The organism is Pseudoalteromonas sp. CST2 (assembly GCF_028599385.1).
In the GTDB taxonomy this organism is placed as follows: domain Bacteria; phylum Pseudomonadota; class Gammaproteobacteria; order Enterobacterales; family Alteromonadaceae; genus Pseudoalteromonas; species Pseudoalteromonas atlantica.
In genome coordinates this window covers 346,030-403,700 of sequence record NZ_JAQREO010000002.1, presented here as the reverse complement: position 1 = coordinate 403,700, position 57,671 = coordinate 346,030, and the positions used below count along the sequence as shown (strand labels likewise).

The window sequence follows — 57,671 nt, the reverse complement described above, 5'->3', positions numbered from 1 at the left end:
CGTAGGTAAAGAGATTTTAAACGTTGATACTGCATCGTAAAAACGTTTGATGTAGTCAATACGTGTTTCGCGCGGGTAGTCAGAGAATAAACTCGCAGCCACTAAGATATATAAAAACTGGGCGCTTTCGTAAATCTCACCCGTTACGCGATTTTGTACTAGGTATTTACCTTCAAGCTGCTTAACTGCTGCGTAGCTAAAGTTAAGATCGCGCGAATGATCAAGATAAGCATCTAGCTCGTCAAGCTCTTGTTCTGTGTAATCAACGAGTAAGTGAGCGTCGTAGCGTTTGTCTTCAACCATTTTTGTAACATGGTCAAATAAACGTGGAGGCTCAAACTGGCCATAAGCTTTTTTACGTAAGTGGAATACAGCTAAGCGGGCAGCTAAGTACTGGTAGTCAGGCGACTCTTTTGAAATTTGATCGGCTGCTGCTTTAATGATGGTTTCGTGAATGTCTTTTGTACGAATACCGTCGTAAAATTGAATGTGTGACTTTAATTCAACCTGTGAAACCGATACGTTGTTTAAACCTTCGGCGGCCCATTCAATAACGCGATGGATCTTATCAAGATCTAAAGGCTCTTTACGCCCGTCACGCTTGCTTACAGATAACTGTTGGTTCATAGCTTTGCCTGTATTCCTTGGGAATTGTGTATTTTGACCAATGCTTTATACCTCGCCAAAGCAAGGTACGTATTCATTTATTATAAGTTTCACCGTATTGGCGAATTTAATTGAATAACATTTGGCCACAATATCTGGTGTTGTTCAATTTAGAGATCACAAGATAGTGTGGTCTGAGCTGATTTGCAAGGGACATAATTGCCCCTATTTGTGGATAACTTTGGGATAACGTATTTGTGTTAGTAGTCACTCACCTTCGAACAATCATTTAAGTTGAAATAGCTAAAAATCAACTAATGATCTGCTAAATTTATGCATTTTGAAAATAAATTTCGACTGCTTTTTTTATCAACAAGCTTTGCATAAAAACTGATACAATCACAATATATAGTGTTTAAAAATTTACATGGCACTATATATGGTTAAAAGCATCAATGGGGCTGTGCCAGTTAAAATCGGCTTCCCAGCCCTTGGCCTCATCAATACTTGGTATATAGCCCCAAAGCGCTGTTGCTGTGTGCATACCTGCGGCTTTACCTGCTTCTATATCACGTTGAGCATCACCTATGTATAAACAACGCTTAGGATCTACGTTCATCAGTTTTGTACAGTGTAGTAAGGGTAAAGGTGATGGTTTAGCCTCGGTGAGGGTATCGCCACTGATCACAACGTGTGCATTTTTTAAAGCGGGTATAGCAGCCACTAATGGATCGGTTAAAAACCCTGGCTTATTAGTCATTATTCCCCATTTTATACCTTGGTTCTCAAGGGCTATGAGTAATGATTCTATGCCTTCAAAGCAGCGGGTGTGTGTCGCTAGGTTTTGGCTGTAGTGGCTGACTAACTGTTTTATACGTTCAGTTTGTGGTTGCGATGCCCATTGCGCTTTAAAGCCAAGTTGAAGTAGTGCGCCGGCGCCATTAGACGCTACTTTTCTATAAGCCTCAGGCGTAACTTGCGCAACACCTTCACTTTTAAGTACGGCATTTAAAGCAGCACCTAAATCGTCTGCTGTATCAAGCAAGGTGCCATCTAAATCAAATAAGAAAGCGTCATACTCAAAAGGAGTTAAGGGGGTATGAGAGCTAGCCATTATGCTAACTTCTCAAAGTGAAGAATGTAATTAACACTCACATCTGTATTTAATAAATACTGCTTAGAAAGCGGGTTGTAGCCCAGGCCAGCACTGGCACGTACTTTTAAACCGGCTTGTTCAGCCCATGCAATAAGTTGTGCAGGTTTGATAAATTTGTTGTGATCGTGTGTGCCCTCAGGCACCATTTTTAACAGCTTTTCAGCACCTACAATAGCAAACAAATAAGCTTTAGGTGTTTTATTTAGGGTTGAGAAAAACACATCAGCCCCTGGCTTGGCAAGCTCTGCGACTGCATGAATAATAGAAGCAGGATCAGGTACGTGCTCTAGCATTTCCATACAGGTTATTACATCAAAGCGAGCAGGGTGCTGGGTTGCAAATTCTTCCGCTGGTACTTTTATATAGTCAACATTTACACCGGTTTCTAGACTATGAAGCTTTGCTACGGTGAGTGGCTCTTGCCCCATGTCTATACCGGTTACGTGTGCGCCCATGCGTGCCATGCTTTCGCTAAGAATGCCGCCACCACAGCCTACATCGAGTGTTTCTTTATCAAATAAACCTTGGGTTTTGTTAGCCACAAAGTCTAATCGTAATGGGTTAATTTCGTGAAGAGGTTTAAACTCTCCGTCTTGGTCCCACCATCGCTCTGCAATGGCTTCAAATTTTGCTATTTCTGCGTTATCTACATTTTGATGTTCGGTCATAAAATACTTCCTCGTCAATCTGAGGCCATTATATAGGGCTAAATTGATAAATCGCAAAGTTTTGCGCCTGTAAATTTAAATTAATTGTGATAGCATGGTCGCTTAGAAATAATAACAAATACTCTTGGCGCCTAATACCGGGTTGCTAAGAGCTGATACTGAAGGAATGTGATATCAAATGACTGATCTCGCCAATGAAATTCTGCCAGTCAATATTGAAGACGAGTTAAAAAACTCCTACCTTGATTACGCAATGAGCGTAATTGTAGGACGTGCATTACCAGACGTACGTGATGGTTTAAAACCTGTTCACCGCCGCGTTTTGTTTGCAATGAACGAGCTTAGTAATGACTGGAATAAGCCTTACAAAAAATCGGCCCGTGTGGTCGGTGACGTAATCGGTAAATACCACCCACACGGCGACAGTGCAGTTTATGACACCATCGTGCGTATGGCACAGCCATTCTCACTACGTTATATGCTTGTAGATGGCCAAGGTAACTTCGGTTCGGTTGATGGTGATTCAGCAGCGGCAATGCGTTATACAGAAGTACGTATGGCAAAAATGTCGCATGAGTTATTAGCCGATCTTGAAAAAGAAACGGTTGATTTCGTTCCTAACTACGACGGTACCGAACAAATTCCTGACGTTTTACCAACCAAAGTGCCTAACTTACTTGTTAACGGTTCATCGGGTATTGCGGTAGGTATGGCAACAAACATTCCACCACATAACTTAACTGAAGTGGTTAATGGTTGTTTAGCGCTTATTCAAAACCCTGATTTAACGATTCATGAATTAATGGATTACATTCCGGGTCCTGATTTCCCAACGGCTGCCATTATTAATGGTAAAAAAGGCATTGAAGATGCTTATTTAACCGGCCGTGGTAAAGTGTACATGCGTGCACGTGCCGACATCGAAACCGATGAAAAAACAGGCCGCGAAACCATTATCGTGCACGAAATTCCTTATCAGGTTAACAAAGCACGCTTAATTGAAAAAATTGCTGAGCTTGTTAAAGATAAAAAAATTGAAGGCATCAGCGCACTACGTGATGAATCAGATAAAGACGGTATGCGTATCGTTATTGAGATCAAACGTGGTGATGTAGGTGAAGTTATCCTCAACAACTTATATTCACAAACTCAGTTACAAACTGTGTTTGGTATGAATATGGTTGCATTAATTAACAACCAACCTAAGTGTTTCAACTTAAAAGAAATGCTTGAAGAGTTTGTTATTCACCGCCGTGAAGTGGTTACACGCCGTACCGTATTTGATTTACGTAAAGCGCGCGACCGTGCTCATACCCTTGAAGGTTTAGCAATTGCGCTTGCCAACATCGACCCAATTATTGAGCTTATTCGTAAATCGCCAACCCCAGCTGAGGCTAAAGTAGCCTTAACAGCTCGCCCATGGGATTTAGGTAACGTACAAGCTATGCTCGAAAAAGCAGGCGAAGACAACGTAGCACGCCCAGATTGGCTGGCAAGTGAGCTGGGTATTCGCGATGGTCAGTACTATATTTCTGAGCAGCAAGCACAAGCAATTCTTGATTTACGTTTACACAAACTAACCGGTCTTGAGCATGAAAAAATCTTAGCAGAGTACCAATCGCTGTTAGATTTAATTGCTGAGCTACTACACATTTTAGGTAGCCCTGAGCGTTTAATGGAAGTTATTCGTGATGAGTTAGTTGAAATTAAAGAGCAATATGGTGATGAGCGTCGTACAGAAATTAACGCTGCAGCGCACGATATCAGCCTTGAAGATTTAATTAACGAAGAAGATGTTGTTGTGACCCTGTCGCACGAAGGTTACGTTAAGTATCAGGCATTGTCTGATTACGAAGCACAGCGCCGTGGTGGTAAAGGTAAGTCAGCAACGAAGATGAAAGATGAAGATTTCATTGAGCGTCTTTTAGTGGCTAATACCCACGATACCATTTTATGTTTCTCTACTGCGGGTCGTTTGTACTGGCTTAAAGTATACCAGTTACCACTGGCTAGTCGCGCCGCTCGCGGTAAGCCAATTGTTAACTTACTGCCACTTGAAGATGATGAGCGCATTACTGCTATCTTACCTGTACGCGAGTACGAAGAAGATAAATACATTTTCATGGCAACTGCATTTGGTACTGTGAAGAAAACACCACTAACGGCATACAGCCGTCAACGTGCAAGCGGTATTATTGCGGTAAACCTTAACGAAGGCGATAGCCTAATTGGGGTTGATATTACCGACGGTAGCAACGAAATTATGTTGTTTACTGATGCAGGTAAAGTGGTACGCTTTAAAGAAGCGGAAGAGTCTGCTGTTGTTGATGAAAACGGCAACCCGGTACTTGACGAAGAAGGCAACCCTGAAATTCGTTTCAAAGGTGTTCGCCCAATGGGTCGAACAGCTACCGGTGTTCGTGGTATTAAGATGGCCGACGACCAACGCGTAGTGTCGTTAATTGTGCCTAAGTCTGACGGTGCTATTTTAACTGTGACTGAAAACGGTTACGGTAAACGTACTCAACTTGAAGATTACCCATCTAAGAGCCGTGCAACACAAGGTGTTGTATCTATTAAGGTGAGTGAGCGTAATGGCGCAGTAGTTGGCGCTGTACAAGTTGACGACAACGACGAAATAATGATTATTTCAAACCGTGGTACGCTAGTACGTACCCGCGTTAATGAAGTATCGACGGTTGGACGTAACACCCAAGGTGTTATTTTGATCAGAACTATTGACGAAGAGCAAGTAGTTGGTTTACAACGTATCGAAGAGATTGAAGTTACAGACAGTGACTTAGTTGATATTGAAGACGTTGAAACGGTTGATACAGTAAATGAAGAAGCAACGGATGATAATCCACCTTCTGAATAACTGAAATTGAAAAAGCGGCTAAGGCCGCTTTTTTTAATCATGTTGAAAAAAATTAATAATCCTTTTTTGTTTATCAAAAGAGTTTAAATTACTGGAATGAGGCAAAGGTAATGAGTAAATATAATTTTTGTGCGGGGCCAGCTATGCTTCCACAAGCTGTTATGCAAAAAGCACAAAAAGAATTTTTAGACTGGCAAGACTTAGGCGTATCTGTGATGGAAATAAGCCATCGTAGTAAAGATTTTTTAGCGCTTACAGAAAAATGCGAAGCCAGCCTTCGTCGTTTAATGAACATTAGCGATGAATTTGAAGTGTTATTTATGCACGGTGGTGGCCGCGGTCAATTTAGTGCTGTGCCTTTAAATTTACATCAAAATGGTAAAACAGCGGTTTACTGCGAGAACGGCGTTTGGTCTAAAAGTGCCACTGACGAAGCTAATAAATTTACTCAAACTCACTCAATCAACGTTAGAAATGACGCTAATGGGCTGTTTTCTATAAAAGAAGTGGCGCAGTGGGACTTACCTGCAGATGCATCTTACATTCACTACTGCCCAAATGAAACGGTAGACGGCTTAGAGATTTTTGATGTGCCGAGCCACCCAACGGCACCTATTATTGCTGATATGTCGTCGACTATTTTGTCGCGTGAAATTGACGTAAATAAATTTGATTTAATTTATGCCGGTGCACAAAAAAATATAGGTCCATCAGGTATAGCTATTGTTATTGTGCGCAAAACATTACTTGAGCGTGAAGGTTTAGCTAAACCTGGCATTTTAGATTACGCACTTGAAGCAAAACAAGGCAGCATGTTTAATACACCGCCTACTTTTGCATGGTATTTAGCGGCCGAAGTATTTGAATGGCTAGAGCAAAACGGTGGCGTTAAGGCAATGGAAGCACAAAATATTGCTAAAGCTAAGCTGCTTTATGACTTTATTGATGAATCGCCTTTTTATACTAATAAAGTAGCGACGCATTGTCGTTCGCGTATGAATGTACCGTTTTGGCTAAACGATGAAAGCTTAAACGAAAAGTTTGTAACGCAATCTAAAGAAGCCGGCTTACTTGCCCTAGAAGGGCACCGAATTGTAGGCGGTATGCGCGCAAGTATCTATAACGCAATGCCACTTGCAGGTGTGCAAGCCTTGGTTGACTTTATGGCGGCATTTGCAAAGGAGCACAGCTAATGGAACAACTTCGTTTAGAGCCTATTTCTCGTGTAAATGGCAGTGTTACCTTACCTGGGTCTAAAAGCCTATCAAACCGTATTTTATTATTAGCAGCGCTGGCTCAAGGGACTACCGTTGTTGAAAACCTGCTAGATAGCGATGATATTCGCCATATGTTGGGTGCATTAAAACTACTAGGTGTTAACGTAACGCTTAATGATGATCGCACTGTAGCAACCGTAGAAGGGGTTGGCGGTGTATTTAAAACCCCAAGTGAACCTTTATTTTTAGGCAATGCAGGTACTGCTTATCGTCCTTTAACCGCGGTACTCGCAGCTGTAGCTGGGGAGTATGAGCTTATAGGTGATCCGCGCATGGAAGAGCGCCCAATAGGGCACTTAGTCGATGCGCTACAAGCACTTGGCGGCGATATTACCTACACAAAACATAAAGACTACCCACCACTAAAAATAATTGGTGGGCAAATTAAAGGCGGTACTGTTGAAATTGATGGCAGTATTTCTAGCCAATTTTTAACAGCATTGCTAATGGCTGCCCCTTTATTTAGTGGTGATACGCAAATTACCATTAAGGGTACTTTGGTATCTAAGCCTTACATTGATATAACGTTAGATGTAATGGCGCGTTTTGGGGTGACTGTTGAGCACAGCGACTATACAACATTTAAAGTTAAAGGCGGCCAACAATACCAATCACTAGAGCGTATTATGGTGGAGGGGGATGCATCATCAGCGTCTTATTTTGTTGCGGCAGCGGCCATTGCCGGTGGCGAAATTGAAATTAAAGGCGTGGGCGCTAAATCAGTTCAAGGTGATATTGGTTTTGCTAAAGTGATGGAACAAGTTGGCGCTGAAATAAAATGGTATGACGAGCGTTTAGTTGTTCGCAAAGGTGAATTAAAAGGTGTAGATATTGACGCTAACGCTATCCCTGATGCGGCAATGACACTTGCTACGGTTGCTTTATTTGCTAAAGGGCCTACGGCTATTCGCAATATTTATAACTGGCGTGTAAAAGAAACCGACCGTTTATATGCTATGGCAACTGAACTTCGTAAAGTGGGTGCCGAGGTTGTAGAGGGTGAAGATTTTATCGAAATTACACCACCGAGTGCATTCAATGATGTGGCTATAGATACGTATGACGATCACCGTATAGCGATGTGTTTTGCTATGGTTGCCGTAGGCGGAAAGCCTATTACAATCAACGATCCTAAGTGTACATATAAAACTTTTCCAACCTTTTTCAAGGTTTTAGCATCAGTGAGTGAGTAGGCTTTTTATAAATAATTATAAAAAGTTACACACTAAAGCGGATCTATTTGCAGAAGTGACGTATAATATCGCGGTTTTATTTAGGTGTGCATTGCAGGAGGTTTTAAATGCAGGCGTTATTAATGCCCGTAATCACCGTTGATGGCCCAAGTGGTTCAGGTAAAGGAACTGTTTGTCGCTTGTTAGCCGACAAATTGGGGTGGGATGTATTGGATAGCGGCGCAATTTACCGTGTATTATCCCTTGCCGCACTTCATCACCAAATAGCATTAGACAACGAAGAAGCGCTTGTCCCGCTTGCTGCAAACTTAGATGTGCAGTTTTTGGTTGATAGCCAAACTAATGCTGGAAAAGTTATTTTAGAAGGCGAAGATGTAACCTCGACAATTCGTAATGAAGAGGTTGGGGCAGCTGCTTCAAAAGTGGCTGCATTACCGCGTGTACGTGAAGCGTTACTTCGACGCCAGCGTGCGTTTAAAACCGAACGGGGCTTAATTGCTGATGGCCGAGATATGGGCACCGTGGTTTTTCAAGACGCACCATTGAAAATATATTTAACCGCTAGTGCACAAGAACGCGCGCGCAGACGTTATGTTGAGTTGAATGAGCGCGGCCTTGATGTTACACTAAGTGGTCTATTACAGGACATTCAAGCTCGTGATGAGCGCGATATGAATCGCACCGTTGCACCGCTTGTTCCTGCTGATGATGCAATTGAAATAGACACAAGCGAGCTTAATGCTCAGCAAGTGTTTGATAAAGTTATAACTTTAGTCGATATTGCTATCTCACAAGGCAAGCTTCCTAAACGAAGCTAAACACATTTTATGCACCAGCAGGACGCCAGTGCTATTTTAACAACCCCATGCAGCATGGTTGCTTATTGGTATTAATATATGAGACGTATATTCGTATGTCAGAAAATTTTGCGCAGTTATTTGAAGAAAGCTTAAAGGGTTTTGAAGCAGAGCAAGGCTCTATAGTTAAAGGTACAGTAATCTCAATCGAGAATAACATTGTACTTGTAGATGCTGGTCTTAAATCAGAAAGTGCTATCCCTGCAGAGCAGTTCAAAAATGCTGCTGGTGAACTAGAAGTTGCTGTAGGCGACGAAGTAGATGTTGCACTAGATGCAATCGAAGACGGTTTCGGTGAAACTATCCTTTCTCGTGAGAAAGCGAAGCGTCACGAAGCGTGGATCCGTCTTGAGAAAGCATGTGAAGAGCAAGAGACTGTTACTGGTGTTATCAACGGTAAAGTTAAAGGCGGTTTCACAGTTGAAGTTGATTCAATCCGTGCTTTCCTACCTGGTTCACTTGTTGATGTTCGTCCAGTACGTGACACAACTCACCTTGAAGGCAAAGAGCTTGAATTTAAAGTAATCAAGCTTGACCAAAAACGTAACAACGTTGTTGTTTCACGTCGTGCAGTTATCGAATCTGAAAACTCACAAGAACGTGAAGAGCTTCTTGCTAACCTTGTTGAAGGCCAAGAAGTTAAAGGTATCGTTAAGAACCTTACTGACTACGGTGCATTCGTTGACCTTGGTGGTGTTGATGGTCTACTACACATCACTGATATGGCGTGGAAGCGTGTTAAGCACCCTTCAGAAATCGTTAATGTTGGCGACGAAATCGCAGTTAAAGTTCTTAAATTCGACAAAGATAAAACTCGTGTATCTCTAGGCCTTAAACAGCTTGGCGAAGATCCATGGGCTGCTATCGCTGGTCGTTACCCAGAAGGTTCTAAGCTTTCTGGTCGTGTAACTAACCTTACTGATTACGGTTGCTTCGTAGAAATCGAAGAAGGCGTTGAAGGTCTAGTTCACGTTTCTGAAATGGATTGGACTAACAAGAACATCCACCCTTCAAAAGTTGTTTCACTAGGTGACACTGTTGAAGTTATGGTTCTTGAAATCGACGAAGAACGTCGTCGTATTTCTCTTGGTCTTAAGCAATGTATTGCTAATCCTTGGCAGGAATTTGCTCGTCTACAAAACAAAGGCGACCAAGTTACTGGTAAGATCAAATCAATCACTGACTTCGGTATCTTTATCGGTCTTGACGGTGGTATTGATGGTCTTGTACACCTTTCAGACATTTCTTGGAACACGCCTGGCGAAGAAGCTGTACGTGAATTCAAGAAAGGCGACGAAATCACTGCTATCGTATTGCAAGTTGACCCAGAGCGTGAACGTATCTCTCTAGGTGTTAAGCAAATCGAAGCTGACCCGTTCAATAACTACCTTGATGCAAACAAAAAAGGTGCTATTGTTAAAGGTAAAGTGACTGAAGTTGATGCGAAAGGCGCAACTGTAGAGCTTATCGAAGGCGTTGAAGGTTACATCCGTGTAGCTGATATCGCTCAAGAGCGCGTTGAAGATGCAACGACTGTTGCTTCTGTAGGCGACGAAATCGAAGCTAAATACGTTGGCGTTGATCGTAAGAACCGCACTTTAAGCTTATCTGTTAAAGCTCTTTTCGAAGCAGAAGAGAAAGAAGTACTAGAGAAGCTTAAGAAAGAAGAGCCAGTGTTTGAAAACGCAATGGCAGCTGCTTTCGCAAATGCACAAAAAGACTAATTTCTAATTAGTTTTTAATTGGAAGGGCAGTTTTGCCCTTCCACTATTCTCTTTAAGGAAACGCTATGACTAAGTCAGAACTGATAGAAACACTTGCCGAACAGCACGCACACGTTCCAGTGAAAGATGTTGAAAATGCAGTAAAAGAAATTCTTGAACAAATGGCCGGCTCATTATCTACTTCCGATCGTATTGAGATCAGAGGTTTTGGTAGTTTCTCTTTGCATTACCGCGCTCCTCGCACAGGTCGTAATCCTAAGACTGGCGATACAGTAGAGCTTGATGGTAAGCATGTACCTCATTTTAAACCAGGCAAAGAATTACGCGACCGCGTAAACGAGAGTATTGCCTAGTTAACCAGTTGGAGTAGTTACTTGTTTAAGGTATTAAAAATTATTCTGGTTGTACTATGCCTATTTTGCGCATTTTTATTGGGTTCTCAAAATCCACAATTAGTACAAATCAATTATATTATTGCCAGTAATACCTTGCCACTCGCTGTAATAATAAGTATCTGCTTTATACTGGGTGTGATAATAGGGTGTTTTATTAGCTTTAAATTGTTTTCTAAATTAAAGTGGCAAAATTACCGCTTAAAAAAACAATTAGCGCCAGAAAAAAATAATAGTAAGCTTATTGCTAATAAAGACACCTAATCATGATTGAGCTTTTGTTTTTACTACTGCCTGTTGCTGCCGGTTATGGCTGGATTATGGGCAAAAATAGTGCAAAAAACCAAGCTCATCAACTCAATCGCCAAATCACTTCAGAATACAGTAAAGGCTTAAAGTTTTTACTAGACAGAGAAGAAGATCAGGGCTTAGAGCATCTAATAAACCTATTAGAAGTGGCTGCTGACTCTGTTGACCATTATTCAACCCTTGCTACCATGTTTCGCCGAAGAGGCGAGCTTGACCGCGCAATAAAAATTCATGAACTCCTTTTAAAACACCCAAGCTTAAATGAACAACAAGCTGCCGCTAGCCGTTTAGAATTAGCTGAAGATTATATTATGGCCGGCTTATTAGACGGTGCAGAAGAGCATTTAGTGTGGCTTGTTAAAGCTGGGCATGAACAAGCACTTGACCCAATTATTACTTTATACTCGCAAACCCGAGAGTGGGAAAAGGGCATTAATATGTTCGAAGCCCATAGTGAGTTATTCGTTAAAGAGCAGCATTTTAAAGCAATTGCTAATTTTTACAGCGAAGCTGCCTTAAGCGAAAATAAACCGCAATTAATGAACAAAGCCATTAGCTTAAATTACAAAGCGGTTCGCCCTTTATACGAATTAGGGTTATCGGCTTACACAAGTGAAGACTACGTAAAAGCAATTTACTATTGGCGTGAACTCGTTTGCCAATTTACGTTATTTGCACCTTTGTTTATTGACCAGCTTGCACATAGTTATAAGCAGTTAAATTTAACACATCAGTTTCATGATTTATTATGTGACTTGCTCGATAAAGGTGGGGTGCTAATAAAAATAAAACATTGCCAAGCACTGTTAGAGCAGGGAAATACTAAACAGGCATTTGAGTTTTTAACCGACAGCTTAAAGCGTCAGCCTACAATTCGAGGTTTTAGCTTTTTACTACAGCTAATGGGTGATAAAAATCCAGATACCAAAGAAGTACTTGATGAAATTGATAAGCTAGTTACGTCGTATATAGCTACAAAACCAGACTTTCAATGCCAACATTGTGGTTTTACAAGCCACACTATTTATTGGAACTGCCCATCTTGTAAACATTGGGAAACCATTGTGCCAAGTAGAGGCCTAGACGGATTTTAATAACCCCCAACTATTTATAACTTTACTGCCATTCATTAGGATAGTTATGTCTTTAGAAGATACAAAAAAAGTTCTTATTGCCCTAGATTACGATTCACAAGACGCGGCTCTTAATTTTGTAAAAAAACTCTCACCAGATACGTGTCGTTTAAAAGTAGGTAAAGAAATGTTTACTTATTTTGGCCCTGCATTCGTTAAACAGTTAATCGATTTAGGCTTTGACGTATTTTTAGATTTAAAATTTCATGATATCCCTAATACAGTGGCAAAAGCGGTCACCGCAGCGGCTAATATGGGCGTTTGGATGGTAAACGTTCATGCATCAGGTGGTTTTGAAATGATGAATAAGGCAAAGCAGGCACTTGAAAAGTTTGGTGATAAAGCACCTTTATTAATAGCAGTGACAGTGCTAACCAGCATGGACGAAGCTGAACTAAAGCGTTTGGGTGTTGAAAAATCAGCGCAAGAACAAGTTATTCATTTAGCTAAATTAACAAAAGAAGCAGGGCTTGATGGCGTAGTATGTTCTGCCCAAGAAGCGAAAGCGCTAAAAGCACAATTAGGTAGCGAGTTTAAGCTAGTTACTCCAGGCATTCGCCCTGCTGGTAGTGATGTGGGTGACCAAAAACGCATTATGACACCTAAGCAAGCTATTGAAGCGGGTAGCGATTACTTAGTGATTGGTAGACCGATCACACAATCGTCAGATCCGGTACAAACTTTAACTGATGTTAATAAATCACTAGTTTAAGTTAACAAAAAGCAATTATTTAGTGCTAAACCCCTTTTATGAATACATTTTTATGCTACATTAGTACTAAGAATGCAGTAAGGGGTTTATTTTGAAGTTAATTTTTGGATCTATTTTAATTGTTGTTGCAGGTTTTTCAGTAAATAAATATGTTTTTTCTAGTAAAGCTTATGATGGAGTAGCGACGATTACTGACTTAGTCGCAAATTACCCTGTCGATTTATTTGAATTTAAGCAAACCATGCATGGCTACGCACACCACTTATGCTATAAAAATGAAGAGCGCTTAACGCGCCAAAACGTAACTACGTCAGATTGCATTTCAAATCACGACGACAAACAAAGTGAATGTGAAAATAAAGTATTTAGGTTGGCGCCACTAAGCTTAGAAACCAAAGCTGAGATACTTGATTATTCAAAGCAATATACAGAATGTACGTTGCCGTATAAGCGTATTATGGGCTAATGCCTGTTAGTAATTCCCTAATTATTTTTCAGGGGTAAACCTAGTGTTAGCTTTGTTTAAAAAATTTTATTTACGCGAAGGTGAGGGCAGAGAATAGGGCAATATAAGTGCCGTTAGTGATAATAGCTAAATAACGTTTTTAATTCATCAAAACGTTTTATCATCTTTGAATAATCATTTAATTAAACTATTTAGAAAAAATTTAACTATAAGCGCCAACATAATGTTAGCGCTTATAAAAAGTGTACGACTATTTTAAGCGGATAGATTTGGCTTCTATGTCTATCAAGCCTTGCTTAAATAAACCACCAATAGCTTTTTTGTAGTTAGCTTTACTGGTTGAAAATACTTTTTTGATAAGCTCAGGCTCAGATTTATCACCAATGGCTAGTATGCCGCCTTCGTTTTTAAGCTTTTCCATTATTTTATCGCCAAGTTCACTTACTTTACCCATGCCTGGCTTTTCAAGTATAACGTCGATTTTTCCGTCTTCTCGTACTTTTTGAACAAACCCTTTAAGCTTTTGCCCTACAAATAAGTTTTTAAATACCATGTTGTAAAACACAACCCCAAAGTGAGACTCTTCAATAAGCACTTTGTAGCCAATATCTGTTTTACCAGCAACAATTAAATCAACTTCTTGAAGATAAGTGTACTCAGGCTCATCTTTTGATAAAAAGCGATTAAAGTTGCTTGATGCACAAATACGTTGGCTCGCATTATCTAAATATAAGCGAACTAAGTAAGAATGACCTTCTTGCATACGTGGTTTTTGCTCGTTAAATGGAGCTAAAACATCTTTCTCAAGACCCCAATCTAAAAAAGCGCCAATGCTATTTATTTCTTTAACACGAAGCAGCGCGTATTCGCCTACTTGGGCATGAGGTTTTTTTACTGTTGCTGTAGGTAAATTGGCGTTATCTAAAAAGATAAAAACGCTTATGCTATCGCCAGCTTCAAGTTCATCTTTAATTTCGTGTTTTGGTAAAAACACTTCCCCTAAATCGTGGCCATCAAGGTAAGCACCTTCATTGCTCACTTCTTTTACAAATAAGGTTTGTGTTGTTCCTAGGTAACTCATAATTATTCCTGCTCAGGCTTTTTTTTACGGCGCATTGGTGAATTGCCATCAATGTTCATCGGGGCTTTTATAGGTGCAGCTGGTTTTTTAGGTTTTGCTTTGCGTTTAACTTGCGGCTTTTTCACCTGTGCAACTTTTTTAGTTTTTACAGCGGCTGTTGCAGGCTTTTTCTCTTTTATACCTTTAAATTTAGCTTTAAGGCCATCAACGCTTGCAAAAACCAACTCGTCGTTCAAAAACGACTTAATTGCTAAGTAGCTTGCCCAGTCTTTAGGGCCTACTAGCGATAATGCATTACCTTTAAATCCGGCGCGGCCTGTACGACCTATACGGTGTACATACTCTTCAGCGTGTTTTGGTAAGTCAAAATTGATTACGTGCGTTACACTTAATAAGTCCAATCCTCGCGAAGCAACATCAGTGGTGATCAAAATTTTAAAGTTTTCGCGGCTAAACGAGTCCATGATCTCTAGGCGTTTGCTCTGTGTTAAATCGCCAGCTAAAGCCACCGATTTAAAACCTTTTGCATTTAATGCTTCACTTAAACGGCTGGTATCGGCACGGGTTGCTGTAAATATAATACATTGGCCAACATCATCTTGTTTTAAGAAATGCTCAAGTAACGCTTCTTTATGATCAAGGTGATCGGCTAAATAGAGTGTTTGTTTAATATCACTGTGTTGCTCGTTAGCGGCGCTCAGTGTAATTTGTTTTGGCTTTTTTAATAAATTACGCGATAGGGCATCTACTTGAGCGTGATCTAGTGTCGCTGAAAACAACAATGTTTGGCGTAAGCGGTGATTAGCTTGCTCGTTAATCATTTTCAGCTGTTCAGTAAAACCTAAGTCTAAAATACGGTCGGCTTCATCAAAAATTAATAGCTCTAACCCGCTTAATTGTAATGAGCGTTTTGTGATGTGATCGGCCAAACGCCCTGGGGTTGCCACAACAAAGTGCGGGTCGTTACGAAGGGCTTTAATTTGATCGTTAAAGTTCTCGCCACCGAGTATTTTTACAGCTTTAATGTTTGTGCCCGCAATTAATAAACGCAATTGCGTAAATACTTGCGTTGCAAGCTCACGGGTTGGTGCAACGATGAGGACACGTGGATCGCGTTTACTGAGCGCTTTTTGTTTCATAACTCGCTGAACAGCAGGTAATAAAAACGCTAATGTTTTGCCCGACCCAGTTTTAGACTGAGCAAAAATGTCATGCCCTGCAAGTGCGGTAGGCACTGCATGTGCTTGAATATCTGTGGGCTGGGTGATCCCTTGATGTGCTAATTGTGTTTCAAGGCGAGTATCAATCCCAAGATCAGTAAAGTGCAAAGTCGTGTTCTCCAATGTGCAACTTAAATTAATGGCCGCATTATAGCTTACACAAGGGTTATGCCGACAGTAAAAACCATTCTAACGCGCTATTTTTTGCAATTAATTATAAAAAGCGTAAAATACGCGCCCCATATGCGCCGGATTTACGATTCGGTAAACGCCACTTAAGGCTATCAAAGCAAAATAGGAAGTAAAATGACTGCTGTTCATAAAGATGATGTTACAAACGAGCACTTCGTAGTGTGTGCAATGTACAAATTTGTAGGTTTGCCAAATTTTGAAGCGCTACGTAAACCCCTTTTAGAAGTGATGGAAGCAAACGAAGTACGCGGTACTTTATTGCTTGCTGCTGAAGGTATTAACGGTACTGTATCGGCTAAGCGCGAAGGAATAGATAACTTACTTGCGTGGTTAGACACACAAGAAAACCTAAAAGACATAGTGACTAAAGAATCATACGATGATGAATGCCCGTTTTACCGCACTAAAGTAAAGCTAAAAAACGAAATTGTTACTATGGGCGTTGAAGGGGTTGACCCACTAAAAGTAGTGGGAAGCTATGTTAAGCCTAAAGAGTGGAATGCATTAATATCAGACCCTGAAGTGATTTTGATTGATACACGTAACGATTACGAAATTGAAATTGGCACTTTTCAAAATGCAGTCGATCCTAATACCAAAACTTTCCGAGAGTTCCCTCAGTGGGCTAAAGAGAATTTAGACCCAGAAAAACACAAAAAAGTAGCCATGTTTTGTACCGGTGGTATTCGCTGCGAAAAATCAACGGCTTACATGAAAGAGCAAGGGTTTGATGAGGTTTACCACCTTGAAGGCGGTATTTTAAAATACCTAGAAGAAGTGCCAAAAGAAGAAACAATGTGGGAAGGCGAGTGTTTTGTTTTTGATAATCGTGTAGCAGTAAATCATGATTTACAAAAAGGCTCTTACGATCAATGTCATGCGTGTCGTATGCCGATTACAGAAGAAGAAAAGCAAAAGCCAGAATACATGGAAGGTGTTTCGTGTCATCACTGTATCGACAATGTAACCGACGAGCAACGTGCTCGTTTTGCTGAGCGTCAAAAGCAAATAGAATTAGCACAAGCACGTGGTGAAGGGCACATTGGTAATGAAGCGCAAGCGGTTTTACAACAACGTAAAGAAGCTAAAAAAGCACAAAAAGAAGCCCAGCGCGGTAAATAATCTTTAACTATCTATTATCTACATAGCCCAGTTTATACTGGGCTTTTTTATTTATATAGCCACTTTTTAGTTTAATCCTGCCTGTATTTGTATAAATGCTTAGTCTTTAAGCGCCTTTTTCAAAAATTAATTGGTATTACCAATTTAATTTCATCTTATAGTTTTGCTAATTTATCGTTCTATCCTACCTATTGATCAATCAGCTGTTAGACTTCGTAAGGTAATGGAAATAATAATTAATTAAGGTGTTACTTTGAAATCGCAAAACTTTTTAATCGGTGTGCTTAGTTCTCTGTTGTTTTTCAGCCTACCGGCAATGAGCGCGAACGTTGTTGTACAAAAAATTGCCCTCGAAAGTGCTAAACAACAAGTGCAAGCGGTAGGAAATACAGAGGCAATACATTCGGTTGTAATGTACCCCGCAGTAGGCGATAGAGTAACAGGCGTTTTTTTTAAGCCAGGTGATAAAGTAAAAAAAGGCGATACTTTACTCGAACTTGATTCTCGTAGGCAAAAAGCAGCGCTTGATGAGGCTAAAATTAAACTTGCCGACACCCAGCGAATACTAAAACGATTAGAACAAAGTCAGGCCAAAGGCGCAGTGCCTAAAAGCGATGTTGATGATGCTAAAACCGTTGTAGAGCTTGCCAAAGTCACCCTCATACAGGCTCAAACTGAGCTTGAAGACAGAAAAGTAATTGCGCCGATAAATGGCATTATGGGTTTAACAGATGTTGAGGTAGGCGATAGAATAACCGAGCAAACCCCCATTGCCACAATAGATGACACAACAAGCCTGTACATAAATTTTAACGCACCGGAGTCGGCTATCAGTATGCTGCGTAATAAAAGCAGCTTAACGGTGTTTCCTTGGCAATCAGACACTGCCATTAACGCTGATATTGCCTATTTAGACTCACGCGTAGACCCACAAACTCGTACTTTACGTGTTAAAGCCAAGCTAAATAATGAAAAACAACAATTTTTACCTGGTATGAGCTTTAGAGTACATATTGAAGTGTTAGGCGAGCGTTTTGCTGCAGTTCCTGAGGCTGCATTACTGTGGGGGGCAACAGGTCCGTATGTATGGACCAGCGTTGATAAAAAAGCCACACGTGTTGATGTAAAAATAGAGCAGCGCTTGGCGGGGCGATTATTGGTTTCTGGGCCGTTAAATAAAGGCGATACTTTAGTAATTGAAGGGGTACAACGCTTACGTGCAGGCCAAGAGCTAAGCTTTAATTTACCCTTACAAGATTCGCAGGAGTAGGTATGAAGCAGCAACCTATGATGCAAGACTTACCCTCAATGGCGATTCGCCGCCCAGTACTTATTGTGGTGCTTAACTTGTTAATTATTATTGCAGGTATCGCTGCTATTGCGGGTGTAGAAGTAAGAGAGCTTCCTGATGTAGATAGACCACGTATTACTGTTTCGGCGCCATTTCCTGGTGGCTCGCCTGAGACCGTTGATACCGAAGTAACCAGCAAATTAGAAGGCGCAGTAGCGCGTGTAAGTGGCGTTAAATCAATACGCGCACAAAGTGAAGAGGGAAATGCTCGTATTGTGGTCGAATTTAGACCAGGCATAAACTTAGATGACGCCGCGAATGAAACGCGTGAGTCTGTTGCACGTGTAGAGCGAGACCTTCCAGAGGAAGTAGAACGTGTTTCTATTATTAAAGCCGACAACGACGCCGAAGCAGTTGTATCTCTGACTGTTTCAAGTGAAAGTTTATCGCTTGAAGCACTTACCGAGCGCGTAAATGTTGACTTAGCGCCGCAATTTTTAACTATTCCGGGTGTCGCAGATGTACGCTTAAACGGAGATAGAGAACGCGTATTAAGAGTACGAATAGACCCGCTAAAATTAAGTAGCTTTAATTTAACCGTGCCCGATGTAGCACAAGTGCTTAGCCAAGCGCCGTTTGATGTGCCAGCAGGGAGTTTAAAGTCAAACGATCAGCAAATTATTGTACGTGCCGATGCAACCTCTATTACTCCAGAACAAGTTGGCGATATTATAATACAAGGCGATACCCGAATTAGTGATATTGCAGCTGTGTATTTTGGCCCTGCCGATCCGCGCTCTATGGTAAGGCTAAACGGTAAGCCCGTTATTGGTATGGAAATTATTCGACAAGCACAATCAAATACAATTGAAATATCAGATGAAGTGCTCAAGCTTATTACAAGCATGCAAACGCGCTTTCCAGAAATGGAATTTACACTTACCTCCGATGACGCACAATTTATAAGAAGCTCAGTAGATGAAGTAATTTACTCTTTATTACTTACAGTATTGTTAGTGGTTGTCACTTTGTGGGTATTTATTGGCTCTTGGCGCGCCACTTTAGTGCCTGCTTTTGCTATTCCTGTTGCCTTAATAGGGTCTTTAGCACTTATATGGGCACTGGGTTTTTCAATAAATATTTTAACCTTGTTGGCGCTAGTATTAGCCACAGGCTTAATTGTTGATGACGCCATAGTAGTAAGTGAAAATATTCAGCGCCAGCGGGGGCTAGGTTTAGGGCGTCGGGCTGCTGCTGTAATAGGCACGCGCGAGGTTTTTTTTGCTGTTGTAGCAACTACGGCTGTACTTGCCGCTGTATTTATACCTATTGCGTTTTTACCCTCTACTGCGGGTCGCTTATTTAGAGAGTTTGGTGGTGTACTTGCCGGTGCGGTAATTATATCAAGCTTTGTGGCACTTTCATTAGTGCCTGCTCTTACCTCAAAATTAAAGTTAAAGCAGGGCGGTTTTCACCCATTTGCTAAACTAGGCCATTGGTTGGGTGGTATTTATACAAAAACAATTCATAAAGTGCTTAACCATGCATGGCTTACGTTTGCGCTCTGTTTATTGGTTGCAGCAGGCTCAGGTGCGTTGTACGCCAGTTTAGACAGCGAGCTTTTGCCCACAGAAGACCGAGGAAAAATTCGTATATTTGCACGTGGCCCAGATGGTGTAGGGCTAAACTTTATGGATAGGCAAGCGATAAAAATGGAAGATATTTTACTTCCGTTTGTTGATAGCGGAGAAATTGAGTCTATTTATACTGTGGTAGGCCAATGGGACCCTAATATTGTGTTTATTACTGTGCCATTAAAGCATTGGGATGAGCGCCATTTTAGCCAACAAGAAATTATTAATAAGATACGCCAGCCACTTGGCAATATTCCAGGAGCACCGGCTTACCCTGGTGGTGCTAATAGTTTAAATTTACGAGGCCAAGGGGGAGGCGTTGAAATAGCGTTGCTTGGGCAAGATTATTTGCAAATATTTAAAGCGGCTCAGCAGTTTTCTGCGGCATTAGAAAAAGCCGTTCCTGAGGTGGCACCTGTGCGTATTTCTTATCAGCCATCGCAACCACAACTTAGAGTAAATATAGACAGACGCCGTGCACAAGAGCTCGGTGTATCGCTAGACGACATTGCCATTACTTTGCGCGCAGCAATAAATGGCGACGATGTAGAAGATTTAAACATTGGCGATCAGTCTGTGCCAATTATGCTCCAAGCGCAAAACCAAACCATAAACAGTCCAAGTGATTTGGCTAATTTATACATCAGAGCGGGTAATAGCAGTTTAGTACCGTTAAGTAGTGTGGCCTATATTTCTGAAGAAGGGGTGGCTGCAGAGCTTGAACGTCATGCCCAGCGCCGCTCAATAGAGCTCAGTATGGAGTTGCCAGAATCGTTAACCATTGCTGCTTTAGTAGAGCAAATAAAAACGGTGTCTGAGCAATCGTTAGAGCCAGGTATTGCACTTGCGTTTAAAGGCGAAGCGCTAACGTATGAAGAAACATCCAGCGAAGTACTTGTAACTTATGTACTTGCTTTTTTAATTGTATTTTTAGTATTGGCTGCTCAATTTGAAAATGTAAATAGTGCCATTGTGGTTATGATAACGGTACCCTTTGGTATTACCTCGGCCATATTAGCGCTTTATTTAACCGGCACGTCGTTAAATATTTACTCTCAAATTGGTTTAGTGATGCTGATAGGCTTAATCGCTAAAAACGCAATTTTGCTTGTTGAATTTGCAGACCAATTACGCGATCAAGGTTTGACGGTCAGAAAAGCAGTCGAGCAAGCTGCTCTGGTACGTTTACGCCCAATTACGATGACCCTTATATCTACTCTACTTGGAGCATTGCCGTTAATTCTCTCTACAGGCGCAGGGGCTGAGGCCCGAAATGCAATTGGCTGGGTGGTGTTTGGCGGCTTAGCACTTGCGGTGTTGTTTACGCTTTATCTTACTCCGGTAATTTACTTAGGCTTAGCACGCTTTACCACGCCAAGGGGGGATGAATCTAAGCAGCTCGCACAAGAGCTTGAAAAAATAGACTAACCTTAAAGCCATGCCCAGCAACGTTTTTAAATTAAAAGTGTACTGGGCATGGTTATGGCTTGATTGGCACTACTTGTTTGTTAAGATAACCACTTAAGCATATACATGCCTTTTTGTGTGGCCACAAGGAATCCCCAATGCAAGCCGAACAAGTTGAAATTGCGCAGTTTTTAGCGCAGCACCCGCCATTTGATGACTTACCGACAAACGCTTTAAACGAGCTTGCGCAACAAGTTGAGGTAGCTTACTACCGCTCGCAAACTGATATTTTAACGTTAGGCCAAGACATCGCTGATTTATTTATAATTCGCAGTGGCTCTGTAGAAATTTATCGTCGTAATAACGAGCTTTATAATCGCTTAGATGTGGGCGGTATTTTTGGCCAAATGGGCTTGTTGATGAATCGTAAAGTGCGCTTTCCTGCAAAGGCGCTCGAAGACACCCTAGTGTATTGTATTAACTTTACGCTGTTTAACCGTTTTTGTGACGAGTTTGACGGCTTTGCTGATTACTTTGAAGCCGATGGCAATGTACGCCTTCGCCAAGCATTAGTTGAGCAAGCCGACAGCAACGATTTAACAACCGCCAAAGTTAAATCGCTCATTCATCGCGATGTGGTAACACTAAGTACTCAAACCACCATACAGGATGTGGCTAAAGTAATGACAGAAGAAGCGGTATCTTCTGTGTTAGTTACCGATTTAGACAAACCAATAAGCGACGACCCAGAAGAAGACGATGGGCAAATCGTAGGCATTATTACCGACCGCGATATTCGCACAAAAGTGGTAGCCGAAGGCCTAGGGCTTGATGTTACTGCAGATAAAATTATGTCGACTAATCTTGTACTGCTTGATTCAAATGCTTATGTATTTGAAGCCGTTCTTGCTATGCTGCGCGACAACTTGCACCACTTACCTGTGGTACAAAAGCGCCGACCTATTGGGGTTATTTCACTATCCGATATTTTAAGGTACGAGTCGCAAAGTAGTTTACTCTTGGTACGCGGTATTTTAGCGCAGCAAACCATTGAAGATTTAGCACATTACGCGCGCCAGCTGCCCAATGTATTTGTACGTATGGTAAACGAAGATGCTAATTCACATATGATTGGTACGGCAATGGCGGTAATAGGGCGTACTTTTAAACAGCGCTTATTAGTACTGGCTGAAGAAAAATATGGACCGCCGCCAGTACCTTACTGTTTTATAGCGTTAGGCTCTATGGCGCGAGACGAACAACTTATTGTAACAGATCAAGATAACGCGCTTATTTTGGATGACAATTACGATGATGAAAAACACAACGAGTACTTTCAAAATATTTCTGATTTTGTGTGTGATGGCTTAGCGCAATGTGGTTATACCTATTGCAGCGGCGAAATTATGGCCTCGTTTAAAAAATGGCGTAAAACACGCTCGCAATGGTTTGATCAATTCTCACAGTGGATAGCCTTACCTAAACCACAAGCCCTACTTAACAGCTCAATATTTTTTGATTTAGATGGGGTGTGGGGGAAAACAAAGTGGGCCGACGAGCTTAAAATTTTTATTGCTAAGCAAAGTAAACAAAACCGTGTGTTTTTAGCAAATATGGCCGCCAATGCCCGAAACCGTACACCGCCACTTGGTTTTTTTAAAGGCTTTGTGCTTGAGCATAACGGCCAGCATAAGCGCTCAATGAACTTAAAACGCAGAGGCACCGCGCCGCTTTCTGATGTGATAAGAGTGCATGCACTGGCGATAGGCTCTCGTAAGCAAAATTCGTTTGAACGCCTTGAAGATATTATTGAATCGCGCCTGTTACCTGAGGGTAAAGCACAGGATTTACGTGACGCGTTAGAATACATTGCCATGATGCGAATTCGCCATCAAGCATGGCAAATAGAGCAAGAAGAAGAGCCCGATAACGACATAGACCCGCATTTACTTTCGCCGTTTGAGCAACGCAATTTAAAAGAAGCGTTTGCCATACTCGAAAAAGCACAAAGCTACTTAAAGTTTAGTTACTCAGCCAATGCGGGTGTTAAGTAGCGAATGGCTAAGCAATCGTATTTTGACTGGCAGACTCATTATAAAGCACTGGCTAACAACGCTAAAAATGAGCATTTAAAAGCGTTTTATCAGCACGCTTATGGTGATACGCAAACGCCTATAAAAGACATTTCGTTTGTGGCTCTTGATTTTGAGACAACCGGTCTAAATAGTGAGGTAGACGATATAGTCAGTATTGGCTTAGTCCCTTTTACAATGCAAAGAGTGTATTGCACACATGCTAAGCATTGGGTAGTACAGCCTCGTAAAAGCTTAAGTGAGGAGTCGATTGTTATTCATGGTATTACGCATTCAGAAGTGGATGATGCTCCCGATTTAACCTCTCGACTAGGGCCGCTACTTAATGCACTTAGTGGTAAAGTCGTGGTGGTGCATTATGCAGCGATAGAGCGGCACTTTTTAAACAATGCATTACTTGCGCGAATTAATGAAGGGATCCAGTTTGCATTAGTCGATACCATGGAAATTGAGCAACGAGCGTTGCGCGCCCGCCAAGGCTTAATAGGGCGTTTGTTTAATCAAAAGGTAGGCTCACTTAGACTTACAGATTGCCGCAGTCGATACTCTTTGCCTGCTTATCATAATCACAATGCGCTAACTGATGCATTAGCCACAGCAGAGCTGTTGATTGCACAGCTGCAATACCATTACCGCGATGATACGCCACTGGCTGAATTACTAAGTTAAATTTATTTTAAATTCTAGCGAGGGTAATACAGGTTTAAACTTATTAACCAAAGTTTAGCTTAGCCAATAAAAACGCCGCATATTATGCGGCGTTTTTTAGTTTACTGGCAAGCGACTAATTATTTAACAGCGCGAGGCTCAGTACGTAATCCTAATAATAGGCTTACACACATTAGTAGTAACACTAAAGTAAACGGAAGACCTGTTGAAACAGCACCCGCTTGTAATGCTTGAATCGCCTCTGTACCGCCAATCCATAATAGAGCTGCAGCAATAGAGCCTTCAACCGTAGCCCAAAAGATGCGTTGTGGTACTGGCGCATCCACTTTACCGCCTGCTGTAATTGAGTCGATAACTAATGAACCCGAGTCAGAAGAGGTAATGAAAAACACTAATACTAAAACAACAGCGAGGAACGAAAGCACGTTCGACATAGGCAGTTCGTCTAGCATTTGGAACATCGCCATAGGCACATCGGTTAAACCGTTTACGCCTAAGCTACCAACACCTTGAACAACTTGGTCTATTGCAATGCCGCCGTAAATAGACATCCATAAAATAGTAACCGCAGTAGGAATTAATAATACAGCGATTAAAAACTCTCTAATTGTACGACCACGAGAAACACGCGCAATAAACATACCTACAAACGGTGACCACGAAATCCACCATGCCCAGTAAAATACAGTCCAACCGTGCATCCATGTTTCGTCTTCTCGGCCATGGGGGTTGCTCAGTGGAATAATATTTTCAACATAACCCATAACCGTATTTGGTACGTTACCGATTGCCACAGCAAAACCAACTAAACCAACAAACAGAAGTAAGGCAAATGCAATGAGCATGTTTATATTACTAAGGACCTTTACTCCGCCATCAATGCCGCGTACTACTGAGATAATAGCCAGTAAGGTAACGCCAATAATAACCAATAATTGTGCGCCTACGCCGCCATCAGTTCCAAATACATGGTTAATACCTGCAGAAGCCTGCTGCGCGCCTAAACCTAACGAGGTTGCAAGGCCAAACAAAGTGGCAAGCACGGCAAGAATATCAATAATATGACCAGGCCAACCCCAAGCTCTGTCGCCTAATAGTGGATAAAAAATTGAACGGATTGATAAAGGAAGACCTTTATTATAAGTAAAAAACGCAAGTGAGAGCGCTACAACGGCATAAATAGCCCAGGGGTGAAGACCCCAGTGAAACATGGTTGCACCCATGGCTACTTTTGCAGCCTCTGGCGTATTTGCGGTTACATTAAGTGGGGTTTCGTACCAGCCGGTAAAGTAAGCTACAGGCTCTGCAACACCCCAAAACATTAACCCAATACCCATACCTGCGGCAAATAACATGGCAAGCCATGATATACGCGAGTGCGTTGGTTTAGCACCTTCTCCGCCTAAACGAATATTACCATAGGGCGATACAATTAATGCCAAGCAAAATATAACAAAGAAGTTTGCTGCCCACATAAAAAACGCATCAAAGTTATTTATTATATCGAGCTTAATACCATCAAGCGTTGCTTTGGCTGTTTGCGCATCCGAAACGAGAATGGCGACTAAAAAGATGACAATCAAACCGGCACTAATACCAAAAACAGGATTATGTATATCAAATCCCCATTTTTGCACGTTATCTTGACCTACGGTGTAGTCCGTATTATCAATACTATACTTGTCATGATTTTCGCTCATGAATACCTCTTATGTTGTCCTAACAAGCCAGAGAGTTCCGGCATAACACTAAGTTAATTAGCCACAAAGTAAGTTGCATTATTTACAATAAAACTTATTTGAGGACTAACTAAATTAATCGCTGATCATACCCTTAATAGTGTATGAGTTAAATCGTAAATGTAAAACTATTTGGTTATATATGCCTGATTCCTTAGCGCTAAAAGCTATTTATCACTAAAAAGATAAGCTATTGTTAATTCAGTGAGTGTTAAAAATTAGTTTGTTATTAAACTAAAATTAAAGCAGCGCCACCAAACTCGTTAAGTCGTTAATACATTAGTCTACGTTTTAAATGGGTAGAGGGTTTGATTTAATCATTATGTAACATGCATAAAGGTAAAATCTGGGGTAGGCTTTATTTAATCGCAAAGAGTGAAAAGGACTAACTTTAATATGCTAAACACGAAAACGAATGAAGCGCACAGTACTGAAAAAATACACGCTCAATTTCAGTCAATTCGCCAACATAGTCTTACACTTATAAAAAACCTCAGCGCAGAAGATTGCCAACTACAAGCAATGGATGATGCAAGCCCAATGAAATGGCACTTAGCTCACACCACGTGGTTTTTTGAAACATTTTTACTTGCTAAGTATCTGCCTAACTACACGCTCTTTGATGAACAATTTAAGGTACTTTTTAACTCCTACTATAACGGCATAGGTGAGCAGTTTAAGCGTGCTAATAGAGGATGTTTATCTCGCCCCAGTTTAGAGGTGGTGTTGCGCTACAGAGCCTATGTTGATAATGCGCTAAACGAGCTGCTTCAATTAGGCACTAACCAAACACTGTGCAATATTATAGAACTTGGGCTGAATCATGAGCAGCAACATCAAGAGCTCATGCTAATGGATATTAAATATAATTTTTCGGTTAATCCAAGCTTTCCTGCCTACAGCCAAACCCCAAATAACTTAATAAAGGTGAGTGATTCGTTAGGCACTTTAAAATATACCGAATTTAGCCAAAGCATAACCAATATAGGGGCTGATGCTAAAAACGGCTTTTCGTACGATAACGAACAACCTAAACATCAGGCCCTTATCCATGCGTTTAGTTTTGCTAATCGATTAGTGACTAATAGAGAGTACTTACAATTTATAGAGGCGGGCGGGTATAAAAACCCTTCATTTTGGTTAAGTGATGGCTGGGCTAATATAAACACCGAGCAACTTAGTCACCCTTTATACTGGCAGTATATTGACGGGCAGTGGTTTGAATTTACCCTCTACGGACTGCAGCCTTTAAATTTAGATGCGCCAGTGAGCCATGTAAGTTATTTTGAAGCGGCAGCCTACGCTAATTTTGTAAATGCGCGCCTACCTACTGAGTTTGAATGGGAGTATGTAGCGCAGCAGCAAGCACTTAAGCAACAGCAAAACGATTTACTTACGCCAAGTGTATGTAAAAACCCAGATGATATCTCGCAGTTAAGCGATACATGTTGGCAGTGGACTAATAGCGCCTATTTACCTTACCCAGGCTTTAAACCCTTTAGCGGAGCCGCAGGGGAATACAATGGTAAATTTATGAATAACCAAATGGTTTTGCGTGGCGGATGCGTGTTTACCCCAAAAGATCATTTAAGACAGACCTACCGTAACTTTTTTTATCCGCACCAAGCGTGGATGTGCAGCGGCATTAGACTAGCAAAGGACATACTATGAGCCAAGTAACAGCAATTAATCAGCAATCAATAACCGATCTAGACTTTTTAAATGATGTATTACATGGACTTGCTCAACAGCAAAAGTCGCTGCCGTGTAAGTATTTTTACGATGATAAAGGGGCGGCTTTATTCGAGCAAATAACCTCATTGCAAGAGTACTATGTTACCCGCACTGAACTTGCCATATTAGAAGATTACTCAAAAGCTATCGCTAATAAACTGCCTGAGAACCTATCAATTATTGAGCCTGGCTGTGGCTCGGGTAAAAAGGTCGCGTATTTACTCGCCCATATGAGCAATGTAAAAACCTTTGTTCCTTTTGAAATATCATCAGAAATGCTTAATTACTCGTTAGCGCATTTATCACCGTTATTTCCGGAGCTGGCCATTACGCCATTGCTAGGTGATTTTACCCATAGCCAAATGGTTAAGCAGTTAACAAAAGACACCGCCTTAGACAGCCAAACAAATTTAGTTTATTTTCCAGGCTCTACACTGGGTAACTTTGCGCCAGTAAAAGCCATTGAAATAATGAATAATTTCCACCGTTTATGTGGTGTTGATGGCTATGTATTAATAGGTATTGATTTAGTAAAAGAGCGACAAGTGTTACTTGATGCTTACGATGACAAAGCCGGCATTACCGCCGCCTTTAATAAAAACTTGCTCCAGCGTATAAATAACGAATTAAATAGCACGTTTATTTTAGATAATTTTAAACACGAATCGCGATTTAACGAAGTGCACAGCCGCATTGAAATGCATTTAGTGAGCAAATGTAATCAAAGCGTGGTTATTAACGATAAGCAAATAGACTTTGTAGCGGGAGAGAGTATTCACACTGAAAACTCGCACAAATATACGCTTGAGTCGTTTAAAAATCTTGCTGCTCAGGCTAATTTATCGCTTGAACAAACATGGCAAGACGAGAAAAGCTACTTTGCACTTTGCCTACTAAGGCCAATGTAATAGCTTAACTTACAACTACCTGATTGCTGCTAAACGTATAGTTTAGCAGCGCGCCCTTTGGTGACTGCTGTAAAAGGGTTACTTTATTTAAACCATGCAGTCTAAAAATAAGTGGCGCAATAACCGACACGGCAGAGCCTGTAGCAGTATCTTCATTTACCCCAAATTGCGGCGCAAAATACCTAAAATACGCGCTTGCGCTGTTTTTATTAATACTATGTATTTGCAGTGCAATTACCGCATTGTTATGCACATTTACTAAATGTGTAAAATTAACCTCTAAATGCTTTAAATCAGCTATGTTTTTAAACAGTACAACGGTATAGCCATTTTTATAAGCTGTTGCGTAAGTAGCTTTTATAGAGTGCGAAAACACATCACTAAGGCTGTTAACCTCATCACTCTTTTTTAAATTAATAGCCGCTAGTTGAAGTTGTACCCGGCCTGTAGCTAGCTTGATTTTAAACCGTTCTTTATTGTTTGAAATAAAGTGTGAAGGGCAAAAACCAAAGTGTGCTAATAAACATTTTGCAGCAGCAAGGGTGCCATGGCCGCAGCGCTTAATTTCTGATGTTTGGTTAAACCAGCGAATGTTACATACACGGTGAGAAATTTCATTTTCATTTAAAAAAACGCTAGCAGGGTGCTGCGAGTTTGATGCAATTTTTTGCATTACACGGGTACTTAACCCTTGCGAATAAATAACAATTAACGCACTTGAACCGGCTAAGTTATGCTGTGAACTAGAAAATACAGGAACTGAATAAAGGTGCTTTATATATCGCAACCTAGGCTGTTGTAGCCTACGTTGCGATAAAAGGGCGCGTTTAGCCTTTGCTTGCATACGCGTCGTTGTGAACGCCAGCAGCACGGCCTGAAGGATCAGCATTATTTTGAAATGATGCATCCCATGCAAGTGCTTCAGGGGTTGAACACGCAACCGACTTACCATGCGGTACACATTTAGCTGATGCATCACCCGGGAAGTGTGATTCAAAAATAGAGCGATAGTAATACGCTTCTTTAGAATCTGGCGTGTTAATAGGGTATTTAAACTTAGCGTTAGCAAGCTCTTGGTCGCTTACTTGCTCGTTTACAAACTCTTTTAACGTGTCTATCCAGCTGTAGCCAACACCGTCTGAGAATTGCTCTTTTTGACGCCACAGTACTTCTTCAGGCAGGTAGCCATCGAAGCCTTCGCGTAAAATGTGCTTTTCAATTTTGCCATCTTTACACATTTTTGCTTCAGGGTTGATACGCATAGCCACATCAACAAACTCTTTATCAAGAAACGGTACGCGTGCTTCTACGCCCCATGCAGCCATTGACTTATTGGCACGTAAACAGTCAAACATATGCAGCTTTGACACTTTACGGTTTAGCTCTTCATGAAATTCTTGTGCGTTTGGCGCTTTATGGAAGTATAAATAGCCACCAAATAGTTCATCAGCGCCTTCGCCCGATAATACCATTTTAATACCCATAGCTTTAATTTGGCGCGCCATTAAATACATTGGCGTTGAAGCACGGATGGTGGTTACATCGTACGTTTCAATGTGGTAAATAACCTCACGAAGCGCATCAATACCTTCTTGAATGGTAAAGTGAATAGGGTGATGTACTGTGCCAATCATATCCGCTACTTTTTGCGCAGCGGCTAAATCAGGTGAACCCTCAAGCCCAACAGAAAAAGAATGTAGCTTAGGCCACCATGCATCACTTTCATCGTTATCTTCAATACGTTTAGCGGCAAAACGTTGCGTAATAGCCGAAATAACCGACGAGTCTAAACCGCCCGATAGCAATACCCCATACGGTACATCACACATTAGCTGGCGTTTTACAGCGCTTTCTAGCGCTTCTTTTACGTCTTGCGCTTGTGCACTGTTATCTTTAACTGCATCAAAGGTTTCCCAATCGCGCTTATAATAAGGCGTTAGTTCACCATTTTTGCTGTATAGGTAGTGCCCTGGTGGAAACTCTTCAATGTGCTTACAAATTGGTGAAAGCGCTTTAAGCTCTGAGGCAACATAAAAATTACCATGCTCATCGTGACCAGTATAAAGCGGAATAATACCGATGTGATCGCGGCCAATTAAGTACGCATCGTTTTCTTCATCGTATAAACAAAATGCAAAAATACCATTTAAGTCATCTAAAAACTCAGGCCCTTTTTGTTTGTATAACGCTAAAATAACTTCACAGTCTGATTGAGTCTGAAATTCAAAATCAACCTCTAGCTCTGCTGCCAGTTCTTTGTGGTTATAAATTTCACCGTTAACCGCTAAAATATTTGTCTTTCCAGGGTTATATAATGGTTGTGCGCCGCTTGATACACCAACAATGGCTAAGCGTTCATGCACTAAAATCGCTTTTTCAGATGAATACACACCAGACCAATCTGGGCCACGGTGCCTTAGTAGTTTTGACATTTCAATTGCTTGGGTACGCAACTGAGTGGCGTTAGATTTAATATCTAATACACCAAAAATTGAACACATAGTAACTCCTCATTCCTATTATGTGTGCAGCAGGGCAACTTTGCTGTGCTGCGAAACCTTGTTTTATCAGAAATAATTACTCAAGTCACACTGCTTTTACAATTAATTAAGAGTAATTTATGCACCAACTGAAAAGTGCTCGCACCAAATTAGTGCACCGCGCACAAGTGCGGCTATATTTACAACACCTTTGGTGTTTAAAGTGGCGTTAATAAAGCATTTAGTGCAGTGTTTGCAAAAAAGCACACGACACAAATGCACCAAGTGTGTGCGTAAATTAAAGCAGACCTTAAATTGCCTTATTATAATTTTTTGCATTAGCGTATTTTTATTTTATGTGCTTAATTAACCAATCCACGCATACTTATTGCAAGTTAAATAGAGCGCCGCTTGTACTTTTATTAGCTCCTTGCAATAGCTTTATATCTCACCTTAGAGTTAACTATATTTAAGCGCTAAGCTTAGCTGATGTAAGTGACCTTTAAGCTTTTGTTTTGCTAACCTAGCTTGCTCATGGGTTACTTGCTTAAATTCAATTGAGTCACCGGGTCTAAATTGCGCAAACTGATGTAAATCAGCCTCTATTACCGTGCCAAGTAATGGGTAGCCACCGGTTGTTTGTGCGTCGTTAAGTAATACAATAGGCTCACCACTGGGCGGTAATTGAATAGAGCCCGGGCCTGTACCAAGAGAGGCAAGTGAGTGACTATGAGTTAGGGGACTTTCGTTTGTTAGCCTAAGGCCCATTCTGTTGCTGTTATGGCTTACTTTAAACGCCGTTGAAAAAAACTGTTTAAGTAGCGTATCACCTAATAGATGCGCATGTGGGCTTGCATATACCCTAATCACCTTTAGTTTAGGCGGAGTAATAGCGCCGCGCTGTATAAAACGCGTTATTGGCACGGGCGATGTTTTAATAGGAATAATGTCGCCCTCGCTAAGTGCTTTACCTGCTAAACCACCAAAGAGCGCGTTTAAATCGGTTGATTTTGAGCCCATGATATCTTTAACATCAATACCACCCTGTACGGCTACATAGGCACGCAAACCAGCGCGGCCTGTATCAAAGCTTAAAGTTTGTTTGGCTCTTACTTGGTAACTCCAGCCAGGATACAAGGGCGTTTCATCAAGCGCAGCGTTTAAATCAGCACCTTGTAGGGCAATAATAGTATCGGTTTCAAACTGTAACTCGCACAGGCCTAACGTAACTTCAAGCACAGCTTCATTATCTTTGTTACCCACTAATTTATTAGCAATTATTTGTGCGTAAGGGTCTAAACAACCCGCTTGGCTTACACCTAAATGACGATAACCGCAGCGCCCGCCATCTTGAATTGTAAGTTGTACGCCGGGTTTAAGAACTTTTATCACTTTATGCTCCTTGCACTGTGTTTATTGAAACGAACGATAGCGTGTCGCCGGGTTTAAATAAGCAAGGATCTGAGTGTGTGCTATCAAAAAGGGGCGTGTTTGTGTGGCCAATGATATGCCAACCGCCAGGTGTTTCTGCTGGGTAAATGGCAGTTTGCTCTGCGCCTAAAGCAATGGCACCTTTAGGTACTTTAGTACGCGGCGTGTCTCTGCGTGGGATATGCAAGCGTGAATCTAATCCATGCAGGTAGGCAAACCCGGGCTGAAATCCTAAAAATAAAACGTGGTAAGTGGCTTGGCTATGTATTTGAATAATTTGCTGGGGTGTTAAATTAGTTTGTTTGGCAACAAAATCTAAATCTTCTCCTTCATAAGTAGTGTGTATTTTATGGTGAGTGCCTTTAAATGTTGTTGCTTGTACTTTGTCCCATAAATCAGGCAAGGCGTTTTGCCATTTTTCTAAATTACTTGCCGATTTTAAATAAAGCGTTAAAGAGTTCATGCCTGGGACTAAATCAATAAATTCGTTACTTTGCTTTAGCTGCTTAGTGAGTGCCCAAATTTTTTTTTGAGTGTCTAACACATTGTTTTGTTTATGCTGTGTGGCATCTAATAGCAAACTGTTATTTGTTATAGTAAATACCTGTAAAAATGCAGTCATAATTTAATCTTTTTATACAACGTGCAGCAAAGCTAACATAGTTTTGTCAATTTATTCAGTACCTAGCCATAAGAAAAATAAACGAAAAAGAAATGCAGACTCAAACTGTATTCAAATTTAGCACGTATTTATTTACTGAAATTAAAACAAGGGATGTTGGGTCTTAATTAAAACACGTAGGTATTAAGAGGTATTTATGACATTTTCTCGCTCAGTTTATTTATTAGGCGCCGCTATTACATTTAGCGCCGGCTGTTTTGCTTTATCAACCGAAAAAATAGAGCACAGCAACGTAGAGGCCACAATGCATATAAAAACCATTGTGTTAGGCTCTGGCTGTTTTTGGGGAGCAGAAAAGCGCTACGAAGCACTAGAAGGGGTTATTGATGCAGAGTCAGGCTATGCAGACGGGCACGGCTTTAAAGCAACCTATAAAAATATCACCGACCAATCTCGCCGCTTTGACGAAAACAACTATGCTGAAGTAGTGCAAGTGATGTACAACAGCAATATCATTTCTTCTAAAGCGCTATTACAAAATTACTTTGAAAGCCACGATCCTACACAATTGAATCGCCAAGGGAATGATATTGGCACGCAGTATCGATCAATTATTCTTACTACCACTAAAGAGCAAGCGCAGCTTGCAGAGCAAGTTAAAGCCGAGTATCAGCCGTTATTAAGTGAAGCCGGTTATGGGGCAATTAAAACAGTAATAAAACCGCTTGAGGGGTTTGTATCTGCTGAGGAGTACCATCAAAATTATTTACAAAAGAATCCAAATGGCTATTGCCCAGATCACGCCACGGGTGTGGTATTTAATAAAACTAAAAAAGCAGATGTAGACAATAGTGTTTTACTCACGGGCAAGCAGATTGTGGTACTTGATTCGCGCGAATACTGCCCTTACTGTGAAAAATTTAAAAAAACAGTCGCTAACAATTACAAAGGTTCAATCCCACTGACATTTCGCCATGCAGATGAACTTAATGGCCTAACTATAAAATCGGCAACTTGGGCAACCCCCACCATTTTGTTTTTAGAAAATGGAAAAGAGGTGTACGCGCGTCAAGGCTATGCAAGCCCCGCCGAATTTTACAAAGCGCTTGGCGCCTTTAAGCTAGGTGATAGTGATGCTTACGAAGTTGCATTTAATGAGCGCACCGACAGACCTTACTGTAAAGAGTATAAAGAATTTAAAAACACTCCCGATGGCGTATTTGTTGATAAATTAAGTGGTGAGCCATTATTTGATACCCGCGATAGATTTAATTCGGGCACGGGGTGGCTATCGTTTAAACATCCGGTTAAAAATAGTGTTACTAAGCATAAAGATACCAGCTGGGGGATGACTCGAATTGAGCTTAAATCAAAAAGCACCGGTATACATTTAGGGCATTTATTTAAAGGTGAGGGGCCAAGAGGCACAGATAGATACTGTATTAATGCTACTGTGTTAGAGTTTATACCTCGTGAGAAAAGCTAATTTATAAGAGCGATTAATTCGCTCTTTTATTTTAATAAATCTAAACTTTAATTAACTGTGATTATGATATATAAATTAATAATCCAAACGATATAAACGGCATTTTACTATCAAATTGATTAACACGTTAGCACTTGTATCAGGGCTTATAACTATAAGCCCTGTATTAGCACAGCCAACCGAAAAATATGTAATAGGGGTAGAGAATATAGAATACCTGCCTTATTACGATGGCAGTGGCACTAATAAGCGTGATTATTTTGGTTTTAGTAAAGAGTTACTGGAACTATTTGCAAAACAACAAAATATTAAATTTGAATTTTACACTTTGCCTATTCCGCGCCTTTATAAAGAATTTATAGAGCATCACCATGTTGACTTTAAATACCCCGACAACCCTAATTGGCAAGTAAGTTATAAAAATCAGCATCAACAAGATATTAATTATTCTGTGCCTTCATTAGTTACACATACAGGGATAGCGAGCTTAAAGGACAATATTAAACTTGAAGATTGCAAATCACTTGCAAAAGTGCGTGGTTTTACATTGCAAGGGCTTGATAAGTTAACCTCAATGCCAGGCTTGCAAGTACTCGAAAATGATAACGTTATTGAGATGATTTATTTGCTGCATAAAGAGCGAATTGATTGTATATATATTTCACACGATGTACTTAAATACAATATAGAAGAGTTTTTTGATACTCCCGTCCCTGTGTTTTTTCAGCATCAGTTGCCTGTTGATCACCAAGCATTTATGTTATCGAGCATTAAACACCCACAGCTCGTTAAAAAGTTTAATGTATTTTTAAAAGTCAATGAAAATGCCATTGAAGAGCTTAAAAAAAAACATAACTTTATAGTTGAATAATACTAAATTTAAGCGAATTGGTATAAAACGGTGGGGCAGGTAATTGTGTTTATAAAACAAAAACGGCCCATATAAGGTCACCACCTCACATGAACCGCTTTTCACACTGACAACATCTTACACACACAATATAAGATTTGGTTTGCTATATAGTAGCTAATTACGTTATTGCTGCGTGTTGCTGGTGGAATAAAAAACAGTCCAAACCAAGTCACCACCTAACTTGAACTGCTTTTTCACACTGACAACATCTTACACACACAATATAAGATTTGGTTTGCTACACAGTAGCTAATTTAGTTATTGCTGCGTGCTGCTGGTGGAATAAAAAACAGTCCAAACCAAGTCACCACCTGACTTGAACTGCCTTTTCACACTGACAACATCTTACACACACAATATAAGATTCTTTTCTTACCTTGTTAGAGCTATCACATCTAAAAAGGTTGCATTTATTTGGTGCAAAACAGTAAATAATGTCTAATAAGTAAAAACGTTTAACTGTTTGCTTGCGATGGGTTAACTTTAAAATAATCGTAAGAGTCAGACAAACGATAAAAATAAAACCAATAAGTGAAAAAAATTAAGCTATAGACTTTAGTCTAACGCGTTGTGTTATTTTATTGATTTAAAGAGATAAATTTTTATAGGTTAGCTTGTAGGGAAAAAACGAGTGATTAAATAAAAATATTTAATTAATAATAAATCACTAAACGGTATTGTTAGGCTGCAAGAAAGTAAAAAAGAAGGAGCTTTACAGTTTACTGTGTGCAGCTTTAGCACTTGCTACGTGCTGCACACATTAAAATTTGCGTAATCAAACCAAAAATGTAAATTGCATTTACTAAGGTAACACTAACCTTGAATGTTGCTAAATGTAGATACAACCCATTTAGCAAATAAATCTAGCGCGGGATTTGGCGAATTAGCTTCATGCTGTACTAAATAGTATTTATCTTTGGTGGTAAGGGGCTGTTGAAATAATTTATAAAGCCATTTTTCATCAAACCAGCTTTGGCTAATAGGCAGCGGTATAAGTGAAATGCCAATGCCCTGTTGCGCTGCACGAGCGACCCCAAACATACTATCAATTTGTATAATTTGCGTAGGCGAAAAGTCATCTATACCTGCTTTTTCAGCCCATTGGTGCCATGCCCACGGCCTTGCTTTGTGAAGGATTAATGGTACTTGGTTTAGTGCTTGGCAGTGATCGTCTTTCCACTGTTTTAACAGTTTTTCGTTACACGCCGGTATATATTCAAGATTAAATAGCTCTGTAGTAAGGCCCTCAGTGGGTTTACTTGAGGATAAAACAATCGATAAATCACTGTGACGGGTTAGCTCTTTACGGGTTTTGAGCGTATCCATTTGTAAATTTATATTAGGGTGCTCAGATGTCCACTCACTTAATTTAGGCATAAGTAGTTCACTGGCAAAAAATTCAGGCAGCGTAATGGTTATATTAGTGTTTTGCTGCAATTGACTGAATTCGTTGATGGTGTTTTCAAGCGTATAGATAATAGGCGAAATGGCATCAAAAAAGTTTTTACCCGCAGCCGTTAAACTAATGGATCGGGTTTGGCGTTGAAAGAGTTCAATGCCCAGTTGTTCTTCAAGTTGTTTTATCTGATGGCTTACCGCAGAGGGCGTTAAGTACAGCTCTTTAGCTGCATGTTTAAAACTTAGGCTTTTTGCTGCAAAGCAAAAAGAGCGGAGGCCTCGAATAGGAGTTTGCATGTTTTCCAGAATTGTTTAATTAATTTAAGACGCCTTTAATAGGCAATAATCGAACCAATAATTTAATATAATAATATCAATAGTTTAATTTTAAATATAGCACTAGTTCACAAAAAAGGTGCAGACAATCCACAAATTAGTGCAAATAATCTAAGCGCTTACATTAAAAGCTATTTGTATTATAGATAATATTTACTACAACTGTATTAAAACTGAAAAAAAGTTTATGGCAGGCAAAAAAAATCCCTCTTGCGAGGGATTTTGGGTAACTCAGCGCCATTGGCACTGGGAATGAGGTCGGTACATGGTAAAGCGTTAAAAAACCATTTCTGGTACTTCACCGTCAACAAGTAATTTACCTGCTGTTTTACTAATGATTTCATCAACCGATACGCCCGGAGCGCGCTCGAGTAAATGAAATGCGCCGTCTTTAACTTCAAGTACGGCCAAATCTGTTACTATTTTTTTAACGCAATTAACGCCCGTTAGCGGTAATGTGCAAGACTCTAATAATTTAGAATCACCATGCTTACTGGCATGGGTCATAGTAACAATAATATTCTTTGCCCCAGCGACTAAATCCATTGCGCCCCCCATGCCTTTTATCAGCTTTTTAGGGATCATCCACGAGGCAATGTTGCCGCTTTGGTCTACTTCAAATGCACCCAGAACGGTTAAGTCTACATGACCACCCCGTATCATGGCAAAACTATCTGCACTATTAAATATGGCTGCACCTGTGGCAGCTGTCACGGTTTCTTTACCCGCGTTTATCATATCTGCGTCTAGCTCGGCTTTTGTTGGGTAGGGACCCATACCTAAAAGCCCATTTTCTGACTGTAACATAACTTCAATACCATCAGGTACATAGTTTGCGACGAGTGTCGGAATTCCTATGCCCAAATTAACGTAAAAGCCGTCTTGTAGTTCCTGTGCAACGCGCATTGCAACTTGTTCACGTGATAATGCCATAACCTATGCTCCTGCTTAATCTCGTGTTGTTACACGTTCAATGCGTTTTTCAAAGTCGCCTTTAATAACGCGATTTACAAAAATGCCTGGGGTATGAATTTGGCTTGGCTCAAGTTGACCGGGCTCTACTATTTCTTCTACTTCGGCAACGGTAATCTTACCTGCTGTTGCGGCCATTGGGTTAAAGTTCATGGCAGTGTGCCTAAATACTAAATTACCGTATCGGTCGGCTTTCCACGCTTTTACAATGGCAAACTCACCGGTGATCGACTCTTCTAAAATATAAGGGCGACCGTCAAACTCTTTTACATCTTTACCCTCTGCAACGGGCGTACCGTAACCTGTAGCGGTATAAAATGCAGGAATACCTGCACCACCAGCACGCATTTTTTCAGCCAAGGTGCCTTGCGGGGTAAGCTCTACATCTATTTCACCGCTTAGTAATTGCTGCTCAAATAGGGCGTTTTCGCCCACATAGGAGGCAATTACTTTTTTAATTTGTTTATCTTTAAGTAAAATTCCTAATCCAAAATCATCTACACCACAGTTGTTAGAAACCACGGTTAGCTCTTTGGTGTTCATTGCCTTAATTTGTTTAATTAAGCCCTCAGGAATACCGCATAAGCCAAAGCCGCCAGCAATAACGGTATCGCCGTCTTTTAACCCTGCCATTGCAGCTTCGTAACTAGAAACCACTTTATCAAAACCGGCCATGAGACTCTCCTCATTGTGTTAACTGCCATTTGGCAAGTTAAGCTATTATTTTTGTGTGTTGCCTAATGCAATTGAAACTTTGCTTACAGGCGTTTTGCCAAGTGCTTGTGTAATTTTCCAACCAGCGCTACTTAACCTTTGTAAATCAATTCCATGCTCTATGCCAAGCCCATTGAGTAAGTAAACCACATCTTCGGTGGCAACATTTCCTGACGCGCCTTTGGCATAAGGGCAGCCGCCAAGGCCTGCAACAGCGGCATCAACCGTTGCTATACCTAAGCTTAACGCTGCGTAAATATTTGTGAGCGCTTGCCCGTAGGTATCATGAAAATGCACTGCCAGTTTTGATTTATCAATATGTTCAAGCAAAAGTGTTAAAAGCTGGGTAACTTTATTTGCAGTGCCAACACCTATGGTATCGCCAAGGCTTATTTCGTAGCAGCCTAAATCTAAAAGCTTTTGCGAAACGCTAAGTACTTTATGGGGGTCTATTTCTCCCTCATAAGGACAACCGAGTACACAACTTACATAACCGCGTACACGTATGTTATTGGCTTTTGCAAATGCCATAACGTCGCTAAAACGCTCAATACTCTCATCAATACTGCAATTTATATTTTTTTGACAGAACGATTCGCTTGCCGCGGTAAATATGGCAAATTCTTTTATGCCAACGGCATGGGCTGCTTGGGCGCCTTTTAAATTGGGTGTAAGCGCACTTAAATTTACATGGAGTAAATTAAGCGCTGTTATCACCTCGGCTGAATCGGCCATTTGTGGCACCCATTTAGGCGATACAAAAGCACCGGCTTCAATATTTTTTAAACCCGCGTCACTAAGTGCATTTATTAATGAAATTTTATCAGCTGCAGTGACTGATTTTTCGTTTTGTAGGCCATCACGCGCGCCTACTTCAACAATTTTAACTTCAGTTGGAAAAGCAGCCATCACGATGCCTCCTGCGCCGTGGTGTCTTCTACAATTGCTAATAAAGCGCCGTGCGAAACTAATTCGCCTTCATCAAAGCAGTAGCTTTGTAAAATACCATCGTGCGGGGCGTTGAGCGTGTATTCCATTTTCATGGCTTCAATAATCACTACGGCATCGCCTTTGGTAATGGTGCTGCCTACATCAACTAAATGCTTAACCACAGTGCCATTAAGTGGCGCCGCAAGGGGCAGGGCGTCACTTTCATGGCTGCTAATGTAATGTTTAGTGTTTAAAGCAAGCTTAATTTGCAGCGCAGCAAACATCACGCTAATACTGTTATCAACATGGCAAACATGGGCGGTAAATTTTTCCCCATTAATAAACACATTACATACGTTTTGGTTTACAAAGCCCGCTATATCGAACGACTTATCATTATGCGTTACAACATAACCCGTTTTAGTTTTAACCGCACTAATAGCTAAGTCTGTAAATGGTACATCCAATTTTTGTGGTGCGTTAAGTGTAAAACCACTGAGTTGTTGCCACGGGCTTGCGCTTTGCTGAGTTGTCTTTTTAGCACCAAGCGATTCAAGGTAGGCAAAGGCTGCAATTAGTTGTGCTTTTTCAAGCGCGGCGCTATCAATACTTACCAATGCATCGCCTTGCTCGGCAATAAAGTGGGTGCTTGGCGCACCTTGAACAAATGTAGGGTGGCTTGCTAAGTTGTGTAAAAAGCCAATATTAGTGCTAAAACCCGCTAAGTGAAATTGCTCAAGAGCTTGGCGTAAACGCGATAATGCTTGCTCTCGGTTATCATCATGTACTATAAGCTTTGCAATCATAGGGTCGTAATACGGGCTTATTTCATCGCCTTGTGCAATACCTGTATCTATTCTTACAAACTCACTGTTAAGCGGAGTATTTAACGATTCAATAGTGCCCGAGCAGGGAATGAAATCGTTACTTGGATCTTCCGCGTAAATACGCGCTTCAAAGCTGTGGCCTTGGAGTTGTATGTCTGATTGCGTTAGTGGCAGCGTTTGCCCAGCGGCAATATTAATTTGCCAATTAACTAAATCTACGCCGGTTACCATTTCGGTTACAGGGTGCTCTACTTGTAGGCGCGTGTTCATTTCCATGAAAAAGAACTCATCGCCACACAATAAAAACTCAACCGTACCTGCACCTCTGTAGTTTATTGCAAGGGCACAGCGTACTGCGGCTTCACCCATTTCTTTACGTAGTTCATCAGACAAACCAGGCGCTGGGGCTTCTTCAATGACTTTTTGATGACGACGCTGCAGGGAACAATCACGATCCCCTAAATAAACACAGTTACCGTGGTTATCAGCAAAAACTTGTACTTCAACATGGCGAGGCTGGTTAACATAGCGCTCAAGCAGCACTAAGTCGTTACCAAAGCCCGCAATTGCTTCACGCTGTGCGCCCTCAAGTGCACTTATAAAATCGTTGGCTTGCTCAACAATGCGCATGCCTTTACCGCCACCACCAAAGGCCGCTTTAATTAGCACGGGGTAGCCAATTTTTTCAGCCTCAGATTGTAAAAAAGCAGGGTCTTGATTATCACCGTAATAGCCTGGCACTAATGGTACATTTGCCGCGGCCATTATTTCTTTAGCGCGGGTTTTAGAGCCCATAGCCTCTATGCTACTTGCAAGTGGGCCAATAAACGCAATATTGTTAGCTTCACAGGCTTTAGCAAACTCGCTGTTTTCAGATAAAAATCCATAACCTGGGTGAATACAGTCAGCGCCTGCGTTTTTAGCGACTTGCAAAATTTTGTCGGCAACTAGGTATGAGTCTTTACTTGGTGCTGGGCCAATGTGGTAGGCCTCATCAGCCATTTTTACATGTTGTGCGTGTTTGTCGGCGTCAGAGTAAACAGCCACCGTTGTTAGGCCCATTTGCTTTGCACTTCGCATTATACGGCATGCAATTTCACCACGGTTGGCAATGAGTATCTTTTTTAATGTGTGTGTGTTCATAATTAGTCCTACAGTTGCCAAGCGGGAGGGCGTTTATCAAAAAAGGCGCTTAGTCCTTCTTGGCCTTCGTCCGATACCCGAATATTTGCAATACGTTCGGCCGTGAGTTCAATAAGATCATCATTAATAGGCTTATTTGCTACATCGTTAATTAATGATTTAGCGGCTTTTACAGCTACTGGGCCGTTATCGATTAATGTTTGCAGCATGTTATCAAGGGCACAGTCTAAATTACCGGTCACCTGATGAACCAAACCAAGTTGTTTTGCTGTGTGGGCATCAAACACCTCGGCAGTTAAAAAGTAGCGGCGCGCAGCGCGCTCACCAATGGCTTTAATTACATACGGGCTAATTACCGCAGGAATAAGCCCTAGCTTTACTTCGCTTAAACAAAACTGCGCATCGTCTTTACTTAGGGCAATATCGCAACATGCAATTAAGCCTAACGCTCCACCAAATGCAGCGCCTTGTACAGCACATATAGTTGGGTGAGGAGAGGCGGCTAGTACCTGCATTAATTTAGCGAGCTGCATAGAATCGGCAAGATTATCGGCGTAGTTGTTATCAGCCATTGATTTCATCCAGGCTAAATCGGCACCGGCAGAAAAGTGCTTACCTTCAGTTTTTAAAACTAAAGCGCGAATATCGAGCGTATTTGCATGCTCTATGCACTGAATTAGCTCGTGTATTACTTCACTATTAAATGCGTTACGTTTTTCAACTCGGCTTAAAACAAGTACAGCCAAATTAGATTTTGTTATTTGTAGTGTTACTGACATTTTTGCGCTCCGGTTACATTCTAAATACGCCAAACTTAGAGTCTTGCTGTGGTGCATTTTTAGCTGCACTTAAGGCAAGGCCTAATACGTTACGGGTATCGGCAGGGTCAATAATGCCGTCGTCCCACAAGCGGGCACTTGCGTAATACGGATGGCCTTGCTCTTCGTATTGATCAATTATTGGCTTTTTAAAATCGCTAACTTCTTGCTCGCTCATGCTATGGCCTTTACGTGCTAAACCATCTTGCTTAACTTGCGCCATTACTCCTGCGGCTTGCTCACCGCCCATTACTGAAATACGGGCATTGGGCCACATCCACATCATGGTGGGTTCAAATGCGCGGCCACACATACCGTAGTTACCCGCGCCGTAAGAGCCACCAATTAGCACCGTAAATTTAGGCACATCGGCACACGAAACTGCCATTACCATTTTAGCGCCGTGCTTTGCTATGCCTTCAGCTTCGTATTTTTTACCCACCATAAAGCCGGTAATATTTTGTAAAAACACTAAAGGAATATTGCGCTGTGCACATAGTTGAATAAAGTGCGCGCCTTTTTGCGCCGACTCACTAAATAAAATGCCGTTATTAGCCACTATGCCTACAGGGTTACCGTAAATGCTGGCAAAGCCTGTGACCAGTGTTTCACCAAAGTAACGTTTAAATTCATCAAACGATGAATCATCCACCGTACGGGCAATAACTTCACGCACATCAAACGGCTTTTTAAGGTCGGTGCCTACAATGCCGTAAAGCTCGTTTATATCGTGACGTGGCGGTTTTACATCCTCTAAAAGAGGGGCTGTAGGGCGAGTGTAATTAATACGCTCAATACATTGGCGGGCAATAGACAGCGCATGCTCGTCATTTTCTGCAAAGTGGTCAGCCACACCCGATGTTTTACAATGTACATCGGCGCCGCCTAATTCTTCGGCGCTGACTACTTCACCGGTCGCTGCTTTTACAAGTGGTGGGCCTGCTAAAAATATAGTGCCTTGCTCTTTTACTATTATGCTTTCATCGGCCATAGCGGGTACGTATGCGCCGCCTGCGGTACATAACCCCATTACCACAGCAATTTGAGGAATACCTTTACCCGACATACGGGCTTGGTTATAAAAAATACGCCCAAAATGTAATTTATCAGGGAATACATCGTCTTGCTCAGGTAGGTTGGCACCGCCCGAATCAACCAAATAAATACACGGTAAGTGACAGCGCTCGGCTATATCTTGCGCGCGTAAATGCTTTTTAACGGTAAGCGGAAAATACGTACCGCCTTTTACCGTGGCATCGTTTGCAATGATCATGCATTCAATGCCTTTAACACGGCCAATACCGGCAACTACACCTGCACAGGCAATTTCTTGCTCGTACACACCAAAGGCTGCAAATTGCGAAATTTCTAAAAACGGTGAGCCTTCATCTAATAAAGTGCTAATACGGTCGCGTACAAATAACTTACCTCGGCCTTCGTGACGCTCTTTTAACGCAGCGCCGCCACCTAAGCTAATGGTGGCTACTTTACTATGTAAATCATCAACCAAAGCTGCCATGTTTTTGTGATTTTGCACAAAAGTAGGGCCGTGAGGATTAACGCTCGATTTTAATATCGTCATAATTTAATCCTTAACGGCTTTCGGTAAAGAGTTCGCGACCAATAAGCATGCGGCGTATTTCTGATGTGCCAGCACCAATTTCGTATAGTTTGGCATCACGTAATAAGCGCCCTGTGGCGTATTCGTTTATGTAGCCGTTACCCCCTAAAATTTGAATAGCATCAAGCGCCATTTTAGTGGCAAGCTCAGCAGCATATAAAATGGCGCCGGCGGCATCTTTACGGGTGGTTTCGCCGCGGTCACACGCTTTTGCAACGGTATAAACGTATGAGCGCGCTGCGTTCATTTGTGTATACATGTCGGCTACTTTGCCTTGAATTAACTGAAATTGGCCAATAGGGGTGTCGAACTGTTTACGTTCATGAATGTACGGTACAACAATATCCATACAGGCTTGCATTATGCCGAGCGGGCCTGCAGCTAGTACTACACGTTCGTAATCCAGGCCGCTCATTAGTACCTTAACGCCTTCGTTTAGGTTACCTAAAATGTTTTCTTCTGGTACTTCGCAGTTTTCAAACACCAGTTCACACGTGTTTGAGCCACGCATACCAAGCTTGTCTAGCTTTTGTGCGGTAGAAAAACCAGGGAAGTCTTTTTCGACAATAAATGCGGTAATGCCTTTAGCGCCGGCTTCTAAATCTGTTTTTGCATAAATAACAAATGTGTGTGCATCAGGGCCGTTGGTGATCCACATTTTATTGCCATTTAAAATGTATTTATCGCCTTTTTTTTCAGCTTTAAGTTTCATTGATACCACGTCAGAGCCTGCATTTGGTTCGCTCATGGCAAGGGCACCAATGTGTTCGCCGCTAATAAGTTTTGGTAGGTATTTTTCTTTTTGTGCTTGGTTACCGTTACGGTTAATTTGATTTACACACAAGTTTGAATGCGCACCATAGCTTAAGCCAATTGATGCACTCGCACGGCTAATTTCTTCCATTGCAATTACATGCTCTAAGTAACCTAAGCCTGCACCGCCAAAGTCTTCAGAAACGGTCATGCCTAGTACACCCATTTCGCCCATTTGCGGCCAAAGCTGATTAGGAAACGCGTTGTCCATATCGGTTTGTTCAGCCAGTGGCGCAATTTCTTGGCTTGCAAAGCTATTTACGTGGTCGCGGATCATATCGGCGGTTTCGCCAAGGCCAAAGTTCATCTCTTTATAAAGTGAAATAGTGCTCATGATTCATTCCTGTGTGTGTTGTCAGTGTGTTTTTATTATTAAAATAGGCTACTCGTCTATTTTATTAAGTGTGTCTCTGCAGCGGCGCTCCGCTGTCACTAATTCCATAAGCACAACTTTTATGTCGTCCATTTGCTGAGAAAGGTCGGCTTTTTTCTCTGCTATTAAATCGAGCATAGTCACCAGCTGTTTAGCGCTTGATTTATCAGCGTCGTACAGTTCAAACAAACGGCCTGTTTCAGCCAATGTAAAGCCTAAGCGTTTGCCTCGCAGTATTAGTTTTAAGCGAACTTTGTCGCGTTTTGAATAAATACGGGTTTGGCCATTGCGCTCTGGGCTTACTAAACCTTGGTCTTCGTAAAAACGAATAGAGCGGGTGGTAATATCAAACTCTTTAGCTAAATCGCTAATACTAAAGGTTTGATCGTTACTGCTTGGCGCTTTTGCAGAACTTGCAAAGTTTGTTTGGTTATCTGGTTTCATAGTTGTGTTTACCTCATTCGAATAACTCCAATATAAGTGAAGTTTACGTAAAGGTAAAGCTTGGTGTGGTATGAAACTATTTATAAAGGAGTGTTGATGTGAAATGTTAAATTATATCATTAATATTCAATAGTTTATTTTTATTGATTGTTCACTTCGCCGTTACTGGAAAATAATGCTTATACTTTTAAAACTAAAAATTAAACGCTTTTTTGTTGACGTTAGCGTAAACGTTAGTATTGTGTAAGGGTGTTAAACAATAAATGAATACTAAATTAATAGAGCAAATATTCTAACAACTATTTGCATATAAATACAACGGAGTTAATTATGACTTTAGAATCAGTGGTAATTGTAGCAGCAAAGCGTACGCCAATGGGCGGGTTTATGGGCGCATTGACCGATGCACAATCTACCGAGCTAGGCGCAACCGCCATTGCAAGCGCGCTTGCACAAACTGGTTTAGCAAATGATGCAATAGATGAAGTAATTATGGGCTGTGTATTGCCAGCGGGCCTTGGCCAAGCGCCAGCACGCCAAGCAATGTTAAAAGCAGGCCTTGCTCTGGGCACGGGTGCTACCACCATTAATAAAGTATGTGGCTCTGGTTTAAAAGCCGCCATGCTAGGACACGACTTAATTAAAGCGGGCTCAATTAGCAGCGCAATTGCTGGCGGCATGGAAAGCATGAGTAATGCACCGTATTTTATACCTAAAGCACGTGGCGGTATGCGTATGGGCCACGGCGAAATTAAAGATCATATGATGAGCGATGGCCTAGAAGATGCTTACGATAACAAAGCAATGGGCTGTTTTGCACAAGATACTGCCGATGAGTACGGCATTGGCCGTGAGCAAATGGATGAGTTTGCACTTAGCTCGTTAAGTAAAGCCAATGCGGCAATCGAAAAGGGCAGCTTTGAAAACGAAATTGCGCCGCACACCATAAAAACTCGCAAAGGCGATGTAACCGTATCGGTTGATGAGCAACCCGGTAATGCCCGCCCAGAAAAAATACCAAGCCTGCGTGCTGCCTTTAAAAAAGACGGCACCATCACTGCGGCTAATTCATCGTCAATTTCTGATGGTGGCGCAGCGCTTATATTAATGAGCGAATCAAAAGCTAAAGAGCAAGGCTTAACACCGCTTTGTAAAATTGTAGCGCACAGCACGCACTCTCAAAAACCAAGCGAATTTACTGTAGCACCTGTGGGCGCTATGAACAGTGTGCTTGAAAAAGCAGGCTGGACAACTGCTGATGTTGACCTGTGGGAAATTAACGAAGCCTTTGCCATGGTTACCATGCTTGCTATTAACGAATTAAAACTTGATGAGAGCAAAGTAAACGTAAACGGTGGGGCGTGTGCACTTGGCCACCCAATTGGTGCCAGCGGCGCGAGAATTTTAGTCACGCTTATTCACGCACTTAAAAACCGTGGCCTTAAAAAAGGAATTGCGTCTTTATGTATTGGTGGCGGCGAAGCTGTAGCCATGGCTGTAGAGGCTTACTAACAAAAAAGTTAATTAACTAACAGCAACTAAAATGCACCGTACTCATACTAATAACAAAACGGTGCCATTTTTTAAAAGAACACACTAACAACAGGATTTACCCATGCACCAAGTTCCACTACTTATAAATGGCGAATTTGTTCAGTCGGCTTCAAACGAGCTTATTGATGTAATTAACCCAGCAAACCAAGAAGTACTTGCGCAAGTTCCATGCACTACCGACTCAGAAATGGATGCAGCGATTGCCTCGGCCTCAGAAACATTTAAAACATGGAAAGATGTGCCCATTACCGAGCGTGCCCGCATTATGATGAAATACGCGGCGCTGTTAAAAGAGCACCACGATGAGCTTGCGACCATTATTTGCCACGAACTAGGTAAAACGTTTGAAGATGCAAAAGGCGATGTATGGCGCGGTATTGAAGTAGTAGAACAAGCAGCTAACGCACCATCACTAATGATGGGCGAAACAATGGAAAACGTTGCCCGTAAAATCGATACCTATTCTTACATGCAGCCCCTTGGCGTATGTGCAGGCATTACGCCGTTTAACTTTCCGGCGATGATCCCACTTTGGATGTTTCCGCTAGCTATTGTATGTGGTAACACCTTTATTTTAAAACCCTCTGAGCAAGACCCACTCACACCAATGCGTTTAGCTGAGCTATTTATTGAAGCCGGCGCACCAAAAGGCGTATTACAAGTGGTTCATGGTACAAAACCGCAAGTAGACCGCCTACTAGAAGATAAAGCAGTACGTGCTATTTCGTTTGTGGGTTCGTGTGGTGTAGGCGCATATATTTATTCTAAAGGCACACAAAACCTTAAGCGCGTGCAAGCGTGTGTGGGTGCTAAAAATCACATGGTTATTATGCCAGATGCGAGTAAATCGCACGTGGTAAATAACCTAGTTGGCGCATCGGTTGGTGCTGCAGGCCAGCGTTGTATGGGTATTTCGGTGGCTGTGTTTGTAGGCCAAGCAAGTGAGTGGGTAGATGAAATAAAAGCAGGTTTTGAAAACGTACGCCCAGGCGTATGGGATGACAAAAACGCAGCCTACGGCCCACAAACATCAAAAGCAGCAAAAGAGCGTATTTTATCGCTTATAGCAAACGGTAAGGAGCAAGGCGCCACCTGTTTAATTGATGGCTCAAACTATACAGTAGAGGGCTTTGATCAAGGTAACTGGGTTGGCCCAACTCTATTTACCGATGTGACAAAAGACATGGATTTATACAAAGAAGAAATCTTTGGCCCTGTGCTTGCCTGTATGTTTGTAGATACGCTTGATGAGGCAATTGCCCTTATTAACGAAAGCCCGTATGGCAACGGTACCTCGTTATTTACCTCAAGTGGTGCTGCGGCTCGTAAATTTCAACACGAAATAGAAGTGGGCCAAGTGGGTATTAATGTGCCTATTCCGGTGCCGCTGCCGTTTTTCTCGTTTACGGGTTGGAAAGGCTCGTTTTATGGCGATACGCACACCTATGGTAAGCAAGGTATACGTTTTTACACAGAAACTAAAACCATTACCTCACGTTGGTTTGAAGACGACATCGCTTCAGGTCCAAACATGAGCATTAATTTAAAATAAATACACTCAAAAATAATAATAAAGAAGGGCGCAAAGGCTAAATCCGCTGACAAGCAACTAGAACACACACATCAGCCTGTGCCGCTCTTCACTCATTTACCCTAATGGGACACACTAACAACACAATTAAAGAGGTCTACCATGGACTTTAACTTATCAGAAGATCAACAAGCCTTTGCAGAAACTGCACGCCAATTTGCAGAATCAGAACTTGCTCCACATGCAGCAAAGTGGGATCGCGAGCATATTTTTCCTAAAGATACGATTAAAGCGGCGGGCGAGCTTGGTTTTTGCGGTTTATACACGCCAGAGGAAGCCGGCGGCCTTGGGTTATCGCGTTTAGATTCAAGCATTATATTTGAGCAGCTTGCGATGGGCTGTACAGCTACAACGGCCATGCTAACTATTCATAATATGGCCACGTGGATGGTAGCAAGTTTTGGTACAGATGCAGTTAAAGATGCATACGTAGAGCAACTAGTAATGGGCGAGCTACTTGCCTCTTATTGTTTAACAGAGCCTGGCTCAGGCTCAGATGCAGCATCACTAAAAACAAAAGCTGTGCTTGAAGGTGATGAGTACGTTATTAACGGCTCAAAAATGTTTATATCGGGTGCGGGTGAAACTGAAGTTTTAGTGGTTATGGCACGTACCGGTGGCGAAGGCGCTGCGGGTATTTCGGCATTTGTAGTCCCTGGTGAAGCACAAGGCGTTGAGTACGGTAAAGCAGAAGAAAAAATGGGTTGGAACGCACAACCAACACGCTTAATTAGTTTTGAAGATGTGCGTATTCCGGCGCATAACTTATTAGGTAAAGAGGGCGAAGGCTTTAAATTTGCCATGCAAGGCCTAGATGGCGGGCGTATTAATATTGCCACGTGCTCAATTGGTACAGCACAAGCTGCGCTAAACACGGCAAAAGAGTACTTAAAAGAGCGCACTCAATTTGGTAAGCCCTTGGCTGCGTTTCAGGCTTTGCAATTTAAAATTGCCGATATGAACACTGAGCTTGTAGCTGCGCGCCAAATGGTAAGGCTGGCGGCATTTAAACTTGATACCGGCGATAGTGAAAAAACTACCTACTGCGCCATGGCTAAACGTTTTGCCACCGACGTTGGCTTTACTGTGTGTAACGAGGCACTGCAAGTACATGGTGGTTACGGTTACATAAAAGAATACCCGCTTGAGCGCCATGTACGTGATGTACGCGTTCATCAAATTTTAGAAGGCACTAACGAAATTATGCGCGTAATTATAGCGCGCCGTATTTTAGCCGAGTCTGCAAGCGACGTTTTATAAGGAGCAAGTTATGTCACAATCTAACCCGAGTATTGAACTGACTACCGAAGGCCATGTTGCTATTTTAACTATGTCTAACCCACCAGCTAATACCTGGACAAAAGACACCTTAATTGACTTAAAAAACAAAGTTAACGAGCTTAATAGCAACAAAAACATTTATGCCTTAGTGCTTACTGGCGAAGGCGAGAAGTTTTTTAGCGCCGGTGCCGATTTAAATGTATTTGCTAGTGGCGATAAAGGCGTTGCCGCTGATATGTCGCGTGTATTTGGTGAAGCCTTTGAAGCACTTACTAATTTTACAGGGGTGTCGGTTGCGGCCATTAACGGTTATGCCATGGGCGGCGGGCTAGAAGTTGCGCTTGCGTGTGATATTCGCATAGCAGAAGAGCAAGCACAAATGGCACTGCCAGAGGCAAAAGTGGGTTTGTTACCGTGCGCGGGTGGCACGCAAAATTTAGCATGGCTTGTAGGTGAAGGCTGGGCAAAACGAATGATTTTATGCGGCGAGCGCTTAAAAGCCGATAAAGCCCTGCAAATTGGCTTAGTAGAAGAAGTTGTACCACAAGGCGAAAGCTTTGCAGCGGCGTTAAAACTTGCCAATCAAGTAAGCGAGCAAAGCCCAAGCTCGGTAGCTGCATGTAAAACGCTTATACAAAAAGGCCGCCACCAACCAATGGCAAGTGTATTACCACTTGAGCGTGAATTGTTTGTTGGATTGTTTGATACAAAAGATCAACAAGAGGGCGTTAATGCCTTTTTAGAAAAACGCCGCGCGAATTGGGTAAATGGCTAATGAGTAATTTAACGTTATTAAATAATGCCGATGACCCCGTGCTATTTGAAACGGCAAGTGCAGCAAACGGCAGCTTAATTGGGCTTATTACACTCAACGTACCTAAAGCATTAAACGCCCTTAATTTTGACATGATCAAACTACTCGAGCCGCAGCTGCGCGATTGGCAAAGCGATGATGCAATTGCAATGGTATTGTTAAAAGGCGCAGGGGATAAAGCATTTTGCGCCGGTGGCGATGTAGTCAGCCTGCATCATGCAATGGCGCAAGGTAAACCAACAAGCTTAGTGGAAGACTTTTTTACCCTAGAGTACCAGCTTGACTACCTTATTCATTGCTACGAAAAACCACTTTTAGTATGGGGTAATGGCATTGTTATGGGCGGTGGTTTAGGCCTAATGGCCGGTGCTAGCCACCGCGTAGTAACCGAAACATCGCGCATTGCTATGCCAGAGCAAACCATAGGCTTATACCCAGATGTAGGCGGTAGTTACTTTTTACATAAAATGCCACAAAGCGTCGGGCTATTTTTAGGGCTAACATCGGCCTCTATTAATTGTGAAGATGCACGCTTTGTATCGCTTGCCGATCACTTTATCGACAGCACTAAATATGATGCCATGCTAGCGCAAATTTTAGCGGCTAAGTGGGGCAAAACCGCAAGTTTAAACCATGAGCGTTTGACTAAATTATTAACCGATTTAGATAACCAATCTGCGCGTATGCCCAAAGGCAATATTAAAGCTAACTTAGCAACCATTCAAAAATTAGCTGAATTTAAAACGCTACAAGAACAAGTTGATTATATTTTAGGCCTAGCTACTGACGATAAATGGCTGCAACGCGCCCAAAAATCACTTAAACATGGTTGTCCACTAAGTTGCGCGCTAGTAAGTGAGCAGCTAAAAGCCAGTAAAGGCAAAAGCTTACTAGCGTGCTTTAAAATGGAGCTGGGTATGTCGGTACGCGCTGGCGAAGTAGGTGAATTTCAAGAAGGCGTAAGAGCACTATTAATAGATAAAGACGGCGCGCCTAATTGGCAATACAAAACACTGAGTGATGTACCACAAGCCATAATAGAGAGCTTTTTTGCTAACCGTTTTGGCGAAAATCACCCACTCAATGGCTTAGACACCCCAACACACACATAAAGGAAAGACGATGACTAAACTCAATATTGGTTTTATCGGCTTAGGTAATATGGGCGGCCCAATGGCGGCTAACTTAATTAAAGCCGGCCATAATGTTACAGCATTTGATTTAAACCAGTCGGTCTTAAATGAACTTGCAAGTAAAGGCGCACACGCAGCTGATAATGCAAATGCATGTGCAACCAATGCCGATATACTTATTAGTATGCTACCTGCGGGCAAACATGTTAAATCACTTTATTTAGGCAATAACGACGATAGCGGCTTAATTAATGTGCTTAGCAACAACACCTTAGTGATAGATTGCTCAACAATAGATGCAGAGTCGGCCCGTGTGGTTGGCAGCGCACTTGGCGAGCAGGGTATTAGCTTTGTAGATGCACCGGTATCGGGCGGTGTTGCTGGAGCAACCGCAGGCACGCTTACGTTTATTGTTGGTGGTAGTAAAGCCGCGTTTAATACCGCACAACCTGTGCTTAATGATATGGGTAAAAGCATATTTCATGCAGGCGATATTGGCGCAGGACAAGTTGCAAAAATATGTAACAACATGCTGTTAAGTATTTTAATGGCAGGTACGAGCGAAGCCCTGCAAATGGGTATTAATAATGGGCTAGATGCAAAAGTACTTAGCGACATTATGACTGCAAGTTCTGGCCGTAACTGGACCCTTGAACTTTACAACCCATGCCCAGGCGTAATGGATACCGCCCCTGCAAGTAACGATTACAAACCGGGCTTTATGGTCGATTTAATGGCTAAAGATTTAGGGCTTGCCATGGAAGCCGCGCAGCAAAGTAATTCTTCAACCCCAATGGGGTCAATGGCTAAAAATTTATACACTATGCTACAGCACCAAGGTGCTGGCAGTGATGATTTTAGCGCCATTTTTAAACTGTTTTCTAAGTAGGAGCAAGGCGTGGAAATTAAAAATAACACGGTAGTAATAACCGGTGGCGCACAAGGCTTAGGCTTTGCAATGGCGCAAAAATTTGCCCTTATGGGCGCTAACATCGCACTTATAGATATGGCGAAAGATTTATTAAACAACGCATGCGAGCAACTAACACAGCTTGAAGGTGTATCTGGCACTATTAAAGGCTACGCCGCAAACGTAACTGTTGAGAGCGAAGTAGAAAACGTATTTAATACCATTAATAGCGATTTTGGCCACATTGGCGTGCTTATAAACAACGCCGGTATTTTACGCGACGGCATGTTTATAAAAGCTAAAGACGGCAAAGTGGTTAAAAAAATGTCACTTGAGCAATTTCAATCAGTGATTGATGTAAATCTCACTGGCGTATTTTTAGCAGGGCGTGAAGCTGCAAGCCACATGATTGAATCAGGCAAAGGTGGCGTAATAGTGAATATGTCGAGCGTAGCGCGAGCAGGTAACATAGGCCAAACAAACTACGCGGCATCAAAAGCAGGCGTAGTGGCACTTACCACCACATGGGCTAAAGAGCTTGGCCGTTTTGGTATACGTGTAGGCGCTATTGCACCAGGTGTAATAAGCACCGCCATGACCGACGCCATGAAACCCGAAGCCAAACAACGTATGCTTGCAGTAACACCCGTAGGGCGTTTAGGCGAAAGCGACGAAATTGCCCATACTGCACAGTACATAATCGAAAACGACTTTTTCACCGGTCGCGTGGTTGAAATAGACGGCGGTATTCGTTTGTAAACCGAACTAGGTTAAGATTGATTTAAAAAGCATGGCGCTTGTGGGCTGTGCTTTTTTGTTTTAAAAAATGCCTAATAAGAGTGGCTTTTGAATCACCTCTTTAAATAATAAGCTCAACGCATTTAAGGCTTGGTTTGAGTGTTAGGAGCCACTTTTTTTGGTTGACTAAGTGATTCAAAATAAGTTCGGCCTCATTATTTCCCATTGTTGTTGGGTGCCTCATAGAGTTAAATCGAATAAACGAAGCTATCCAGTATAAATACGCTTTAATGGTACTTTTAGCATAACGCTTTAGATACATTTGTTCGGCTATCATAGTTAAAAAAGATGATTTCATGATATGAATCTCTAGTAAAAATTAACTGTATATATAGACAGTACTTGTTGTTTTGTCCAATATTACTGATCTCCACCATTTCGGTGCTTTTGTGCATTGATTAAAAATATTTTCCTGTTAACTAATTGTTTACAGGTGTTTATTTGATGGTTAAGATAAATGCACTGTAATATATGGACATTTGTCGGTTTATAAAACGACAAATGTCGTAGACAAAATTGTTATAGCTACAAAAGGATTGATCTTACCAAATGGAAAACCGAAGAAAAATTTTGACCATAGAAATTTTACCGTTGGCTCTTACTTCTATCATTGCAGTCGCCACATGCCTTTCAACGTATTTTTCATATAAAACGGCAGTTATCGCGAATGGACAAGAAAGTCGTGAGCAACGAAAAGAAATTTTAGAGTGGGTTAAGATGATTTCAGACGTAATGGACAGACTTGAAAAAATGGAAGAGAAGTCTGACTCAGCCTCTTCATCATCTGAGGATAGTAGCCCTAACAAACCGCTGTAGTCGGTCGCAAGCTCCCTGGGACAATAACACATGGGCTCAGTTTAGCCCACGTGTTATTGCCCCTAAGCGGGGTGTTAGCAATACAAGGAGAGTCCGTTGCAAATTTTGATCTTCATTTTACTTTTATGTTCATTTTACTTTTATGTTCATTTTCTGTCTCTGCGAATCTATTTGAAGATATGAAGTGTGGAGCATATGACGCTTCAAAATACCCCAATAAAACAGAATTTAAGGGAAGCGCGGAGCGAGAAGTATCTGACTCTGGAGTAAAAGAGTTTTTTGATGAATTAGGAGAGACCGATTCTTCACAAAGACAGTGGGTATTTAAATTAGTTGACAGAGCAACGGGAAAATGTAAAAAATCTTTTCCTCGTCGATCGCCAAACTCAAAAAATGAAATTGCTATTGAACATCAAATTATACAACCAGAAATTATCATTACCTTAGGGGATAAGATTATCATTGGCAGCAATAATGGTGAATTTGGTGGAGAGCTACTTTTAATCGATGAAAATGATAGTGTTACCCTAATCAAAGAAATGAATGTTGAAGACATTTATGAAATGCCATTTGGTTTAGTAGTTACATCAGGTTTAGCTAATATGTCGTGGAATTACGGTGATATTCATTTAATAAATTCAAACTTTGAAACTGAAAAGTTATATAGCTTAGTTGGCAAGCCCAAATCATCTTGGCTGCTAGATAATGGTGATCTATTAATTAATAGTTATCCAAAAGGCTCGCAGGTTTTAAGTTAAAGCGTGTGCAATGTATTGCTAACAAGCCACTAAAGCAGGACTCGTAACAGTTGGCTCAGTTCCGCTTCGCTACACATTTTAGCCAACAATTACTCGCCTCTTAGTGGGGCGTTATGTGTAAGGGTATCACTGAAGCTGACAAGGAAATTATAGATATACTCAAGGAGTTGTTTCGTAATAAAAACAACGAATTTGTTGATCCCGACGATCTACTTTTAGAGCAAATTGTTAAGTGGTCTATTTATCTGGCTTTATTGGGGTTACTTATTCTTTTGCCTATCAAAATCTTTGGTAACGCCGACCAATCTGCTGCCAGTAGCATGTTATCTGGTATCGTTGGCGTAGCTTTTACACTTTTGTTCATTTATTTAAATATAAAATCTAAAAATCCAAGCATAATAATGTATGTGCTCACATGGTTTTCGTTAATGTTAAGCTTATGGGTTGCCGGTTAGTTGCAACTAACAATTACATTAAGCCGCTCGCAGGCTCGCTGGGACAGTACCACGTGGTCTCTGTCGCTTCGCTCGGATTTAGCCCACGTGTTACTACCCCTTATTACAAGGAAAATTTGGTGTTTGATAGGATAAAAATAGCGATGTCAAAGGGGTTTTGGCACGCTTTAGCGGTAATCATAGTCATGCTATTAGCTGGGCCAGAAATAATGGTAAGTATTGAACTTATGGCCATGGTAGAAGTGCTTGGGGCTTCTACCTTTGTATTGATGTATCTCTCAGGTATCAAGCTGTTTTTCTCAAAGGTGTGGGATAAATATAAAAATTTTGAAAAGCATTCAGTTTTCTTTTTTCCAACTTTTCCTGTTTTAAAAAAAATGCCATCACTGATAGTTCATTCTATTCCTGAGCGGACTGTGGTTATTGGACTTTTTACGTTTATTACTGTTGCAATGATAATATTTTACATACAAATTTTAATTTAGTTTAGTAAAGCTAATTAGCACCCTGAATCAACTTTGCTAAACATACGCTTGAGCTTGCAAGCCCCTTTGTAGCTATACGTATTAGCGCACTTAATTTTAAAAAAAAGTGCGCAGGTTTTAATTACATAGCTAGTTTTTAAAGCAAGCTTTACTGCACTAATAGCTTTTTTCTTACTATTTCCGCGCCTTTGCTCAATGCATTAAGCTTAGCGTTTGCAACTTCGCGCGAAAGCGGGGCCATGCCGCAGTTGGTACAGGGGTAGAGTTTGTCGGCATCTACAAACTGTAGGGCTTTGCGTAAAGTAGCGGCTACTTCTTCGGGTGTTTCTATTTCATTGGTGGCAACATCAATAGCGCCTACCATGACTTTTTTACCTCTGATCAGTTCAAGTAAGTCCATAGGTACGTGTGAGTTGTGACACTCAAGTGAGATAATATCAATATTTGATTGCTGTAATTTAGGAAAAGCTTCTTCGTACTGGCGCCATTCATTGCCAAGTGTTTTTTTCCAATCGGTGTTGGCTTTAATGCCGTAGCCATAACAAATATGCACAGCAGTTTCGCATTTTAACCCTTCAATTGCGCGTTCTAAACAGGCAATGCCCCAATCGTTTACTTCATCAAAAAATACATTAAACGCGGGCTCATCAAATTGGATAATATCTACGCCTGCGGCTTCTAGTTCTTTGGCCTCTTGGTTGAGTATTTTGGCAAATTCCCAGGCTAGTTTTTCGCGGCTTTTGTAGTGGTCGTCATAAAGTGTATCTATCATGGTCATTGGGCCGGGTAGTGCCCACTTTATAGGTTGGTTAGTTTGCGAGCGCAAAAACTTAGCGTCTTCTACAAACACAGGTTTTTGGCGGCTAACAGGGCCCACTACGCTTGGAACACTCGCATCGTAACGGTCGCGTATTTTTACGGTTTTTCGTTTTTCAAAATCAACACCGTTTAGGTGCTCTATAAATGTAGTTACAAAATGTTGGCGTGTTTGCTCGCCATCGCTCACTATGTCAATACCAGCGAGTTGTTGTGAGTGAAGTGCAATGCGCAGGGCGTCTTTTTTGCCTTCAATAAGTTCGTTGTTTTGAAGCTTCCACGGCGACCAAAGGGTTTCTGGCTCTGCAAGCCATAAGGGCTTTGGTAAACTGCCTGCTGTAGATGTAGGTAATAATGTTTTCATAATAAGAGTGACCCTTTATTAAAAGAAGGTTAAACGTTTGCTGTTGTAAATTGCTCAAGCACTGATTTATACGGTTTTATAAAATGCTCTTCAGCAAACTTGCCTTGCTCGGCG

Annotated in this window: 52 protein-coding genes (2 of these 52 only partly in view); 30 read left to right on the top strand and 22 right to left on the bottom strand. The window is 41.5% G+C overall.

Annotation, left to right across the window (positions count from 1 at the left end):
* From nrdA to ubiG, 3 genes are all read right to left on the bottom strand, one after another.
* A protein-coding gene (gene nrdA / locus PSH41_RS04505) for a class 1a ribonucleoside-diphosphate reductase subunit alpha (RefSeq protein ID WP_024034091.1) crosses the window boundary here: on the bottom strand, positions 1-627 show its 5' end (the start). The gene continues 1,656 nt to the left of window position 1, outside the view; only the first 627 of its 2,283 coding nucleotides appear in the window; its start codon is at positions 625-627; the stop codon falls past the left edge of the window.
* A 412-nt stretch (positions 628-1,039) separates the two neighbouring features.
* Positions 1,040-1,720 carry an HAD family hydrolase gene (locus PSH41_RS04500; protein WP_273588197.1) on the bottom strand — a complete coding sequence of 227 codons (681 nt, stop codon included), beginning with the start codon at positions 1,718-1,720 and terminating at the stop codon, positions 1,040-1,042.
* Positions 1,720-2,430 carry a bifunctional 2-polyprenyl-6-hydroxyphenol methylase/3-demethylubiquinol 3-O-methyltransferase UbiG gene (ubiG, locus tag PSH41_RS04495; RefSeq protein ID WP_273588198.1) on the bottom strand — a complete coding sequence of 237 codons (711 nt, stop codon included), beginning with the start codon at positions 2,428-2,430 and terminating at the stop codon, positions 1,720-1,722. The genes PSH41_RS04500 and ubiG overlap by 1 nt, the downstream gene beginning before the upstream one ends.
* A 178-nt stretch (positions 2,431-2,608) precedes the next feature.
* On the opposite strand from ubiG, the gene gyrA reads away from it, so the two are divergent.
* The 10 genes from gyrA (at position 2,609) to PSH41_RS04445 (ending at position 13,371) form a co-directional block, all read left to right on the top strand.
* A complete protein-coding gene (gene gyrA, locus PSH41_RS04490; protein ID WP_024034094.1) occupies positions 2,609-5,308 on the top strand; it encodes a DNA topoisomerase (ATP-hydrolyzing) subunit A in 2,700 nt (899 codons plus the stop codon).
* A gap of 110 nt (positions 5,309-5,418) precedes the next feature.
* Positions 5,419-6,501 (top strand): 3-phosphoserine/phosphohydroxythreonine transaminase, encoded by a 1,083-nt coding sequence (gene serC / locus PSH41_RS04485; protein WP_248451431.1) that lies wholly within the window; start codon positions 5,419-5,421, stop codon positions 6,499-6,501.
* On the top strand, positions 6,501-7,778 hold the full coding sequence (gene aroA, locus PSH41_RS04480) for a 3-phosphoshikimate 1-carboxyvinyltransferase (protein WP_273588199.1): 1,278 nt from the start codon (positions 6,501-6,503) through the stop codon (positions 7,776-7,778). Before serC ends, aroA begins: the two co-directional genes overlap by 1 nt.
* Before the next feature lie 107 nt (positions 7,779-7,885).
* Entirely contained in the window at positions 7,886-8,596 is a 711-nt protein-coding gene (cmk, locus tag PSH41_RS04475; protein WP_004587870.1) for a (d)CMP kinase, read from the top strand.
* A gap of 95 nt (positions 8,597-8,691) precedes the next feature.
* The gene (gene rpsA, locus PSH41_RS04470; RefSeq protein WP_004587871.1) at positions 8,692-10,359 is read left to right on the top strand and encodes a 30S ribosomal protein S1; all 1,668 of its coding nucleotides are present in this window, start codon (positions 8,692-8,694) and stop codon (positions 10,357-10,359) included.
* A gap of 65 nt (positions 10,360-10,424) precedes the next feature.
* The gene (gene ihfB / locus PSH41_RS04465) at positions 10,425-10,712 is read left to right on the top strand and encodes an integration host factor subunit beta (protein WP_004587872.1); all 288 of its coding nucleotides are present in this window, start codon (positions 10,425-10,427) and stop codon (positions 10,710-10,712) included.
* A 21-nt stretch (positions 10,713-10,733) separates the two neighbouring features.
* Positions 10,734-11,015: a lipopolysaccharide assembly protein LapA domain-containing protein gene (locus tag PSH41_RS04460; RefSeq protein WP_004587873.1), complete on the top strand. Its 282-nt coding sequence runs from the start codon at positions 10,734-10,736 to the stop codon at positions 11,013-11,015.
* Between the two features lie 2 nt (positions 11,016-11,017).
* Positions 11,018-12,154 carry a lipopolysaccharide assembly protein LapB gene (lapB, locus tag PSH41_RS04455; protein WP_273588200.1) on the top strand — a complete coding sequence of 379 codons (1,137 nt, stop codon included), beginning with the start codon at positions 11,018-11,020 and terminating at the stop codon, positions 12,152-12,154.
* Between the two features lie 46 nt (positions 12,155-12,200).
* Positions 12,201-12,905: an orotidine-5'-phosphate decarboxylase gene (gene pyrF, locus PSH41_RS04450; RefSeq protein ID WP_024034097.1), complete on the top strand. Its 705-nt coding sequence runs from the start codon at positions 12,201-12,203 to the stop codon at positions 12,903-12,905.
* Between the two features lie 91 nt (positions 12,906-12,996).
* Positions 12,997-13,371 (top strand): hypothetical protein, encoded by a 375-nt coding sequence (locus PSH41_RS04445; RefSeq protein ID WP_004587876.1) that lies wholly within the window; start codon positions 12,997-12,999, stop codon positions 13,369-13,371.
* Positions 13,372-13,621: 250 nt separating this feature from the next.
* On the opposite strand, the gene PSH41_RS04440 is transcribed toward PSH41_RS04445, so the two are convergent.
* Positions 13,622-14,452: a CvfB family protein gene (locus PSH41_RS04440; protein WP_273588201.1), complete on the bottom strand. Its 831-nt coding sequence runs from the start codon at positions 14,450-14,452 to the stop codon at positions 13,622-13,624.
* Positions 14,453-14,454: 2 nt separating this feature from the next.
* Complete coding sequence (locus PSH41_RS04435; protein ID WP_029774003.1) at positions 14,455-15,780, bottom strand: DEAD/DEAH box helicase; 1,326 nt, start codon at positions 15,778-15,780, stop codon at positions 14,455-14,457.
* A 198-nt stretch (positions 15,781-15,978) separates the two neighbouring features.
* Between PSH41_RS04435 and trhO the strand changes: the two genes are divergently transcribed.
* The 5 genes from trhO (at position 15,979) to PSH41_RS04410 (ending at position 24,080) form a co-directional block, all read left to right on the top strand.
* Positions 15,979-16,986, top strand: coding sequence for an oxygen-dependent tRNA uridine(34) hydroxylase TrhO (trhO, locus tag PSH41_RS04430; protein WP_024034100.1), 1,008 nt, complete (start codon positions 15,979-15,981; stop codon positions 16,984-16,986).
* A gap of 253 nt (positions 16,987-17,239) precedes the next feature.
* Positions 17,240-18,256, top strand: coding sequence for an efflux RND transporter periplasmic adaptor subunit (locus PSH41_RS04425; protein ID WP_273588202.1), 1,017 nt, complete (start codon positions 17,240-17,242; stop codon positions 18,254-18,256).
* Between the two features lie 2 nt (positions 18,257-18,258).
* On the top strand, positions 18,259-21,339 hold the full coding sequence (locus tag PSH41_RS04420; RefSeq protein ID WP_273588203.1) for an efflux RND transporter permease subunit: 3,081 nt from the start codon (positions 18,259-18,261) through the stop codon (positions 21,337-21,339).
* A gap of 137 nt (positions 21,340-21,476) precedes the next feature.
* Positions 21,477-23,372, top strand: a complete 1,896-nt coding sequence (locus PSH41_RS04415; RefSeq protein WP_004587882.1) for a DUF294 nucleotidyltransferase-like domain-containing protein — start codon at positions 21,477-21,479, stop codon at positions 23,370-23,372.
* Positions 23,373-23,375: 3 nt separating this feature from the next.
* Positions 23,376-24,080 carry a 3'-5' exonuclease gene (locus PSH41_RS04410; protein ID WP_273588204.1) on the top strand — a complete coding sequence of 235 codons (705 nt, stop codon included), beginning with the start codon at positions 23,376-23,378 and terminating at the stop codon, positions 24,078-24,080.
* Between the two features lie 119 nt (positions 24,081-24,199).
* On the opposite strand, the gene PSH41_RS04405 is transcribed toward PSH41_RS04410, so the two are convergent.
* Positions 24,200-25,780: a BCCT family transporter gene (locus tag PSH41_RS04405; RefSeq protein ID WP_273588205.1), complete on the bottom strand. Its 1,581-nt coding sequence runs from the start codon at positions 25,778-25,780 to the stop codon at positions 24,200-24,202.
* A 435-nt stretch (positions 25,781-26,215) separates the two neighbouring features.
* On the opposite strand from PSH41_RS04405, the gene egtB reads away from it, so the two are divergent.
* Positions 26,216-27,490: an ergothioneine biosynthesis protein EgtB gene (egtB, locus tag PSH41_RS04400; RefSeq protein ID WP_024034106.1), complete on the top strand. Its 1,275-nt coding sequence runs from the start codon at positions 26,216-26,218 to the stop codon at positions 27,488-27,490.
* Positions 27,487-28,461, top strand: a complete 975-nt coding sequence (gene egtD / locus PSH41_RS04395) for an L-histidine N(alpha)-methyltransferase (protein WP_024034107.1) — start codon at positions 27,487-27,489, stop codon at positions 28,459-28,461. Before egtB ends, egtD begins: the two co-directional genes overlap by 4 nt.
* Positions 28,462-28,465: 4 nt before the next feature.
* Here the strand turns inward: egtD and PSH41_RS04390 are convergent, their stop codons facing one another.
* The 4 genes from PSH41_RS04390 to pxpB all read right to left on the bottom strand — a co-directional run bounded on the left by PSH41_RS04390 (position 28,466) and on the right by pxpB (position 32,994).
* The gene (locus PSH41_RS04390; protein ID WP_273588206.1) at positions 28,466-29,305 is read right to left on the bottom strand and encodes a PhzF family phenazine biosynthesis protein; all 840 of its coding nucleotides are present in this window, start codon (positions 29,303-29,305) and stop codon (positions 28,466-28,468) included.
* Positions 29,289-30,962: an asparagine synthase B gene (gene asnB / locus PSH41_RS04385; RefSeq protein WP_273588207.1), complete on the bottom strand. Its 1,674-nt coding sequence runs from the start codon at positions 30,960-30,962 to the stop codon at positions 29,289-29,291. The genes PSH41_RS04390 and asnB overlap by 17 nt, the downstream gene beginning before the upstream one ends.
* Before the next feature lie 438 nt (positions 30,963-31,400).
* On the bottom strand, positions 31,401-32,333 hold the full coding sequence (locus tag PSH41_RS04380; protein WP_273588208.1) for a biotin-dependent carboxyltransferase family protein: 933 nt from the start codon (positions 32,331-32,333) through the stop codon (positions 31,401-31,403).
* A gap of 1 nt (position 32,334) precedes the next feature.
* The gene (pxpB, locus tag PSH41_RS04375) at positions 32,335-32,994 is read right to left on the bottom strand and encodes a 5-oxoprolinase subunit PxpB (protein WP_273588209.1); all 660 of its coding nucleotides are present in this window, start codon (positions 32,992-32,994) and stop codon (positions 32,335-32,337) included.
* 196 nt (positions 32,995-33,190) lie between these two features.
* Here pxpB and msrA point away from each other — a divergent pair, with 196 nt between their 5' ends.
* Entirely contained in the window at positions 33,191-34,480 is a 1,290-nt protein-coding gene (msrA, locus tag PSH41_RS04370; protein ID WP_273588210.1) for a peptide-methionine (S)-S-oxide reductase MsrA, read from the top strand.
* 115 nt (positions 34,481-34,595) lie between these two features.
* Positions 34,596-35,351, top strand: coding sequence for a substrate-binding periplasmic protein (locus PSH41_RS04365; RefSeq protein ID WP_273588211.1), 756 nt, complete (start codon positions 34,596-34,598; stop codon positions 35,349-35,351).
* An 855-nt stretch (positions 35,352-36,206) separates the two neighbouring features.
* Here the strand turns inward: PSH41_RS04365 and PSH41_RS04360 are convergent.
* The 9 genes from PSH41_RS04360 to PSH41_RS04320 form a co-directional block, all read right to left on the bottom strand.
* Complete coding sequence (locus tag PSH41_RS04360; protein ID WP_004587893.1) at positions 36,207-37,088, bottom strand: LysR family transcriptional regulator; 882 nt, start codon at positions 37,086-37,088, stop codon at positions 36,207-36,209.
* A gap of 315 nt (positions 37,089-37,403) precedes the next feature.
* Positions 37,404-38,060, bottom strand: a complete 657-nt coding sequence (locus tag PSH41_RS04355; protein ID WP_004587894.1) for a 3-oxoacid CoA-transferase subunit B — start codon at positions 38,058-38,060, stop codon at positions 37,404-37,406.
* 15 nt (positions 38,061-38,075) lie between these two features.
* On the bottom strand, positions 38,076-38,774 hold the full coding sequence (locus tag PSH41_RS04350) for a CoA transferase subunit A (RefSeq protein ID WP_273588212.1): 699 nt from the start codon (positions 38,772-38,774) through the stop codon (positions 38,076-38,078).
* A 45-nt stretch (positions 38,775-38,819) separates the two neighbouring features.
* The gene (locus PSH41_RS04345) at positions 38,820-39,722 is read right to left on the bottom strand and encodes a hydroxymethylglutaryl-CoA lyase (protein ID WP_248451408.1); all 903 of its coding nucleotides are present in this window, start codon (positions 39,720-39,722) and stop codon (positions 38,820-38,822) included.
* Positions 39,722-41,713, bottom strand: a complete 1,992-nt coding sequence (locus PSH41_RS04340; protein ID WP_273588213.1) for an acetyl-CoA carboxylase biotin carboxylase subunit — start codon at positions 41,711-41,713, stop codon at positions 39,722-39,724. The genes PSH41_RS04345 and PSH41_RS04340 overlap by 1 nt, the downstream gene beginning before the upstream one ends.
* Positions 41,714-41,721: 8 nt before the next feature.
* A complete protein-coding gene (locus tag PSH41_RS04335) occupies positions 41,722-42,492 on the bottom strand; it encodes an enoyl-CoA hydratase/isomerase family protein (protein ID WP_273588214.1) in 771 nt (256 codons plus the stop codon).
* A gap of 13 nt (positions 42,493-42,505) precedes the next feature.
* Positions 42,506-44,113: a carboxyl transferase domain-containing protein gene (locus PSH41_RS04330; RefSeq protein ID WP_273588215.1), complete on the bottom strand. Its 1,608-nt coding sequence runs from the start codon at positions 44,111-44,113 to the stop codon at positions 42,506-42,508.
* Positions 44,114-44,123: 10 nt separating this feature from the next.
* Positions 44,124-45,299: an isovaleryl-CoA dehydrogenase gene (locus PSH41_RS04325; RefSeq protein ID WP_024034119.1), complete on the bottom strand. Its 1,176-nt coding sequence runs from the start codon at positions 45,297-45,299 to the stop codon at positions 44,124-44,126.
* A 48-nt stretch (positions 45,300-45,347) separates the two neighbouring features.
* On the bottom strand, positions 45,348-45,782 hold the full coding sequence (locus tag PSH41_RS04320; protein WP_004587901.1) for a MerR family transcriptional regulator: 435 nt from the start codon (positions 45,780-45,782) through the stop codon (positions 45,348-45,350).
* Between the two features lie 330 nt (positions 45,783-46,112).
* On the opposite strand from PSH41_RS04320, the gene PSH41_RS04315 reads away from it, so the two are divergent.
* From PSH41_RS04315 to PSH41_RS04285, 7 genes are all read left to right on the top strand, one after another.
* The gene (locus PSH41_RS04315) at positions 46,113-47,294 is read left to right on the top strand and encodes a thiolase family protein (protein WP_273588216.1); all 1,182 of its coding nucleotides are present in this window, start codon (positions 46,113-46,115) and stop codon (positions 47,292-47,294) included.
* A 103-nt stretch (positions 47,295-47,397) separates the two neighbouring features.
* The gene (locus PSH41_RS04310; RefSeq protein WP_273588217.1) at positions 47,398-48,888 is read left to right on the top strand and encodes a CoA-acylating methylmalonate-semialdehyde dehydrogenase; all 1,491 of its coding nucleotides are present in this window, start codon (positions 47,398-47,400) and stop codon (positions 48,886-48,888) included.
* Positions 48,889-49,029: 141 nt separating this feature from the next.
* Positions 49,030-50,187, top strand: a complete 1,158-nt coding sequence (locus PSH41_RS04305; RefSeq protein WP_273588218.1) for an acyl-CoA dehydrogenase family protein — start codon at positions 49,030-49,032, stop codon at positions 50,185-50,187.
* A gap of 10 nt (positions 50,188-50,197) precedes the next feature.
* On the top strand, positions 50,198-50,983 hold the full coding sequence (locus tag PSH41_RS04300) for an enoyl-CoA hydratase (protein ID WP_273588219.1): 786 nt from the start codon (positions 50,198-50,200) through the stop codon (positions 50,981-50,983).
* On the top strand, positions 50,983-52,134 hold the full coding sequence (locus PSH41_RS04295) for an enoyl-CoA hydratase/isomerase family protein (RefSeq protein WP_273588220.1): 1,152 nt from the start codon (positions 50,983-50,985) through the stop codon (positions 52,132-52,134). Before PSH41_RS04300 ends, PSH41_RS04295 begins: the two co-directional genes overlap by 1 nt.
* Positions 52,135-52,144: 10 nt before the next feature.
* A complete protein-coding gene (gene mmsB / locus PSH41_RS04290) occupies positions 52,145-53,044 on the top strand; it encodes a 3-hydroxyisobutyrate dehydrogenase (RefSeq protein WP_121637451.1) in 900 nt (299 codons plus the stop codon).
* Between the two features lie 9 nt (positions 53,045-53,053).
* Positions 53,054-53,824: an SDR family oxidoreductase gene (locus PSH41_RS04285; protein WP_273588221.1), complete on the top strand. Its 771-nt coding sequence runs from the start codon at positions 53,054-53,056 to the stop codon at positions 53,822-53,824.
* A gap of 100 nt (positions 53,825-53,924) precedes the next feature.
* On the opposite strand, the gene PSH41_RS04280 is transcribed toward PSH41_RS04285, so the two are convergent.
* Positions 53,925-54,125 carry a phage integrase N-terminal SAM-like domain-containing protein gene (locus tag PSH41_RS04280; RefSeq protein ID WP_039972249.1) on the bottom strand — a complete coding sequence of 67 codons (201 nt, stop codon included), beginning with the start codon at positions 54,123-54,125 and terminating at the stop codon, positions 53,925-53,927.
* Positions 54,126-54,412: 287 nt separating this feature from the next.
* Here PSH41_RS04280 and PSH41_RS04275 point away from each other — a divergent pair, with 287 nt between their 5' ends.
* The 4 genes from PSH41_RS04275 (at position 54,413) to PSH41_RS04260 (ending at position 56,377) form a co-directional block, all read left to right on the top strand.
* On the top strand, positions 54,413-54,679 hold the full coding sequence (locus tag PSH41_RS04275; protein ID WP_273588222.1) for a hypothetical protein: 267 nt from the start codon (positions 54,413-54,415) through the stop codon (positions 54,677-54,679).
* Between the two features lie 71 nt (positions 54,680-54,750).
* Complete coding sequence (locus PSH41_RS04270; protein ID WP_273588223.1) at positions 54,751-55,437, top strand: hypothetical protein; 687 nt, start codon at positions 54,751-54,753, stop codon at positions 55,435-55,437.
* 113 nt (positions 55,438-55,550) lie between these two features.
* Positions 55,551-55,892: a hypothetical protein gene (locus PSH41_RS04265; protein WP_273588224.1), complete on the top strand. Its 342-nt coding sequence runs from the start codon at positions 55,551-55,553 to the stop codon at positions 55,890-55,892.
* A 119-nt stretch (positions 55,893-56,011) separates the two neighbouring features.
* The gene (locus PSH41_RS04260) at positions 56,012-56,377 is read left to right on the top strand and encodes a hypothetical protein (RefSeq protein WP_273588225.1); all 366 of its coding nucleotides are present in this window, start codon (positions 56,012-56,014) and stop codon (positions 56,375-56,377) included.
* Between the two features lie 148 nt (positions 56,378-56,525).
* Here PSH41_RS04260 and PSH41_RS04255 read toward each other — a convergent pair whose 3' ends face one another.
* Together PSH41_RS04255 and PSH41_RS04250 are read right to left on the bottom strand one after the other, a co-directional pair.
* On the bottom strand, positions 56,526-57,557 hold the full coding sequence (locus PSH41_RS04255; RefSeq protein ID WP_273588226.1) for a methionine synthase: 1,032 nt from the start codon (positions 57,555-57,557) through the stop codon (positions 56,526-56,528).
* A 29-nt stretch (positions 57,558-57,586) separates the two neighbouring features.
* Positions 57,587-57,671: the end of a DUF1852 domain-containing protein gene (locus PSH41_RS04250; protein WP_004586506.1), read on the bottom strand. 890 nt of this gene lie beyond the right edge of the window; only the last 85 of its 975 coding nucleotides appear in the window; its start codon lies off the right edge, out of view — the gene reads right to left on this strand; its stop codon occupies positions 57,587-57,589.

Bases quoted from the DNA above. Each gene is read 5' to 3' on its own strand.
- PSH41_RS04320 (WP_004587901.1), bottom strand. From the start codon at position 45,782: ATGAAACCAGATAACCAAACAAACTTTGCAAGTTCTGCAAAAGCGCCA.
- PSH41_RS04355 (WP_004587894.1), bottom strand. From the start codon at position 38,060: ATGGCATTATCACGTGAACAAGTTGCAATGCGCGTTGCACAGGAACTA.
- PSH41_RS04420 (WP_273588203.1), top strand. From the start codon at position 18,259: ATGAAGCAGCAACCTATGATGCAAGACTTACCCTCAATGGCGATTCGC.
- asnB (WP_273588207.1), bottom strand. From the start codon at position 30,962: ATGTGTTCAATTTTTGGTGTATTAGATATTAAATCTAACGCCACTCAG.
- lapB (WP_273588200.1), top strand. From the start codon at position 11,018: ATGATTGAGCTTTTGTTTTTACTACTGCCTGTTGCTGCCGGTTATGGC.
- PSH41_RS04410 (WP_273588204.1), top strand. From the start codon at position 23,376: ATGGCTAAGCAATCGTATTTTGACTGGCAGACTCATTATAAAGCACTG.
- PSH41_RS04315 (WP_273588216.1), top strand. From the start codon at position 46,113: ATGACTTTAGAATCAGTGGTAATTGTAGCAGCAAAGCGTACGCCAATG.
- PSH41_RS04350 (WP_273588212.1), bottom strand. From the start codon at position 38,774: ATGGCCGGTTTTGATAAAGTGGTTTCTAGTTACGAAGCTGCAATGGCA.
- PSH41_RS04390 (WP_273588206.1), bottom strand. From the start codon at position 29,305: ATGCAAGCAAAGGCTAAACGCGCCCTTTTATCGCAACGTAGGCTACAA.
- mmsB (WP_121637451.1), top strand. From the start codon at position 52,145: ATGACTAAACTCAATATTGGTTTTATCGGCTTAGGTAATATGGGCGGC.
- PSH41_RS04295 (WP_273588220.1), top strand. From the start codon at position 50,983: ATGAGTAATTTAACGTTATTAAATAATGCCGATGACCCCGTGCTATTT.
- trhO (WP_024034100.1), top strand. From the start codon at position 15,979: ATGACTGCTGTTCATAAAGATGATGTTACAAACGAGCACTTCGTAGTG.
- rpsA (WP_004587871.1), top strand. From the start codon at position 8,692: ATGTCAGAAAATTTTGCGCAGTTATTTGAAGAAAGCTTAAAGGGTTTT.
- aroA (WP_273588199.1), top strand. From the start codon at position 6,501: ATGGAACAACTTCGTTTAGAGCCTATTTCTCGTGTAAATGGCAGTGTT.
- PSH41_RS04325 (WP_024034119.1), bottom strand. From the start codon at position 45,299: ATGAGCACTATTTCACTTTATAAAGAGATGAACTTTGGCCTTGGCGAA.
- PSH41_RS04340 (WP_273588213.1), bottom strand. From the start codon at position 41,713: ATGAACACACACACATTAAAAAAGATACTCATTGCCAACCGTGGTGAA.
- PSH41_RS04310 (WP_273588217.1), top strand. From the start codon at position 47,398: ATGCACCAAGTTCCACTACTTATAAATGGCGAATTTGTTCAGTCGGCT.
- PSH41_RS04360 (WP_004587893.1), bottom strand. From the start codon at position 37,088: ATGCAAACTCCTATTCGAGGCCTCCGCTCTTTTTGCTTTGCAGCAAAA.
- PSH41_RS04335 (WP_273588214.1), bottom strand. From the start codon at position 42,492: ATGTCAGTAACACTACAAATAACAAAATCTAATTTGGCTGTACTTGTT.
- PSH41_RS04305 (WP_273588218.1), top strand. From the start codon at position 49,030: ATGGACTTTAACTTATCAGAAGATCAACAAGCCTTTGCAGAAACTGCA.
- gyrA (WP_024034094.1), top strand. From the start codon at position 2,609: ATGACTGATCTCGCCAATGAAATTCTGCCAGTCAATATTGAAGACGAG.
- PSH41_RS04300 (WP_273588219.1), top strand. From the start codon at position 50,198: ATGTCACAATCTAACCCGAGTATTGAACTGACTACCGAAGGCCATGTT.
- ihfB (WP_004587872.1), top strand. From the start codon at position 10,425: ATGACTAAGTCAGAACTGATAGAAACACTTGCCGAACAGCACGCACAC.
- cmk (WP_004587870.1), top strand. From the start codon at position 7,886: ATGCAGGCGTTATTAATGCCCGTAATCACCGTTGATGGCCCAAGTGGT.
- PSH41_RS04345 (WP_248451408.1), bottom strand. From the start codon at position 39,722: ATGGCTGCTTTTCCAACTGAAGTTAAAATTGTTGAAGTAGGCGCGCGT.
- PSH41_RS04265 (WP_273588224.1), top strand. From the start codon at position 55,551: ATGTGTAAGGGTATCACTGAAGCTGACAAGGAAATTATAGATATACTC.
- PSH41_RS04415 (WP_004587882.1), top strand. From the start codon at position 21,477: ATGCAAGCCGAACAAGTTGAAATTGCGCAGTTTTTAGCGCAGCACCCG.
- PSH41_RS04405 (WP_273588205.1), bottom strand. From the start codon at position 25,780: ATGAGCGAAAATCATGACAAGTATAGTATTGATAATACGGACTACACC.
- serC (WP_248451431.1), top strand. From the start codon at position 5,419: ATGAGTAAATATAATTTTTGTGCGGGGCCAGCTATGCTTCCACAAGCT.
- PSH41_RS04440 (WP_273588201.1), bottom strand. From the start codon at position 14,452: ATGAGTTACCTAGGAACAACACAAACCTTATTTGTAAAAGAAGTGAGC.
- PSH41_RS04255 (WP_273588226.1), bottom strand. From the start codon at position 57,557: ATGAAAACATTATTACCTACATCTACAGCAGGCAGTTTACCAAAGCCC.
- egtD (WP_024034107.1), top strand. From the start codon at position 27,487: ATGAGCCAAGTAACAGCAATTAATCAGCAATCAATAACCGATCTAGAC.
- egtB (WP_024034106.1), top strand. From the start codon at position 26,216: ATGCTAAACACGAAAACGAATGAAGCGCACAGTACTGAAAAAATACAC.
- PSH41_RS04280 (WP_039972249.1), bottom strand. From the start codon at position 54,125: ATGTATCTAAAGCGTTATGCTAAAAGTACCATTAAAGCGTATTTATAC.
- msrA (WP_273588210.1), top strand. From the start codon at position 33,191: ATGACATTTTCTCGCTCAGTTTATTTATTAGGCGCCGCTATTACATTT.
- ubiG (WP_273588198.1), bottom strand. From the start codon at position 2,430: ATGACCGAACATCAAAATGTAGATAACGCAGAAATAGCAAAATTTGAA.
- pyrF (WP_024034097.1), top strand. From the start codon at position 12,201: ATGTCTTTAGAAGATACAAAAAAAGTTCTTATTGCCCTAGATTACGAT.
- PSH41_RS04500 (WP_273588197.1), bottom strand. From the start codon at position 1,720: ATGGCTAGCTCTCATACCCCCTTAACTCCTTTTGAGTATGACGCTTTC.
- PSH41_RS04330 (WP_273588215.1), bottom strand. From the start codon at position 44,113: ATGACGATATTAAAATCGAGCGTTAATCCTCACGGCCCTACTTTTGTG.
- pxpB (WP_273588209.1), bottom strand. From the start codon at position 32,994: ATGACTGCATTTTTACAGGTATTTACTATAACAAATAACAGTTTGCTA.
- PSH41_RS04275 (WP_273588222.1), top strand. From the start codon at position 54,413: ATGGAAAACCGAAGAAAAATTTTGACCATAGAAATTTTACCGTTGGCT.